We start from the raw sequence: 56,122 nt of genomic DNA, 5'->3' as shown, positions 1-56,122 counted from the left end.
CGCTCGCGACGCCGGAGGGCGTGCGAGACGTGGCGTCGACGACGGTGTGGATCGTCCCGTGGCCGCTCGTCCTGATCCTGCTCCTGCTCGTCGCAGGTTCGACGTGGTGGTGGCTGAGGCGACGTGCCGAACGACGGCGCGCCTTCGAGGCCGTCGCGACCGCACCGAAGCTGACGATCGCGACCGGCCGGTGAGGGCGGCGCGCAATCTGGCGATCCTCTTCTCCCTCCTCGTGATGCTCGGGGTGTCGGGTGGTGCATGGACCCCCGTCCTCGCCGAGGACGAGCCCGCCACCGGCCTCACGGCGACGGTCACACCGGGCACCGCCGCGTATGCCGAGCGGGTGAAGGTCAAGGGCTCCGGCTGGCCGGCGATGACGCAGGTCCAGGCCGTCGTGTGCGGCGACCTGGCGATCGGCGGGTCGGCCGCGTGCGACCAGACCACCGCCGTGCTCGGCGTGGCGAACGTGGATGGCGACGTCGACATCGACATGGTCGTCGGCAACCCGCCGCGGCCGTGCCCGTGCGTCGTGCGCCTCGCCTCGTACACCGGTCCGGCGCTCGCCGTCGACATGCCGATCGTGATCGACGGGCACCCCGTCGGCACACCGCCGACGCCCGTGCTCCCGCTGCCGAACCTGCACGTGAAGGACATCCGGCTCGAGGGGAGCGGTGGCTTCTGGGGCTTCTTCGGCGCCGCCCCGGCCCGCAAGCTCGTCGTGACGATCGAGAACCGGGGCACCGCCCCGGCGGTGAACCCTCCGATCAAGATCGGCGTGGGCCAGTCGGAGCTGACCGAGCCGTCGATCGGTGTGGGCCGCGACCTGACGATCGAGCCGCTCCAGAGCGGCCGCATCGAGATGAACGTGGAGCTCCCGTTCGCGGCGTTCGGCACCTACCACGTCGTGGGCTCGATCGGCGAGGGCGACCTTGGGACGACCTTCGAGACGACCTGGGGGGCGTACCCGTGGGGTCTCGTGACGCTGACCGTCTTCGCGGCCGTTCTCCTCGGCCTGGGCGTGCTCGTACAGGCGAGGGACGTGCGACGGCGCCGTGCCGGCCGGGTGCCTGCGGAGACGGCGGCGGCGCTGACGAGCCGACCGTACGGGCTCCCCGACGTCGTCTATGTCGACGCGCTCGGCGGCTTCCTCGTGAGCCCGAAGGCCGTCGGGAAGTCGCGCCTCATCAAGCAGCTCGACGGGCGCCTCGAGAGTCAGGACCTGCAGGCGCTGTTGCGCGATCCCGCTCTGGCCGAGGGGAGCCTCGTCCAGGACGTGGGTGCGGGCACGAACGGGGCGGGAGCGGCCGTGGTCGACCTGCTCGCGCTCGATGCATGGCTGCGTCGCCGCCACCCCACGACGGAAGCGCCGGAGGGCGTTTCGGACTCCTCGGGCCCCGTCTCGGCCGATGCCGTCGTCGACGTGGACGCGGTGGACGCCTGGCTGACCCGACGAGACGGCAAACAATCTTCCCAGGCGAACTAATATCGTATATTCTAGCCGCCAATCGTGAGCGGACTGGAGGGCGAATGCGGCATCAGAAGGACACAGCAGGCAGCGCGGATCGATCGTTGGTGATCCGCGCGAGCGCGGCGCTTTCCTGCTTCGCGCTCGCCCTCGTCGGCTGTGGCAGCGTGATGCCGGGCGCGGTGGTCGGCGACGGCGGCACGTCGGCGTCCGCCGAGGGAGTCGGGCCCGGTGTCACCGGTGACGCTGTCAAGGTCGTCTTCGTCGGGGTCGATCTCGCCGGAGTCCAGGAGCTCACGGGCTTCAAGACGGCCAACGCAGGCGATCCCAAGAAGCAGGTCGAGGCCCTCGAGAAGTGGGTCAACGACAACGGGGGAGTGGGCGGGCGTCAGCTCGACGCGGTCTTCCGGATGTACGACGCGCAGGCCGACTCGCCGGCCGCCGAGGAGCAGCTCTGCAACAAGATCACGCAGGACGACCAGGCCTTCGCTGTCGTGCTTACCGGCCAGTTCCAGAGCAACGCGCGTCCCTGCTACGCCCAGCGCAAGACCTTGGTGCTCGACGCCACGCTCGTCGCCACCGACGACGCCACCTACAAGGAGCTCTCGCCGTACCTGTGGTCGCCGAGCTATCCCTCGTACGACGGGTTCGTCCGCGCATACATCACGACCCTCAAGGATCAGGGCTTCTTCAAGGGGCGCAAGAAGGTCGGCGTCGTGGCAGCGGACAACCCGATCAACCGCGCCACGATGGAAGAGATCGCCCTCCCGATGATCGAGGAGGCCGGTGTCAGGCCCGAAGTCGCGTGGGTCGACACCACTGACCAGGGCAGCCTGTTCCAAGGCAACGACCAGGGCGCGGTGACCTTCCGCAGCGCAGGGATCGACCGGGTGATGTTCCTCGGGGGCGCCCGGCTCGCGTCGATCTTCGCCACCGTCGCCAGTGCGCAGAACTTCAAGGCCCGCTACGCGATCTCCACCTTCGACAACCCGACGTTCTTCGTCAACAACCCTGACACCGTGCCGCCCGAGGTCCTCAAGGGCATGGTCGGCGTCGGCTTCGCCCCCGCACAGGAGGTCGCCGACGCGCAGCTGCCGTTCCCCGGCACCGATGCCGAGAAGAAGTGCATCGACATCTACTCGAAGGCCGGGATCACGTTCCCCTCGCGGGAAGCAGCGCGGGTCGCCCTCCCGTACTGCGACGCCGCGCTCCTGCTTCAGGCTGGTGCCACCGACCTCACCGACAACCTCAACGCAGCCGCGTGGGGCGCCGCGGTGGAGAAGCTCGGCTCGGCGTTCGTCCCGGCTACGGGCTTCACCGGAACCGGACGTCACGCTGCGTCGGGTGCCTACCGGGTGCTGCGGTTCGACAACGACTGCCACTGCTTCGTCTACGAAGGGGGCGACGTTGATTTCCCGACGTCGTAGCGTCACCTCGTACGCGCCGCGCCCCGGAGCTCCTGCACTCGCGTGCGAGGGGATCCAGTGCTCGTACGGTCAGGTCCAGGTGCTCTTCGACGCTGGCCTGGTCGTCGAGGAGGGCGAGATGGTCGCGCTCCTCGGCCCGAACGGTGTCGGCAAGAGCACGATGCTCAAGGTGCTGGCGGGGCTCCTCAAGCCGGATGCGGGCAGCGTTCAGATCGGCGGCGTCGACGTCACCACCGCGCCGACCCGCGAGCGGATCGCGCGCGGCCTCGGCCAGGTCGTCGGTCAGGCCACATTCAGCTCGTTGACCGTCACCGAGAACCTCCGCATGCACGCCTACACGATCGAGGACAGGGCGTGGGCCGACGAGGCGGTCGACGCTGCGCTCGCAGTGTTCCCGCGGTTGCGGGCCCGCCAGGATCAACCCGCGTCCACGCTCTCCGGTGGTGAGCGGCAGATGCTGGCGCTCTCCAAGGCGATCGTCCAGGACCCGCGCATCCTCGTCGTCGACGAGTTCTCGCTCGGGCTCGCCCCGGTCGTCGTCGGAGGACTTCTCGAGCTCGTCCGGCGCCTCAACGCGCGCGGCACGGCCGTGCTGCTCGTCGAGCAGTCGGTCAACGTCGCGCTCTCGCTGGTCGACCGCGCGTACTTCATGGAGAAGGGTCAGATCGTCGCGACCGAGACGGCGGCAGAGCTGAGCGCCGACCCTGACCGGGTGCGCGAGCTCATGCTCGGCGGCCACGTGGCGGTGGCCCAGTGAACGCCCCGGACACCACTCTCGCGCTCGGCGTGATGGGCTTCGAGCTCGGTATCGACCGGATCCTCATCGGTGTCTTCACCGGACTCACGTACGGGCTGCTGGCCGTCGGCCTCGTGCTCGTCTACCGCTCGAGCCGCTTCGTCAACTTCGCGCACGGCTCGATCGGTGCGTTCGGCGCCTCCGTGCTCGGCCTGCTCGTCGTCGACTGGGGCGCCCCCTACTACGTCGCGTTCCCGGTCGCCATCGCCGTCGCCGCCCTGCTGGGCGCGGGCATCGAGGTCGGTGTGGTGCGTCGGCTCGCCGGCCGCCCGAGTCTCATCGGGATGATCGCGACGCTCGGCCTCTCGCAGTTCATCCTCATCATGGCGCTGCTGCTCAACAGCGACGGGGTCAGCGGCTTCACGTTCCCGATGCCGCCGCTGCTGCCGTCGTTCACGATCGGCAATCTCCCGGTGACCTCCGCCCACGTCGCGATGGTGCTGCTGGCACCCGCGGTCCTCGTCGGTCTCTCGCTGTTCCTGCACCGGATGCGCCAGGGGATGGCCATCCGCGCGGCCGCCGACGACGCGGACACTGCAGCACTCGAGGGCATCCGCGCCCCGCGGATGGCGTCGTACGCATGGGCGATCGCCGGCGGCATCGCGGCGCTGTCCGCAATCCTCGTGACTCCGACGACGGCCGGGCAGTCGATCGACACCCTCGGGCCCGACCTCCTGCTCAAGGGCCTCGCCGGCGCCGTGATCGCGCGCATGACGTCGATCCCCATCGCGTTCGTGGCTTCCATCGGCATCGGGGTCCTTGAGCAGGTCCTGCTGTCGAACCCAGACACGCGCGGGCTGGTCCCCGTCGTGCTGGGCATCGTCATTGTCGTCGCGCTCCTGCGCCAGCCGACCCTCGGGCGCGCCGACACCGATCGGGGCGGCTGGCGACGTGTCGGTGCCCCGCCGGTGCCCGCGGAGTACCTCACCGTGCGGGGGATTCGTCTCGCGCCGTACTTCCTCGTCGGAGGCTGCGCGACGATCGCCGTCGCACTCGCTTATGTCGTCAGCAACGAGACCGCGTCCGTCCTCACCACCGTCGCGGGTTTTGCGCTCGTCGGTCTGAGCGTCGGACTCATCACCGGCGTCGCAGGCCAGCTCTCGCTCGGCCAGTTCGCGTACGCGGGCATCGCCGCGGCGGTGTCGGTGCACCTGGTCGATAGCTGGGGGAGCTTCGTCCTCGGCACGATCGGCGGCGTGCTCGCTGCTGCCCTCGTCTCCGCGCTCGTCGGCATCCCGGCACTGCGCCTGAAAGGGCTGGCGCTCGCCGTGTCGACGCTCGCGTTCGCGCTCGCCACGACGGCATGGGTGCTGCGGCTCGACATCTTCCTCGGTGACGGCGTGTCGCCGGCAAAGCCGTCGTGGTGGGGCTACTCGATGGAGCTCGCCCGCGACTACTACCTGTTTGCACTGCTCATGCTCGCGATCGGCATCTTCGTCTCGGCGAACCTGTGGCGCGGCGGCTTCGGGCGCTCCCTGCAGGCGCTGCGCGACAACGAGGACGCCGCACGAGCCTTCACGGTCCCGCGGACGCTGCGCAAGCTCCAGCTGTACGCCGTCTCGGGCGCTCTCGCCGGGCTCGGCGGCGTCGTCATCGGCCACGGGCAGACGACGCTCACGGTCAACTCGTTCCCAGCATCCGCGAGCATCGACGTCGTGGCCCTCACCGTCGTCGGCGGTCTGGGGCTGGTCGCAGGTCCGATGGTCGGTGCGCTGATCATCGTCGGGCTTCCGGGCATGGTGGCGCTCGGGATCCCCGGACAGGCCCTGCTTGCGATCGGATGGCTGCTGGTCGTCGTCCTGCTGCCCGACGGACTCGGCGGAGTGGCGATGCGGATGCGTGACCGCTGGTACGACCGGCTCGCCAGACGAGCCGGGATCGATCCCCTGGTCGCGCGCGCCGAGCCCGACGTCACGCAACGCTCGCCGCTGCAACGCTCGGCGGCGTTGGACGGTCTGTTCGCGATCGACACCGAGGATATGGAGGCGGGTCCCGACGCCGCGCCGCTGCTGGTCGTCAACGACGTCAGTCGCCACTTCGGTGGTGTGGTCGCGGTGGACCATGTCGACCTGGCCGTCAGGCCGGGCGAGATCGTGGGGGTCATCGGACCCAACGGTGCCGGCAAGACCACGTTGTTCGAGATCGTCGCCGGGTTCACCAAGCCCGACACCGGTATCGTCCACTTCGGCGGCCACGACATGACGCGGGCGACACCCGAGCGTCGCGCGAACGAAGGACTCGTGCGCTCGTTCCAGGACGCCGCGCTGTTCCCGACCATGACCGTTCGAGAGACCGTGATGGTGGCGGGGGAGCGGACCGCACCGAGCAGCCTGCTCGCCGCGACGCTCGGGACGCCGCTTCCCGATCGGATGAAGGCGCGCCGAGCCGACGAGCTGATCGACCGGATGGGCCTCGGTCCGTTCGCTGGTCGCACGATCTCTGAGCTGTCCACCGGCACGCGGCGGGTCGTGGAGCTGACGTGTCTGCTCGCGCTCGAGCCACGCGTCCTGCTCCTCGACGAGCCGTCGGCGGGCATCGCTCAGAACGAGTGCGACGCCTTGGGTGACCTCTTGCTCGACATCCGCCGCGAGCTGGGCACGGCGATGGTCATCATCGAGCACGACCTGCCGCTGCTTGCACGCCTGTGCGACCGGATGGTCGCCATGAACCTCGGCCGGCTCATCGCCGAAGGCACGCCCGACGAGGTCCGGACACATCCGGACGTCGTCAGCTCCTATCTCGGCTCCGACCATGCCGCAATCGCGCGGTCAGGCCCTCAGCTTGCCAGCGTGGCGCCGTTCCCTGCGGGGACGCCATGACCCACCGACCCACGACCCGTCCGCCCGATCCCACGACTCGGAGAACGAATGCCATGACCCCCAGGATCTCGACTCTCTTCCGGGCGGTGGCTGCTGCAGCCGCGCTCGGCCTCGTGATGCTCGTCGGCGCACCCGCTGCGACGGCAGCGCCGTCGCTCGACATGGGTTCCAGCTCGGGCCTGAAGGACGGGCAGAAGGTCACCGTCAAGGCGTCCGGCTTCGCGCCCAACCTCAAGAACATTGCCGTCGGACAGTGCAAGGAGGTCCAGAAGGGGCCCTCCGACTGCAACCTCAAGGGTGGTGCGACCTTCCGCAACGCCGACGCCAACGGTGCCATCGCGGACGTGACGATCACGCTGGCCGAGAAGTTCGGATCCATCGACTGCGCCAAGGAGACGTGCGTCGTCGCCGCCGCCCCGCTTCCGACGTCTAGTCCTGCCGACGTGGTTGCCGCCAACACCGTGTCGGTCAAGCTGACGTTCGGCGCCGCCGCATCGGAGAACACGCAGACGTCGGACGACACCTCCGCGACCACCCCCGCTCCGACCGTTCCCGAGAGCGATGACGCGAACGCGCTGCCCAAGACTGGCGGCACCGACAGCCTTCCCGTGCTTCTGATGGGCGCGGGCGTGCTGCTCATGGGTGGTCTGGGCGTGCTGCTCGTGCTCCCGCGTCGGCGTCACGGGATCAGCGCATGAGGGCCCTGGGTCGACTTGGCATCGTCGGGCGCGTGGCCGCGGCCCTTGGGCTCACGGTCGGTTCGCTCGCCCTGGTGTCGAGCCCGGCCGCAGCGGCCGAGGGCGTGCCGGCGACCGGCAAGACGACGTTCACGTGCAAGCTGTCGACGTTCCCCGAGTTCCAGTACGTCAGTGACATCTCGGTCGCTGGCTACCGAGCCTCGGTGGGCGGCCCGGTGACGCTTCGCGCGACCATGAGTGACTTGCCCGGAGTGTCTCCGGCGCCGCTGAACAACTATCAGATGGATACCACGCTCACGCTCGACGTCGACGGCAAGGAGGTCGTCCTCAAGGGCGGCGCCAAGGTGACAGCAGCGGCACGGGCGCCCATCCCGTTGCCTGACCTCGAGGGTGTGACGACGTCGGACAAGGCGGAGCTCGCCGTCACCGTGAAGGCGTTCAAGTTCGACTTCCCGGTCCTGCAGATGGCGGGTCCCTGTGCCGGTGAGCAGAAGCTGTCGACACTGACTGTCGGTGACGGAAGTGCGCCGACGACGCCGCCGACGACGACGCCGCCGGCGACGGCGCCGCCGACAACGGCGCCGCCGACAACGGCAGAGACCACGCCGCCCGCAGGCAACCCTGGCAAGCCCGCCGAGGGCACCGTGAAGTTCGCGTGCACCCTCTCGCTCGGCTCGAAGTTCGACTACAACGCCAAGATGTCCGTCTCCGGCTACCGCGCGGCTGCGGGCGATCCGGTCACGCTCCAGGCGACCATGAGCAAGCTGCCCGGCATCGCGCCCGTGCCGATCGACGGTTCGATGGACTTCACGGTTGACCTGTCTGTCGGGGGTACGGCGACAACCCTCAAGGCGACCAGCACGGTCAATGCCGCACCGAAGGCAGAGGTCGCGGTCCCGACGCTCAAGGGTTCGGTCAAGGCGTCCGGCGACGAGCTCGACGTCACGGCCAAAGCGTTCATGTTCAACTTCCCGTCTGCGGGGATCGGCGCGGAGTGCACCGGCAACGGAGCGCTGTCCAAGCTCGGCGTCAGCAGCGAGCCGCCGGAGGACGATGGCGGAGGTGGCGGGGACGACACGCCGTCGGGCGACACCCTGCCCAAGACCGGCGGCACGAACTCGCTCCCGGTGATCGGCCTCGCCGCCAGCGCGCTGATCCTGCTCGGGGCCGCAGGCATCGTCTGGTTCCCCTCGCGCCGGAGCACCCCGACGAGCGGCTGAACCGGCAACGCCGCCCGGCCCCCATGGACGGCGGGCTCCCTGCGTACCTGTCACCGTCAGGGAGCTCGCTCTGTACGACGAAGGTCCCGACAATCTCGCCAGCAGAGGGTGAGAACGTCGGGACCTTCGTCTTTGTCACCGCGTCGCGAGCAACGGGTGCGCGACGTACGAGCGGGAGGCGACGAATCCGGCGTCGCGCAGGCGGTCGACCGAGATCGGGACGGCCGGTGCAGCGATCTCGGCACGGTAGACCAGCGGCGGGAGGTCCTGTGCCGCGCTGATCGTGTCGAAGAGCTCGGCGTTGGTGGGAGGCAGATCGGGGTGCGTGAGGTTGTACGTCCCGACGATCTGCGTCTCGACCGCGTGGACGATCGCGTCGGCGGCGTCTTCGACGGCGAGCCGGTAGAGGAGCGCATCGCCGCAGAACGGCACCGACCCGCCGAGGAACTTGTGTGCCATCGCGATCTTCTCGTCGATCGGTGGATCGTCCGCTCCGAAGACGTCACCGCATCGGTAGATCGTCGAACGCTCACCTGCGGCCGTACGGTAGACGTCCTCCATGGCCAGGAAGCGGTTCGGGCTGGGATCGTCCGAGTCGGTCACAGGCGAGTCCTCGTCGACCGCGGCGAGGTGGTTGCTGGCGTCGCCATACACCGACAGTGCTGACAGTGCGACGAGGTGGGCCGAGCCGGGGGCGCTCGTGACGCTCTCCGCAGTCGCGACGAGGACCTCGTGATAGCTCTTGGCGCGGTCCTCGGGCGTCATCGAGTGCGCGGCGACGGGGCCCGCAGTCACGACGACCGCGTCCGCGTCGGCTACGCGTGCGTGGACGGCGTCGCGGTCAGCGCCGCGCAGCACGGCCACGTCGTCGAAGCGCGCCTTCAGGTCGTCGACCCGTCCGGGCGTGGTCGTGGTCACCGTGACGTGATGGCCGCGCTCGCGGAGGGTGGTGGCCGCTGATGCGCCGACGAGGCCGGCGCCGATGACGAGGATCCTCACTTGTCGCCCTCCGTCCGGCTCGCACGGATCTGGTCGAGGCCCGCCCGTACGGAGACGAGCTCGTCGACGCGTTCGGCCCCGAGGAACTTCTTGGAGAGCTCGTTCATCGGGTCGAGGGTGTAGCCGTACGTCCGCAGCAGGTGGTCGCGCTCGCGCAGCGCGGCGCGCTCCTCGACCGGCACGGGCTGGGCGTTGCGGACCGACTCGAGCCAGGTGTCGACGCGCTGCTCGACGGCCTCGCGGAGGGTCTCGACCACGTCGTCGGTGCGGTCGGCGACGTAGGAGTTGCCGACGGGGGAGAGGAACGCCCGCATGTAGGTCCCGTGGCTCACCGACCACGTGAAGCGGTTGTCGCCGCGCAGCGCGAGCCAGGAGGCGTTCTCGGGCTCGTAGTAGCGCCCGAGGTAGTCGACGTCCGTGGCGAGGTCGCGGCGGGGCACGAGGTCGCTGAAGTGGAAGATGTTGGGGATTGTCCCGAACACGATGATGAGGTGCGGGACGTCGATGTGGGGGCCGAGCCACACCTGGAGGTTCATGTCGAGGATCGACGCCTTGCGGTTGCCGATCCACGAGTGCACGAGCCACTCCGCGCCGTTGTCGGCGTCCCCGGCGTAGGTGTTGAGCGACCCCTCGTACGAGTCGTCGGGGGTGCTCCAGGCGGCGAGCCCCTCGCTGTTGGCGTGGGGCTGCACCGGCAGCTCCGCGGTGATCTTGTCCTTGGCCGCGGTGAGGATGTCCCAGAACGCCTGCCACAGCTCGCGGCTGTCGACGTCGGGTGCCTCGGCGAGGAACTCCGGGATGGTCTTGGTCTGAGCACTGCTTGTCATGACGGAAGCATAATGATATATGATCTACGAGTCGAGACCCCTTGGGAGCGCGCATGATCGTCGTCGTCAGCCAGGCGTGGACCAAGCCCGGCGAGGAGCACGCCCAGGCCTACATCTCACTCTCGGGGGAGTTCGGACGGTTCTTCTGCGACCACCCCGGCTTCCGGGGTCGCCGCCTGGCCCGCGGGGTCGAGGACCCCACCCACTTCACCCACCTGCGCTTCTTCGACACGGTCGAGGCGTACGAGGAGTGCACCCGCCACCCGGACTACGTCGCGCACACCGAGGCGATGTACGAGCACCTCCGGCCGTACGAGTCCTACCCCCGCGAGTACCTCGAGGTCGTGCTCGACGAGCCGGACCCGCGGTGACCACCTTCCTGCTCGTCCATGGCGCGTTCCGTGGCGGCTGGTCGTGGCGGCGGGTCCGTCCGCACCTGATCGCCGCCGGACACGACGTGTACGCCCCGAGCCTGACCGGAGCGGGGGAGCGGGTCTCGGGCGCGGCGGGCGTGACCGGTCTCGACGACTGGGTCGACGAGCTTGCCGCGCTCGTCGACCTGGAGGACATGGACGACGTCGTCCTCGTGGGTCACAGCCAGGGCGGTGTCGTCGTCAGGGCGCTCGCCGACCGCATCCCTCACCGCCTGCGCCATGTCGTCTACCTCGACGCGGGCGTGCCCGATCCGGGCGAGCGTGCCGTCGACCTCACGCCCCCGCCGCCCGGCGTCGCGCTGCCGCCGCGCGAGACGCTCGTCCCCGCGCGGGCCCCGCAGGTGTCCGGGGACCTCGACGCTGTCACCGCCGGCTGGCTGGCGCAGCGCCTGACGCCGACGCCCTTCGCGCCGTCCTTGGACGTCCTCGCGGTGGCCGAGACCCACAAGGTTCCCGTGACGTACGCGTTCTGCGCCAGCACGCCGTCGGGATATCCGTCGCAGACCACGCGCGATCGCCTCGACGCGCGTGGCGTCCCGTACGACGTGCTCGACGCCGGCCACGACGCCCCGCTCACCGCGCCGGCTCTCGTCGCCGACCTGCTCCTGAACGCGGCGGCGCGTCCCGTCTGACCGAGATTCGGGGCCTTCGGGTGCAGCACGGGTGATCGCGATCCTCCTCGTCCGAGACAATGGGCTCGTTGGGCTGGGTCGGAGGTGGCCGCGCGGGCGGATGCGCACTCCACCCGGCGTCGTTGACGTAGAGGAGAATCCGTGTCCCCGAGGACCAGACCGGTGGCCGACGAGTCCGCCGACGGCGGCAGCGCCACCATCGCCACCGTCGAGCGCGCGGCCGACGTGCTCCTTCTGTTCGCAGAGGCTCCCGGCCCCGATCTCGGTGTCACCGAGATCGCCGACGCGCTGGGGCTCTCCAAGGCCGCGGTGCACCGTGTCCTGGCATCGTTGCGCGGCCGTGACCTCGTCGCCTTCGACGAGCACTCCCGGCGCTACTCGTTGGGCGTGGCCGTGATGCGGCTGGGGCTCGCCTACCTCGACCGGATCGACGTACGGGCGGCCGCTCGCCCGCACCTCGAAGAGCTCTCGGCACGCACCGACGAGACCGCGACCTTGTCGGTGCTCCTCGGGGAGCACACCCGTATCTACGTCGACCAGGTGACGCCCGACCGGGAGGTCATCATGGCGGTGACGCTCGGTGAGCCGTACCCGCTGCATGCAGGGGCCTCCTCGCGCGCCTTCCTCGCGTTCCTCCCTGAGGAGGACGTCAACGCCTACCTCGAACGCGGGACGCTCGACGCCTTGACCCGGAGCACTGTCGTCGGCGCCGACGCGCTGCGCGAGGATCTCGCCGTCGTCCGCGCCCAGGGTTGGGCGCAGTCGTCCGGGGAGCGTATGGACGGCGCCGCTTCCGTCGCCGCTCCCGTGCTCGGCCACGACGGTCTCCCGGTCGCCGTCGTCAGCGTCTGTGGGCCGGCCGAACGGTTCGCCCGCACGCTCGACGAGTGCCGCGAGGCGCTCCTCGAGACGACGACGACGCTCTCGCGCCGATTCGGCTGGACGGGCTGACGTGAGGGCGGTGCTCCTCGCGTTGACGGAGTCGCGAGGGTCCCGCTAGCGTTCAGTGAAACGCCGTTCCAGATTGGGAGCACGCTCGTGATCGCTCGTTCGTACCTGTACGTCCCCGGCAACGCCCCCGACAAGCTCGCGAAGGTGCTGGGCAGGGGGGCGGACGCGGTGATCGTCGATCTCGAGGATGCGGTCCCGTGGTCGGCCAAGGACACGGCACGAGCGGCGGTCGCCGAGTGGTTGAAGGCCCTGGACGGTGACGCCGGCGGCGTCGAGGTGTGGGTCCGTGTCAACCCCGGACCGGTCGGGCTCGACGATGTCTCCGCGGTCGTCGCCGCTGGACTGCGCGGCGTCATGGTCGCCAAGACCGAGGCGCGCTCCGATCTGGACGCGATCGACGACGTGCTCGGCAAGGCGGAGGCTCGCGAAGGGCTCGATGCGGGATCGATCGGTGTCGTCCCGCTGCTGGAGTCGGCGTCGGCGGTCCTGGAGGCACGCACCATCGCCGCGGCTCCTCGGGTCGTACGCCTGCAGGTCGGAGAGGCTGATCTCGCCGCCGACCTGGGATTCGGCGAAGGGACCGACGACGCTGACTGGGCGGCCATCCGCAGCCAGGTCGTCCTCGTCAGCGCTGCCGCAGGCATCAGTGCGCCGGTCGCGCCGGTCTCCACCGACTTCCGCGACCTCGAGCGATTCGCCGAGACGACGCGCGCTCTCGCTCGCCGCGGCTACGTCGGGCGTGCCTGCATCCACCCTGCGCAGGTCGGCGTGGCCAACGACGTCTTCACCCCGTCCGAGGAGTCGCTCGGCCAGGCGCGCGCGCTCGTCGCGCTCTTCGACCAGGCCGTCGCCGAGGGCCGCGGCGTCGTCGTCGGGCCGGACGGGCGGATGGTCGACGAAGCCGTCGTACGCCGCGCGCGGAGCGTCATCGCTCTGGCGCGCTGACCTTCCGACACCCGCACGTTCGGGCAGCGCGTGCGCCCAGGCCGTGCCAGGCTCGCCGCAGGAGGTGGGCCGATGAGTCGAACGACCTTGCCGCCGCTCGCGGTGGTGATGGGGATCTCCGGTGTCGGCAAGTCGGAGATCGGGCACGAGCTGGCCGAACGGTTCGACGTTCCGTACGAGGACGGGGACGCCTTCCACTCCGAGGCGAACATCGCGAAGATGTCCGCGGGGACGCCCCTGACCGACGAAGACCGCTGGCCGTGGCTGGCGGCGATCGGCGAGTGGCTCGCAGCCCACGACGAGTCCGGGGGAGTGGTGAGCTGCTCGGCGCTGCGGCGCGTCTATCGTGACGTACTCGTCGCCGCCGCGCCGCGGATCGTCTTCCTCCATCTCGCCGGTGACCACGACCTCATCCGGCAGCGCATGGAGCACCGTGACCACTTCATGCCGGTGTCGCTGCTGCAGTCCCAGGAAGACACCCTCGAGCAGCTCGAGCCGGACGAGAACGGCGAGCTCCTCGACATCACACCCACCCCTGCCGAGATCGTCGACGAGTTCCTCGCGCGGACCGAGCTCGTGGACGAGCAGGAGGGGTCGCGATGAGCGGCCCGGGCGGGCTCTTCGGGCTCCTCGGTACGCAGGAGGCGATCACGCCTGCCGCCGGAACCGCCCAGCTCGTGACGGCGGCGCTGATCGGCATCGCGCTCATCGTCGTCCTCATCGTCTGGCTGAAGGTCCACCCGTTCCTCGCACTGACGCTTGGCTCCCTCACCGTCGGCGCCGTCGCCACCATGCCGATGAAGGACACGCTCGAGAGCTTCACCGCCGGTGTCGGCGCGACGGTGGCCGGTGTCGGCGTGCTCATCGCGCTCGGTGCGATGTTTGGCAAGCTCCTCGCCGACTCCGGAGGAGCCGACCAGATCGTCGACACCATCGTCGGGCGCTCCAGCACCCGGATGCTCCCGTGGGCGATGGCGGCGATCGGCGCGCTCATCGGTCTCCCCATGTTCTTCGAGATCGGCCTCGTGCTGCTGATGCCGGTGATCTACCTGGTGGCGAAGCGCTCCGGGCTCTCCCTGATCGCGGTCGGCCTACCCACCCTCGCCGGCCTCTCGGCGATGCACGGCTTCGTCCCTCCGCACCCGGGGCCGCTCGCGGCGATCGACGTCCTGAACGCCGACGTCGGCATCACCCTCGGACTCGGAATCCTCGTCGCGATCCCGACGATCATCGTCGCGGGCCCGCTTTTCACCCGGTTCGCCTCGCAGTGGGTGGACGTCCACGCCGACTCGGCGGCGTTCGAGGCGACACGCGACACCGAGGGACGGCGGCCGTCGTTCGGGATCACGCTCGCGACAGTGCTCCTGCCCGTCGTCCTCATGATGGCCAAGGCCGTGGCCGACCTCGTGCTCGACGAGGAGGGGGTGCCGTACGCCTTCATGGACTTCGTCGGTGAGCCGCTCATCGCGCTGCTGATCGCGGTGATCGTCGCGATCTTCACCCTCGGGGTCGGGTCGGGCATGGACCGGGAGGACCTCAGCACGAGCATCGGCACGTCGCTCCCGCCGATCGCCGGGATCATCCTCATCGTCGGTGCGGGCGGCGGGTTCAAGCAGGTGCTGATCGACACCGGCATCGGCGAGGTCATCGCCGACTTCGTGACCGACTCCGGCGTCTCGGTGGTCCTGGTGGCGTGGCTCGTCGCGGTCCTGATCCGCCTGGCAACCGGATCCGCGACGGTCGCGACGATCACCGCGGCGGGGATCATGGTGCCCCTGGCCGAGGGGATGCCGCAGGGTGAGGTGTCACTGCTGGTGCTCGCGATCGGAGCGGGATCGGTGTTCTTCTCCCACGTCAACGACGCGGGATTCTGGCTCATCAAGGAGTACTTCGGCATGTCGGTCGGCCAGACCATCAAGTCGTGGTCGTTGATGGAGACGGTGCTGTCGGTCTCCGGGCTGATCTTCGTGCTGCTCATGCACCTGGTGATCTGACACCGCCGCAGCGGCCCCGTGTTCGCCGGGAGCGGACAGTCCATCAATTCGGTGTGAAGGGCAACCACGCCGGGGGTAACGTCATCGCGTGCTGTGGACCCTCGCACGGACCTATCTGCGTCCGTACCGCCTCCCGATCGCGCTGGTGATGGTCTTCCAGCTCGTCGCGACGCTCGCCAACCTCTACCTCCCCGGACTCAACGCCGACATCATCGACGAGGGCATCGTCAACGGTGACACCGGCTACATCCTCCGGATCGGCGGCGTGATGCTGCTGGTCACGGTCGTGCAGATGGTGTGCACGATCATCGCCGTCTACTACGGCGCCCGTACGGCGATGGCCTTCGGGCGCGACCTGCGCGCGGCGGTCTTCACCAAGGTCGAGACGTTCGCCTCGCAGGAGGTCGCGCGGTTCGGCGCGCCGACGCTGATCACGCGCAGCACCAACGACGTCCAGCAGATCCAGATGATCGCCTTCATGGTGTTCGTGCTGCTGGTGGCGGCGCCGATCATGTGTGTCGGAGGCATCGTGATGGCCCTGCGCCAGGACGTCGGGCTGTCGTGGCTGATCGCCGTCGTGATCCCGGTGCTGGTCCTGTCCGTCGGCTTCATCATCTCCCGGATGCGCCCGTACTTCCGCCAGATGCAGGACAAGATCGACGTCATCAACCGAGTGCTGCGCGAGCAGATCATGGGCATCCAGGTGATCCGGGCGTTCGTGAAGGGCCAGTACGAGCGCAACCGCTTCGAGGCCGCCAACCACGAGTACCGCGACGTCGCGATCAAGGCCGGGCAGTGGATGTCGCTGATGTTCCCGACCGTCATGCTCGTCATGAACGCCTCCAGCGTGGCCGTCCTGTGGTTCGGCGGGCACCGGGTGGCCGACGGCACGCTCGAGGTCGGCACGTTGACGGCGTACCTGACCTACCTCATCCAGATCCTGATGTCGGTGATGATGGCGACCTTCATGTTCGTGATGCTGCCGCGCGCGGAGGTCTCGGCCGACCGTATCCACGAGGTGCTGGACACCGAGCCGAGCGTGCTCAGCGCGCCCGGGGCCGACACCGCACCTGTGAGCCGGGGACGCGTTGACCTCGTCGGTGTGAGCTTCAGCTATCCCGAGGCCGAGGAGCCGGTGCTCTGCGAGGTCGACCTGACGGCTCAGCCGGGGGAGACGACGGCGATCATCGGGTCGACGGGCAGCGGCAAGACGACGCTGCTCAACCTCATACCCCGGCTCTTCGATGCCACGGGGGGTCAGGTGCTCCTCGACGGGGTCGACGTCCGTGACCGCAGCCTCCCGCAGGTGTGGGGCGCGATGGGCCTGATCCCGCAGAAGGCGTTCCTCTTCACCGGCACCGTCGCGACCAACCTTCGCATGGGTGACCCTCACGCCACCGACGAGCAGCTCTGGGAGGCCCTCGAGATCGCGCAGGCCCGCGACTTCGTCGAGGCGATGCCGGAGGGGCTCGACGCACCGATCGCCCAGGGAGGCACCAACGTGTCCGGCGGACAACGCCAGCGTCTGGCCATCGCGCGAGCGATCGTGAGCCGCCCGCTCGTCTATCTCTTCGACGACTCGTTCTCGGCCCTCGACTTCGCGACGGACGCGGCGCTGAGACGCGCGCTCCGTACGGTCACCGCCGACGCGGCCGTGATCGTCGTCGCGCAGCGCGTGAGCACCATCCGCGACGCCGACCGGATCGTGGTCCTGGACGAGGGGCGGGTCGTCGGAACCGGCACCCACTCCGCGCTGATGGACTCGTGCGAGACGTACCGCGAGATCGTCCTGTCCCAGCTGACCGAGCAGGAGGCGGCATGAGCGCGCGTGGCCCGGGCCCGGCCCTCGGCATGCAGGCCCCGCAGCGGGCGAAGTCCTTCGGCACCTCCGCGAAGCGGCTGATGCGGACGCTGCTGCGCGACCGGGTGAGCACGGCGGCGATCCTCGTCCTCGGTGTCATCGGCGTCGCGCTGAGCGTGATCGGTCCGCGGATCCTCGGACACGCCACCGACATCGTCTTCGACGGCTACATCGCCAGCGGTCTGCCTGAGGGCGCGTCCAAGGAGGAGGTCGTCGCCGGGCTCCGTGCCCAGGGGGACGACCGGGTCGCCGACATGGTCCAGGCGATGGACCTGCAGCCCGGTCAGGGCATCGACTTCGACGCGCTCGGGTCGGTGCTCGTCGCGGTGCTCGTGATCTATGTCCTCTCGTCGCTGTTCATGTACGTCCAGGGCGTGATGACGACCCGGCTCGTCCAGCGGACCGTCGCCGGCATGCGGGGCGAGGTCGAGGACAAGATCGGCCGGCTCCCGCTGTCCTACTTCGACTCGCGCTCCCGAGGCGAGATCCTCTCGAGGGTCACCAACGACCTGGACAACATCGCGCAGTCGCTCCAGCAGACGATCAGCCAGCTCCTCGTCTCGCTCCTGACCGTGATCGGCGTCCTGGTGATGATGGTGACGATCTCACCGCTGCTCACCTTGATCGCGCTGGTGACGATCCCGATCGCGGTCGTCGTGACAGGAGCGGTCGCGAAGCGCTCGCAACCGCAGTTCGTCGCCCAGTGGGCGGCGACCGGCCAGCTCAACGGCCACATCGAAGAGAACTTCACCGGGCACGAGGTCGTCAAGGTCTTCGGGCGCCAGGAGCAGGCACGTGCGGAGTTCGCGGCCGCCAACGAGCGGGTGTACGACGCGGGCTTCCGGGCGCAGTTCGTCTCCGGGATCATCCAGCCGGTGATGATGTTCGTCTCGAACATCAACTACGTGGCGGTCGCCGTCATCGGTGCCGTACGGGTCGGATCGGGCTCGATCAGCGTCGGTGACGTGCAGGCCTTCATCCAGTACTCCCGCCAGTTCACCCAGCCGCTGACCCAGGTCGCGTCGATGATCAACCTCCTCCAGTCCGGGGTCGCCTCCGCGGAGCGGGTCTTCGACCTGCTCGACGAGGCCGAGGAGGTCCCCGACCCGCCGGACGCCCTCGCGCCCACGATCGTCCGCGGGCGGGTCGCGTTCGAGGACGTGTCGTTCTCGTACGACCCCGAGACGCCGCTGATCGAGCACCTGGACCTCGTCGCCGAGCCTGGGCAGACCGTGGCGATCGTCGGTCCGACGGGTGCGGGCAAGACGACGCTGACGAACCTCGCGCTGCGCTTCTACGACGTCGACGGCGGGCGCATCACCCTCGACGGCGTCGACGTCCGGGCGATGGACCGCGACGTGCTGCGCGACAACTTCGGCGTCGTGCTGCAGGACGCGTGGGTGTTCCATGGCACGATCCGCGAGAACATCGCGTACGGAGCCGACGGCGCGTCGGAGGAGAGGATCGTGGCGGCGGCGCAGGCGGCGTACGTCGACCACTTCGTCCGTACGCTGCCCGACGGCTACGACACCGTGATCGACGACGATGGCGGCAACCTCAGCGCCGGGCAGCGCCAGCTGCTCACGATCGCGCGCGCGTTCCTCGCGGACCCGTCGATCCTCGTGCTGGACGAGGCCACGAGCTCGGTCGACACCCGCACCGAGGCGCTGGTGCAGCAGGCCATGGAGCAGCTGCGCTCCGGGCGTACGAGCTTCGTCATCGCGCACCGTCTGTCGACGATCCGCGACGCGAGCCGCATCGTCGTCATGGAGCAAGGGCGGATCGTCGAGCAAGGCACCCACGACGAGCTGATCGCGGCCGACGGTGCCTACGCGCGGCTCTACCAGGCGCAGTTCGCCGGCGCGGAGATCTAGGTGGGCGAGGCGCTGCGTCAGCCGGCGGAGGAGACGTCGTCCGGCACGTGGTCACCGTGGCCGAGGGCGACGAGCCGGTTGCGGAGCCGCTCGGCCGCCTCCTCCAGCGACTCGGGCGACGGGTCCGGGTCTACGGCGGCGAAGCTGAAGTCGTCCAGCCCCCACACGGGCCACACGTGCACGTGCAGGTGCGGGACCTCGAACCCGGCGATCATCGTGCCGACCCGCGGGCTCTCCCACTCGGCCTGCTGGGCGGCGCCGATCCGCTTCGCAACGGCCGTCAGGCGCGAGAGCAGCGCGTCGTCGGCGTCGATCCAGTGGTCGACCTCGTCGCGCGGGACGACGAGCGTGTGGCCGGGCCGGATCGGCCCGATGCTCAAGAATGCGACCACCTCGTCGTCGGCCCACACGAACCTGCCCGGGATCTCACCGGCGATAATCTTCGAGAAGAGCGTGCTCATAAAGAGCAGTCTGCCGTACGGAGTTGGAGCGTCGACCAGCGTTCTGGCACAATAGTGAGTCGATTCCGTCTCGCGAACGAACCCTCTCATTCGGTCGCGTCCGGATCCGCGGTCAGGCGGCCCGTTCCCCACACGGTGCCCGCTGGATCACCACACCACGTTCATTGAGGAGACACCACACCCGTGGCCGTCAAGATTCGCCTGAAGCGGATGGGCAAGATCCGCACCCCGTTCTACCGTGTCGTCGTCGCCGACTCGCGCACCAAGCGCGACGGTCGTGTGATCGAGGAGATCGGTACGTACAACCCCAAGGCCGACCCGTCGATCATCAAGATCGACTCCGAGCGTGCTCAGCACTGGCTCTCGGTCGGCGCGCAGCCGAGCGAGGCGGTCGCCGCGCTCCTCAAGCTGACCGGCGACCTCCAGCGGTCGAAGGGCGAGCAGGCCGAGTCGACCGTCAAGGTCGCCGAGCCCAAGCGTGACAAGGCCGAGCTCTTCAACGAGGCGCTCAAGGCCGTGCACAACGCGCCCGCCACCGAGGCCGTCACCAAGAAGGCTCCGGCCAAGAAGGCCGCCAAGGCCGACGATGCGGCCGAGCCTGCCGAGGCAGCGCCCTCGGAGGCCTGAGTCCTGTGATGGTCGCCGAAGTCATCGAGCACCTGGTCGGCGGCATCGTCGACCACCCGGACGACGTGGACGTCACACCCAAGCAGCTGCGACGCGGTCTGCTGTTCGAGGTCCGGGTGCACCCCGAGGACCTCGGCAAGGTGATCGGACGCCACGGCCGTACGGCCACCGCGATCCGGACCATCGCCGGCGCCATCGCCGGCAAGGGCGGCGCCCGGATCGACTTCGTCGACGTCGACCGGCGTCGCTGACGTCGTGGAGATCGTCGTCGGCCGCATCGGCCGTGCGCACGGCATCCGCGGTGAGGTCAGCATCGACCTGACGACCGACGAGCCCGAGAGGCGATTCGCCCCGGGCTCGTCGGTCGTGGTGCGTCCGAAGGCGGACGCCGCCCGTACGATGCGCATTCGCGCCATCCGCCCGCACCAGGGTCGTCTCCTCGTCACCTTCGACGAGCTCCTCGACCGTACGGCCGCAGAGAAGCTCCGCGGCGCGCAGGTCGTCGTCGACGTCGACGTGACCGAGCGCCCGGAGGACCCGGAGGAGTTCTACGACCACCAGCTGGTCGACCTCCGCGTGCAGAGCGGGGGAGCCGACCGCGGCGTCGTCCGCGACGTCCTGCACCTCCCGGCTCAGGACATGCTCGCCGTTGAGCGCTCCGACGGTGTCGAGGTGCTCGTCCCGTTCGTCGCGGCACTCGTCACGAGCGTCGACCTCGCGGCCGGCGTGATCCACGTCGCGCCGGTCGAGGGACTGCTCGATCCCGAGCTGTCCGAGGACGCCGGACCTTGATGATGCGCATCGACGTCCTCACGATCTTCCCCGACTACCTCGCGCCGCTCGACCTGTCGCTCCCGGGCAAGGCGCGACAGCGCGGGCTCCTCGACCTGCACGTCCGCGACTTGCGTGACCACACCCACGACCGGCACCGCACCGTCGACGACACCCCGTACGGCGGTGGCGCCGGTATGGTGATGCGCCCCGAGCCTTGGGGCGAGGCGCTCGACGCGGTGCTCGCCGCCGGGCGCGACTCCGTCGGTGTCGACGGTCCCGTGCTGCTCGTGCCCAGCCCGTCCGGCGCTCCGTTCAAGCAGGCCGACGCGGGGCGCCTGGCTCAGGAGCCGTGGCTCGCCTTCGCGTGCGGGCGCTACGAGGGGATCGACCAACGGGTCATCGACTGGGCTTCTGAGCGGATGCGCGTCGAGGAGGTCTCGCTCGGCGACTTCGTGCTCAACGGGGGAGAGGTGGCCGCGCTCGCGATGATCGAGGCCGTCATCCGCCTGCTGCCGGGGTTCATGGGCAACCCCGAGTCGCTCACCGAGGAGTCGCACGGCTCGGACGGGCTCCTCGAGTACCCGGTCTACACGAAGCCGGCGCGCTGGCGTGACCACGAGGTGCCCGAGATCCTCCTGTCCGGAGACCACGGGCGGATCGCCGCGTGGCGCAAGGAGCAGGCGCTCTTGCGCACTGCCGTGCGTCGCCCCGACCTGCTCGCGCCCGACACCGACGCCTGAGCGCACCTCAGCGTGGCGCGGGGAGATCGTCCGCCGGATCGAGCCGGCTCCTGTCACTCGAGGCCTCGCCGTGCGGCAGCACCAGGCCGCGGCGGTGCGCGGAGGTCACGGCAGCGACACGGTCGCTGACCCCGAGCTTGCGGTAGACGTTCTCGAGGTGCTTGTGCACCGTCCGTGCGGAGATGCCGAGGCTGCGCCCGATCGACTCCGCCTTGCGGCTCTCGGCCACCATCGCGAGGATGGTGCGCTCCCGCGGCGTCAGCCCGGCCTCGTCCTCGGCCGTTCGTGCTGTCATCGCCGTGGTGGCCGTGAGAAGCCGCAGGTGCACCTCAAGACCCCGTACGAATGCATGGAGGGCCCTCACGCGCGGCAGCGCCCAGTGCGGGAACGGCTCGTCGCGGACCAGCACGTACCCCTCGATCAGTGCGCCCGGCTCGTTGCGGATCGGGATGGCCATCTGGTGGACCCCGAGGTCGAGCGAGCGCAGGAGGCTGACGAGCGGCGCGGGGAGCATGCGGGAGGTCTGTCCGGGACCGAGGAGCATGCGCGGTTCGAGCGACCCCGTACGGAGGTAGTGCTTGAGCAGCGGATGGGTCTGCTCAAGCGTCCGGACCCCGTACGGCCAGCGGCGGGCGTCGAACCCGACGTCCTGCGGAAATCCGTGGAGCGACAGCGTCCTCGACCGTTGGTCGTACGTCACACGAGCACCTGCGCGAGCGTCGAACTCGCTCAGCAGGTGGTCGGTGAGGCAGAGGCGCGCCGCCGTCGGGTCGTCCTCGAGGAGGACCGACGAAGCGACCTTGATCCAGCGTGTGGACTCCGGCACGATGTGTTCCCCCTTCACGTGCTCATGGCGTGAGCGTAACGAAGCCGTTTTGGGGCACCGTGACCGAGCATGTGAATGAGACGCCGGACGGAGACCTGCCGCGGGCGACCGCCCTCGCCTACGTACCCTTACGTATTTCGTCGCAACCTTTGTTTGTCCTACGCTCGCATCGGGGTCCAGCACGGCGGGTCGTCGACATCAACGGGGGTGATGCCGCGAGACGCGGTGCTGGACCCCTCCTGCGCCAGGCCGACGGCGATTAACGGCCGCGAGGGTGGGTGTGGCAGACTGGTGAGTCGGTGCTGGGCTCTGCTGCCACAGGGGTGTCGAGCCGCCAGACCGTCGCGATGCGACGGCTCGCAGCACCGTCCTAGCATTCGCACACCGCACATGTCGTGGGTGACCTGTGGCACTGACGAGGAAGAGATGAGATGACCAACGTAGTCGATGCCGTCGCGAGCCAGTCGCTCCGCGACGACGTCCCGGAGTTCCGCGCAGGCGACACCGTCAAGGTCCACGTGAAGGTGATCGAGGGCAACCGCTCGCGCGTCCAGGTGTTCCAGGGTGTTGCCATCCGCATCCAGGGCTCCGGCGTCGGCCGTACGTTCACCGTTCGCAAGGTGAGCTTCGGCGTGGGTGTCGAGCGGACCTTCCCGCTCCACACGCCGATCATCGAGAAGATCGAGGTCGCGACCCGCGGCGATGTCCGTCGCGCGAAGCTCTACTACCTGCGCAACCTCCGCGGCAAGGCCGCCAAGATCAAGGAGAAGCGCGAGTCCTGAGCAGTGCCGGGGGGCGACTGTGGATGAGCGCGCTGGCCGATCTGCGGATCGGCCCGACGACGTAGCACCGGGGACGCACCGGGCAGCCCGTACGACGGGCAGCCCGGTGCGTCCGCGTGTACGGACGGTGGTGGGTCGCTGGGGCGACCGTGCCGTCCCGCTCTGGCTCGAGGTCGTCGCGCTGCTTGTGGTGGCGCTGCTGCTCTCGCTCGTCGTCAAGTCGCTGTTCCTCCAGACGTTCTATGTCCCGTCGGAGTCGATGGAGCCGACCCTCACCGGCAACCCGGACGGTGCGCAGGACCGGATCGTGGTCCAGAAGGTGTCCTACTGGGGACGTGACCCGCACCGCGGCGAGGTCGTCGTCTTCGAGGACCCGGGCGGGTGGCTCGGGTCGGGTGGGTTCGACGACCCGACGAACGCCGCCCAGAAGCTGCTGTCGACGGCAGGGCTGTATCCGTCCGGCGGCCATCTGGTGAAGCGCGTCATCGGTGTCGGCGGCGACACGGTGAAGTGCTGCGACACCGGCGGTCGCATCGAGGTCAACGGGGTCGCGATCGAGGAGCCGTACGTCAAGGACGCCTCTGCGACGGCGCGTCTCCCCTTCGACGTCACCGTCCCCGACGGCTACCTCTGGGTGATGGGGGACAACCGCGGCAACTCCGCCGACTCGCGGGCTCACATGGACTCTCCGGGCGGCGGCTACGTTCCGGACGACAGGGTGGTCGGCAAGGTCGCGTTCGTGGTCTGGCCGTGGAAGGACCGTGCTGTTCTGCACGACCCCGGGGCGTTCGCCTCGCTCGACTGACGCCAGGTCGACGCGCCGCAGTGCGCGTGGAGCGCGGCGCTAGGCTGTGGACGTGACATCGCACGAAGAGACCGCCGAGACGTCGGCCACAGGCCGTTCCGGCAAGGCGAAGCGCAAACCCCTACCCCTCTGGCAGGAGACAATCCTGCTGGTCGTGGTCGCGCTGGTGCTTGCGCTGATCGTCAAGACGTTCCTCGTGCAGGCGTTCTGGATCCCGTCCGGGTCGATGGAGGACACCCTCCAGGTCGACGACCGGATCCTCGTCCAGAAGGTGTCGTACTGGGCGGGCGAGCCGCAGCGTGGTGACGTCGTCGTGTTCGACGATCCGGGCGACTGGCTCGGCGTCGGGTACGAGGAGGAGGTCGGCCCCGTCCAGCAGGTGCTGTCGGTCTTCGGCCTGTTCCCGACCGGCGGTCACCTCGTGAAGCGCGTCATCGGCGTCGGCGGCGACCGTGTGGTGTGCTGCGACGCCGACGGGCGGCTCCAGATCAACGGCGTCTCGATCGACGAGCCGTACGTGCCCGACCCCGCTGCCACCGCCGACGCACGCTTCGACGTGGTGGTCCCCGAGGGGCGGCTGTGGCTGATGGGCGACAACCGTGGCAACTCGACCGACTCGCGCGCTCACCAGGGTGGGCCGGGCGGCGGCTTCGTCCGTACGGACGCGGTGCTCGGCAAGGCTTGGGTCGTGGTGTGGCCGTTGAAGCGCGCCGGTACGGCGGGCTCGGACCACGAACCCTTTGCGGACGTCCCCGATCCCGACTGAGGCGGGTCGCGATGACGCGGGTGGCACGCGGGGCAACGATCCGCAAGGACGCGGGACTGTACGGCTATGAGCGCGCCCTGCGACGGGCCGGTTTTGACGCGATCGCCGGAGTCGACGAGGCCGGGCGCGGGGCGTGTGCCGGCCCGCTGGTGGCGGCAGCGGTGATCCTGCCCGACGGGCGGCGCGGCGAGGTCCCCGGGCTGGCCGACTCCAAGCTGCTGACGCCGGCGCGACGTGAGGCCTGCTACGCCGAGGTCGTCCGCCGCGCCGTGGCGTGGTCGGTGGTCGTGATGAGCCCCGCCGAGTGCGACGCTCTGGGCATGCACCACGTCAACATCACTGCTCTGCGGCGGGCGCTCGCGCGTCTGGCCACGAAGCCGGACTACGTCCTGAGCGACGGGTTCGGGGTCGACGGGCTCGGTGTCCCCGCGCTCGCAGTGTGGAAGGGCGACCGGGTCTCTGCCTCGATCGCCGCTGCCTCGGTCGTCGCCAAGGTGACGCGAGACCGCATGATGTGCGACCTCCACACGGAGTATCCCGAGTACGAGTTCGCGATCCACAAGGGTTATGTGACGACCTTGCACGAGGAGCGTCTGGCCGCGTACGGCCCGTCGCCCGTGCACCGTCTGCGCTACCAGAACGTGCGCGCGGCGGCGGCGCGCGGTCGTTACGCTGAGGTGGCACCGAGCGAGGGAGTGCGATGAGCGCGGAGGAACTGGAGCGGTACGAGGCGGAGATGGAGCTCGCGCTCTACCGCGAGTACCGCGACGTCGTCGGCATCTTCACCTTCGTCGTGGAGACGGACCGGCGCTTCTACCTGTGCAACGCCGTCGACGTGAAGGTGCGCTCGGAGACGGGCGACGCCTACTTCGAGGTCACGATGACGGACGCCTGGGTGTGGGACATCTATCGTCCTGCCCGCTTCGCGAAGAACGTCAAGGTCCTCACCTTCAAAGACGTGAACGTCGAAGAGCTGGCGACGAGTGACTTCGAGCCGCCGAAGGCGTGAGCGAACGACGGCGCAGCGAGCCGCCGAAGGCGTGATCGAACGACGGCTCGTGCACAACCGGGGCTGATCCACATCCGCGTCCGCCATGCAGCCCGCGCCGTTCCGGGCGACCCACACTCTCGCCGGAGGTGGTGGAGATGGCGTCGACCTACGAGCAGCGGCAGGCCGTCGGGGTCCACGGGGAGAACGTCGCCGTGGAGTTCTTGCAGGCGCAGGGGATGGAGGTGCTCGCCCGCAACTGGCGGTGCCGGTGGGGCGAGATCGACATCGTGGCCCGCGATGCCGACACGGTGGTGTTCTGCGAGGTCAAGACCCGGCGGAGCACCGCGTACGGGACGCCGTTGGAGGCAGTGACCCCGCAGAAGGCGGCGCGGCTGCGTCGGCTCGCCGGGCTCTACCTGGCCGAGCACGACGTGAGTGCGGTGCTGGTCCGGATCGACGTGGTCGGCGTCCTCGTGCCGACGCGTGGCGCCGCGGAGGTCACCTACGTGGCGGGGGTGTCGTGATGGCGCTCGGACGGACGCGGTCGGTCTCTCTCGAGGGCATGCGTGGACGGGTGGTCGAGATCGAGGTGGACGTGAGTGCGGGGCTTCCCCGGACGACGCTCGTGGGTCTGCCCGACGCCTCGCTCGCGGAGGCCCGTGACCGGTGTCGTGCGGCGGTGGTGAACAGCCGGCACTCGTGGCCGGACCAGAAGGTGACGATCAACCTCTCGCCCGCGGGCCTGCCGAAGTCCGGCGCGCACTTCGACCTCGGCATCGCGCTCGCGGTGCTGGCGAGCCAGCAGGTGGTTCCGCACGAGCGGCTCGCGAGCGCCGCCGTCCTCGGTGAGCTGCGGCTCGACGGCCGGTTGCGTGCGGTCGCCGGCGTGCTCCCCGCGACGGTGGCGGCGGTGGCCGCGGGGTGCGAGCGGGTGATCGTCCCAGAGCCCAACGCGGGTGAGGCGGCGATCGTCGAGGGGGCACACGTGCTCGGTGTCCGTTCGCTGCGGCATGCGGTCGCGCTGCTTCGAGGAGACGAGCCTCCGGACGATCCGCCGGTTGATCCGCTCGCGGAGCCGACGGCGGGCGGTGGTCGGCTCGACGGCCTTGACCTCACCGACGTCGTCGGGCAGGACGATGCGCGGACCGCGATGCTGATCGCTGCGGCGGGCCTGCATCACGTCCTCCTCACGGGTCCGCCTGGCGTGGGCAAGACGATGCTCGCCCAGCGTCTCCCCGGCCTGCTCCCGGACCTGGGCCGGCAGGAGTCGCTCGAGACCAGCGCGGTCTATTCGGTGGCGGGGCTCCTCTCGCCCGAGGCGCCGCTGCTCGAACGCCCCCCGTTCATCGACCCCCACCACACTGCCTCCGCCCAGGCGCTGGTCGGTGGAGGCAGCCGCGTCGTGCGGCCGGGGGCGATGAGCCTCGCCCACAACGGCGTGCTCTTTCTCGACGAGGCGCCGGAGTTCCGCCGCGACGTCATCGAGGCGCTCCGCCAGCCGCTCGAGAGCGGTCGCGTGACGGTGTCGCGTGCCGCACAGACTGCCGAGTTCCCCGCCCGCTTCCTGCTCGTCCTGGCCTCCAACCCGTGCCCGTGCGGACAGAAGGCCGGGAGGGCCGACCTCTGCACCTGTCTGCCCCTCGTCAAGCGGCGCTACGCCGAGCGGCTCTCGGCACCGATCCGCGACCGGATCGACCTCCATCCCGTCGTCGGCCCGGTCTCTGCCCAGCATCAGGGCACCCCTGACACCGAGCGGACACCGACCCACGTCGTGGCAGCACGGGTCGCAGAGGCGAGAGACCGTCAGCGACTCCGCCTCGCGTCCACGCCGTGGCATACCAACGGAGAGGTTCCTGGTGCGGTCCTGCGGCGCGAGATGTCGACGCCGGCCAACGTCCTCGCGGAGGTCGACCGTCCGACCCGCTCCGGGGCGATCAACGCGCGCACCGCAGACCGGCTGCTGCGCGTCGCATGGACGGTCGCCGACCTTCGCCGGAGAGACACCCCGGACCCCGATGACCTCGCGACGGCGATGGCGCTGCGTCAGGGCGCCTCGTTGCCGGGGAGTCTGTGGGAGCGGGTGGTCGCGTGAGCGACCAGGCAGCGACGACACGGCCCGCCGCACGCGCCCGTCGGGCCGAGCGCCGGGCACGGCTGGCGATGAGCCTGATCGCCGAGCCGGGCGATCCGCGGATCGCGGCACAGCTCTCCGAGCGCTCCACGAACGACCTGCTGTCCGCGGTCGTCGCAGGAGAGGACGATCTCCCTGAGTCGTGGCGGTCGCGTGCCGTCGGTCTCGAGGGGAGGATCGGCGGCATCCTCACCTCCGCCCGCGGGAGGGGCATCCGGTGGGTGTGCCCCGGTGATGCGGAGTGGCCTGCTCAGCTGGACGACCTCGATCAGATCGACGGCCTCGCCGGTGTCGGTGGCCGTCCGCTCGGTCTCTGGGTTCGAGGTGCAGGGCGGCTCGACGGGCTGGCGGAGCAGGCCGCCGCGGTGGTCGGGGCACGCGACGCGACCACGTACGGATGTGACGTCGCGGGCGACCTTGCGGCCGACCTCGTCGACGCCGGGACGACAGTCGTCAGCGGGGCGGCATACGGGATCGATGCTGCGGCGCACCGCGGTGCGCTGTCCGTCGACGGCCCGACTGTCGCCGTTCTCGCATGCGGTGCTGACGTCGACTACCCAAGGGCGCATGCCGGGCTCCTGCGACGGATCGCCGAGGCGGGTGCGGTGGTCAGTGAGCACCCGCCGGGCTCGACGCCGACGAAGGGCCGCTTCCTCACCCGCAACCGGGTGATCGCGGCGCTCGCTCAGGGCACGGTGGTCGTGGAGGCAGCGCGGCGCAGCGGCGCCCTCAATACCCTCGGCTGGACCAACGAACTGGGGCGCATCGCGCTCGCCGTGCCCGGCCCGGTCACGAGCCAGGCCTCGGTCGGCGTCCACCACGCCCTCCGTACGGGGCGAGCGACGTTGGTCTCCAACGGTGCCGAGGCGCTGGAGGACCTCGACGCCCTGGGTCGCCGCGACGCCACTCCGCCCCCTGCACCCCAGACCGCATGGGACGTGCTGCCCTCCGTCGCGCGCGAGGTGCTCGAGGCGCTGCCGGGTCGCGGAACGACCACGGTGGACGTGCTGGCCTGGCGGGTCGGGGCACCGCTGGAGCTTGTCGCCAGCTCTTTGGGCCGCTTGGAGAGCCAAGGATTCGTCCGGCAGGTGGACGACGGATGGTCCCTCGCCCGCCGGGCCGACCTCGAGCCTGCCCCGCCCACGGAGGGAGGGCGGTGACAGTGCGGCGTGCCGACTTGGACGAGGCGGCCCCCGAGGTCGAGACTCGCAGGGTGACCGCGACCGACCGGAGTCCCGCCTGGCATGACGCACTCGAGGCGTACGAACGCCACCTGCGAGCTGAGCGTGGCCTCAGCGAGCACACCGTCAGGGCGTACGCGGGTGACCTCGCCCAGCTGTCCGCTCATGCCGAGGCCATGGGCATCGCCGACCCCGCTGGGCTTCATCTTCGCGCGCTGCGCAGCTTCCTTGCCGCCCAGCAGGTGAGGGGCCGGTCACGCAGCACCCTGTCGAGGAGGGCGGCCGCCGTCCGCCGCTTCACCGCCTGGCTGGCCCGCACCGGTCGTGCCGACGACGACCCGGGGGCCCTGCTCGCCAACCCGCGCCGTCACCGCGAGCTCCCCGCGGTCCTGCGCCAGGACGAGGTCCGTGCCCTGCTCGACGCCGCGACCGCCCGTGCCGACGGGGACGTCGTCGGCGTACGAGACGTCGCGGTTCTGGAGCTTCTCTACGCCACGGGGATCCGCGTGGGTGAGCTGTGCGGGCTCGATGTGGACGACGTCGACCACGCGCGCGGGGTCGTCCGGGTGGTCGGCAAAGGTGACAAGGAGCGGAGTGTGCCGTTCGGGCGCCCCGCATCGCGTGCGCTCGACCGCTGGCTCGCGGCGCGCGGGGCACTCGTCGTCGACGGGAGCGGGCCGGCCCTGTTCCTCGGCCAACGGGGCGCGCGTGTCGACCCGCGCACGGTGCGTCGCATGGTCCACGCACGCATCGAGGACGTCGAGGGTGCGCCCGACCTCGGACCCCACGGCCTCCGGCACACCGCGGCGACGCACCTCCTGGAGGGCGGCGCCGATCTCCGTAGCGTGCAGGAGCTCCTCGGCCACGCCTCGCTCGCCACCACGCAGCTCTACACCCACGTCAGCTCCGAGCGGCTGCGTCAGGCCTACGCGCAGGCGCATCCCCGCGCCTGACCGTGGGCACGACCGGCGCCTGCCCGCGTCCGGGCGCTCGTCGGGAAGCAAGTAGGCTTCATGGACGGAGCACCTTCCTACAGGTGGACCGCGAGCATGCGACGAGTCCCTTCCGGTGACGGACGCATCCCTGTAGGACAGGCCACCAGCACGACGAGCCGTCCTGGCGAGCAGGACGGTCGAAACGCAGGAACGGAGCCTCGGAGTTGGACTCGAAGGTTATCTACACGCACACGGACGAAGCGCCGCTGATGGCGACGTACTCGTTCCTCCCCATCGTCTCGGCATACGCGGCCAAGGCCGGCGTCAGCGTCGAGACCCGTGACATCTCGCTCGCGGGCCGGATCCTCGCGCAGTTCCCGGAGCGTCTGACCGAGGACCAGCGTGTCGGTGACGCGCTCGCCGAGCTCGGCGAGCTGGCGAAGCAGCCTGAGGCCAACATCATCAAGCTGCCCAACATCAGCGCGTCGGTCCCGCAGCTCAAGGCAGCGATCACCGAGCTCCAGGGCCAGGGCTACCCCCTGCCGGACTACCCCGACGACCCGTCCACGGACGAGGACCGAGACGTCCGTGCCCGGTACGACAAGGTCAAGGGCAGCGCCGTCAACCCGGTGCTCCGCGAGGGCAACTCCGATCGGCGTGCACCTGCGTCGGTGAAGCAGTACGCCCGCAAGCATCCGCACTCGATGGGTGCGTGGTCGTCGGACTCCAAGACCAACGTCGCGACGATGGGCGAGCGCGACTTCAAGTCCAACGAGAAGTCCGTCGTCATCCCGGCCGACGACACCCTGCGGATCGAGTTCGTGGGCACCGACGGCGCGACCACCGTCCTGCGCGACTCGGTGCCGGTCCTCGCCGGTGAGGTCGTCGACGCGACCTACCTCGACGTGGCGGCGCTCCAGTCCTTCCTCGCCGACACCATCGCCCGCGCCGAGCGCGAGGGTGTGCTCTTCAGCGTGCACCTCAAGGCCACGATGATGAAGGTCTCGGACCCGATCATCTTCGGCCACGTCGTCAAGACGTTCCTCAAGCCGGTGTTCGACACGTACGGAGACCAGCTCGCCGAGGCCGGTCTCAGCGCGAACGACGGCCTGGGCGCGATCCTCGCCGGTCTCGACCAGCTCCCGAACGCCGACGACATCCGCGCCGCCATTGACACGGCCATCGCCGCCGGCCCGGCGCTCGCGATGGTCGACTCCGACCGCGGCATCACCAACCTGCACGTGCCCAGCGACGTGATCGTCGACGCGTCGATGCCGGCGATGATCCGCACGTCGGGCCACATGTGGGGTCCCGACGGCGCCGAGGCCGACACGATCGCGACCATCCCGGACAGCTCGTACGCCTCGGTCTACCAGACGGTCATCGACGACTGCCGTGCCCACGGTGCGTTCGATCCGTCGACGATGGGCTCGGTGCCCAACGTCGGTCTCATGGCGCAGAAGGCGGAGGAGTACGGCAGCCACGACAAGACGTTCGAGCTCCCGGCTGACGGCACCGTGCGCGTCGTCGCCTCGAACGGCGACGTGCTGATCGAGCACGCGGTCAGCCAGGGCGACATCTGGCGCGCCTGCCAGACCAAGGACGTCCCGATCCGTGATTGGGTCAAGCTCGCCGTCACCCGCGCCCGTGCGACCGGCGACCCGGCCGTGTTCTGGCTCGACGCGTCGCGCGCGCACGACGCGAACCTGATCGCGAAGGTCAAGCAGTACCTCCCCGAGCACGACACCGAGGGCCTGCAGATCGAGATCATGAGCCCGGCCGAGGCGACGCAGTTCTCGCTCGACCGCATCCGCAAGGGCGAGGACACGATCTCGGTCACCGGCAACGTGCTGCGCGACTACCTGACCGACCTGTTCCCGATCCTCGAGCTCGGCACGAGCGCCAAGATGCTCTCGGTGGTCCCGCTGATCAACGGCGGCGGGCTCTTCGAGACCGGCGCTGGCGGCTCGGCACCGAAGCACGTCCAGCAGCTCGTCAAGGAGAACTACCTCCGCTGGGACAGCCTCGGTGAGTTCCTCGCGCTAGCGGTCAGCTTCGAGCACCTCGCCCAGGTCACGGGCAACGCCCGGGCGCAGGTGCTGGCGGACACGCTCGACCGCGCGACCGCGACGTTCCTCGACGAGAACAAGTCACCGAGCCGTCGCGTCGGAGGCCTCGACAACCGTGGCAGCCACTTCTACCTCGCGCTGTACTGGGCGCAGGAGCTGGCCCGTCAGACCGACGACGCCGACCTTGCGGCCGCCTTCGCTCCGCTGGCCGAGACGCTCGCGACCAACGAGCAGACGATCAACGACGAGCTGATCGCCGTCCAGGGCTCGCCGGTCGACATCGGTGGCTACTACCGTCCTGACGACAACCTGTCCGAGCAGGTCATGCGGCCGTCCAAGACGCTCAACGACGCGATCGCGTCGCTGGGCTGAGGTCCTCCCGTACGACGAAGCCCGCCGGATCGATCCGGCGGGCTCCGTCGCGTCCGGGGGAGGGACGGAGGCCGGCGATCACAGGAAGAGCATCGGATCGACCGGCGCCCCTGCGACGACGACCATGAAGTGCAGGTGGCACCCGGTCGACATCCCGGTGCTCCCGACAGCACCGAGCGACGCCCCCGCCCGTACGGTCGCGCCGCTGCGCACCGACGCCTTCTCGAGGTGGTTGTAGCTCGTCACCAGACCTCCGCCGTGGTCGACCACGACCCGCTGCCCGTACGCGGGGTCGTACGTGACGGCCACGACCCGGCCGTCGGCCGACGCGCGCACGGGAGTGCCGCAGGGGGCTGCGAAGTCGGTCCCGTCGTGGAGCTTGAGAAGCCCAGTGACGGGATGGACGCGCATCCCGTACGGCGAGCTGACCGGGGCCTCCACGGGCGCGGCGAGCGAGGCGCCCGGTGCGGCGGTGGCGACCGGTGGCGGGACTGGAGGCGGTCCGCTCGGTGGCACCAGGCGGATGCGTGCGGTCCCCGCCAGCAGCTCCTCGGGGTCGGCGTACGGCGCGCCGTGCCGACGCCCGAGGTGCAGGCACACGGCCGGGAAGCAGTGGCCCCCGGCGATGAGGAGGGAGCCCAGCACCTGGCCCCGTACAACGGGTGACCCTTGTCTCACCGAGGCGGCGACAGGCAGGTAGGTCGACCGGACGCCGTCGTGGTCGACGCTCACGGCCTCGACTCCGGCAACGGCGCCAGCGAAGGCAACCACCCCGTCGTCGACCGAGCGCACCGGTGCTCCGGCCTTCCCGGCAAGGTCGATGCCCCGATGACCTGCGGCGTAGGCGTGAGGGGGAGCCTCGTACGCCCTCACGACCTCTGGTCGCGGGTCGAGCGGCCACGACCAGGTGGGGTCGGTGTCGTGGGGGAGGGCGGACGGCATGACGAGGATCACCAGCGCGACGAGAAGCCGGGCGCGCCTCATGAGCGCGGGGACAAGGCGAGAACTCATCCCGAAATGCAATCCCATCGATCGTGACTAGCGTGGGTCAAAGACACCGAACTGGGGATGAACACGACAGCCGACGATCTGGGGAAAACCTGGGGCGCGGCTGCGGGGGAGTGGGAGATCCCATGCGAGTCTTGAGTGCCGCCATGCTGTTCTCCGCTGCCATGGTCGTGGGGCCGGGCGCCGTCACGGGCGCCGCGGGAGCCACACCGACGGCGGCAACGGCAGTCACCGAGGCCAGCGCGGCGCTGCCGTCGAAGGCGTCGACACCGCCCGGACCGCGGGTCTACGAGCGGCGGGTCGTCAGGCACACCAACCGGGAGAGACGGGCGTACGACCGTCGTGCTCTGTCGCGGTCACGATGTCTCGACCGGTACGCCCAGCGCGCGGCCAACCGGATCGCGGCCAGTGGGCGACTGGTCCACCAGAACCTGAAGCCGGTCCTTCGCAGGTGCGGCGGGTGGAAGGTCGGCGAGAACATCGCGTACGGCTACCGGTGGCCGCGCCACGTGGTGGACGCGTGGATGGACTCGCCGGGACACCGCGCCAACATCCTCGAGCCGCGCTACCGCCGGATTGGGGTCGGTGTGCGGCGTGACAGCCGCGGTGTCGTGTGGGTGAGTCAGGTCTTCGCCTACCGGCGCTGACGGCGCACAGCGACGGGCTGGTGGGCGGGTTTCGTCCGGTGGGGGCGGTGGCCTAGACTGGACCGCGCACCTCGACCGTCTTGCGACGCGACGGGTGACTTCGCGCGCCTTCTGCCCAGCCCTGCTGGGATGCGTGGTCCTGGTCCTCTCCGTACGGCGAGGTGGTCCGCGCAAAGGCGCCAGGGTGTCGGCGCCGCCGGCACGTCAACCAGGATCGGGTGCACCCGTGCGCCCAATAAAGAAAGAGGAACGTCATGGCCGTCGTGTCCATGCGCCAGCTGCTCGAGAGCGGTGTCCACTTCGGACACCAGACCCGCCGCTGGAACCCCAAGATGAAGCGCTTCATCCTCACGGAGCGCAATGGCATCTACATCATCGACCTGCAGCAGTCGCTGGCCTACATCGACCGCGCGTACGACTTCGTCAAGACCACGGTCGCGCGTGGCGGGACGATCCTGTTCGTCGGCACCAAGCGCCAGGCGCAGGAGGCCATCACCGAGCAGGCCACGCGCGTCGGCATGCCGTACGTGAACCACCGCTGGCTGGGCGGCATGCTCACCAACTTCCAGACGGTCCACGAGCGGATCAAGCGCCTCAAGGAGCTCGACGAGGTCGACTTCGACGACGTCGCCGGCTCCGACCGCACCAAGAAGGAGCTCCTCCAGCTCAAGCGCGAGCACGACAAGCTCGACCGCACCCTGGGCGGCATCCGCGACATGGGCCGTACGCCGTCGGCGCTGTGGATCATCGACACCAAGAAGGAGCACCTGGCGGTCGACGAGGCCAAGAAGCTGGGCATCCCGGTCGTCGCGATCCTCGACACCAACTGCGACCCCGACGACGTCGACTACCCGATCCCGGGCAACGACGACGCGATCCGCTCGGTCACCTTGCTCACGCGCGTCGTCGCCGACGCCGTCGGCGAGGGCCTGATCGCGCGCGGCGCCGGTCGTGAGGACGCTGCTGAGGCCACCGAGGCTGTCGCCGCCGGCGAGCCGCTTGCCGAGTGGGAGCGCGAGCTCGCCGAGGGCACCGACCCCGTGACCACCGAGGCCGCCGAGGCCGAGGTCCAGGAGTCGGCCAGCGCCGACGACACCCCGGCCGAGGTCGCAGAGGAGACCGCGGTGGCCGAGGAGAACCTCGCAGAGGGCAAGCCCGCCGACGCCTGATCGTCCCGCAGCTCGGGACGACACCTCGGCCGGCTTGTCCGGCCCGCAACAACGGCCGGTCTGCCGGCCACGGACACTCAGACGAGAAGAGACACAGATGGCAATTACCGCAGCAGAGGTGAAAAAGCTCCGCGACGCGACCGGCGCGGGAATGATGGACGCCAAGAAGGCGCTCACCGAGGCCGACGGCGACTACGACAAGGCAGTCGAGTTCCTGCGCGTCCACGGCCAGGCCAAGGCCGAGAAGCGCGGCGCTGAGCGCGAGGCGACGGCCGGTCTGGTCGCCGCGTCGGGCAACGCGATCGTCGAGCTCAACGCCGAGACCGACTTCGTCGCCAAGAACGAGCAGTTCGTCGCGCTCGCCGAGGAGCTCGCGGTGCTCGCGGACGCGACCAAGCCGGCTGACGCCGCGGCGTTCGCCGCCACCGACGCCGGCGACGGCGTCACGGTCGCCAAGAAGATCTCGGCCCTGGCCGCGATCATCGGTGAGAAGCTCGAGCTCGGCCGCGTGGCCGTCCTCGGGGGCACCGGCAAGATCGCGACTTACCTGCACCGCCGTGCGAGCGATCTGCCGCCCGCCGTCGGCGTCCTCATCGAGTTCGAGGGCGACGGCGAGGAGGAGGTCGCGCGCAGCGTGGCCATGCAGGTCGCGGCGATGCGTCCGCGCTACCTGTCCCGCGACGAGGTCCCCGCGGACGTCATCGCCAAGGAGCGCGAGATCGCCGAGGCGGCCGCCCGCGAGGAGGGCAAGCCCGAGCAGGCGATCTCCAAGATCGTCGACGGCAAGGTCAACGCGTTCTACAAGGACTTCGTCCTGCTCGACCAGCCCTCGGTCACCGAGCAGAAGAAGTCCGTCAAGCAGGTCCTCGACGAGGCCGGCCTCACGGTGACGCGCTTCGCGCACATCGAGATCGGCGCCTGACGCCTGATCGGCGAGATGTTCTGACGACGTACGAGACGGAGGCCGGTGTGGTGGACCAACTAGAGACAGTCGACCCGCCGGCCTCCGTGTCTGCGGAGGACCGACCTCGTCGAGTGCTCCTGAAGCTCTCCGGCGAGTCGTTCGGTGGAGGGAGCGTCGGGGTCGACCCCGACGTCGTCAACACGATCGCGCGCCAGGTCGCCGAGGGCGTCGCCGCCGGCATCGAGATCGCGATCGTGATGGGTGGCGGCAACTTCTTCCGCGGGGCCGAGCTCCAGCAGCGGGGGATGGACCGCGCGCGAGCCGACTACATGGGGATGCTCGGCATTGTCATGAACTGCCTCGCGCTCCAGGACTTCCTCGAGAAGCAGGGCATCGACACCCGCGTCCAGACCGCGATCACGATGGGACAGGTCGCCGAGCCCTACATCCCGCGGCGGGCCATCCGTCACCTCGAGAAGGGCCGCGTCGTCATCTTCGGTGCGGGTGCGGGCATGCCGTACTTCTCGACCGACACCGTCTCGGCGCAGCGCGCGCTCGAGGTGAGGGCCGACGAGGTCCTGATGGGCAAGAACGGAGTCGACGGCGTCTACACCGCCGACCCGCACCAGGACTCGAGCGCTACCAAGATCGACTCCATCTCGTACGCCGAGGCTCTGCAGCGTGGTCTGCGGGTCGCCGACGCGACGGCGTTCGCGCTGCTGATGGAGAACAAGCTGCCGATGCGTGTCTTCGGGATCGAGGGAGAGGGCAACATCTCCGCGGTCCTGAGAGGTGAGAAGATCGGCACGCTGGTCTACGCAGACTGACCGACCAGAGACCTCAGACGAAGGAGCAGGCCAGTGATTGACGAGATCCTGCGCGACGCCGACACCAAGATGGACAAGGCTGTCGAGCACGCGCGCGAGGAGTTCGCCGCGATCCGCACCGGACGCGCGCATCCCGCGATGTTCGCGAAGATCACGGCCGACTACTACGGCACGCCGACGCCCATCCAGCAGCTCGCCGGGTTCCAGATCCCCGAGCCGCGCGTCGTCATCATCAGCCCGTACGACCTGGGCGCGAAGTCGGCGATCGAGAAGTCGATCCGCGACTCCGACCTCGGCGTCAACCCGACCGATGACGGCAAGGTCCTGCGGCTGGTGCTGCCGCAGCTGACCGAGGAGCGCCGCAAGGAGTACATCAAGCTCGCCAAGTCCAAGGCGGAGGAGGGCCGTGTGGCCGTCCGCAACATCCGCCGCGCCGCGAAGCAGGCGATGGACAAGTCCGAGAAGGACGGCGAGATCAGCAAGGACGACGTGACCGGCGGTGAGAAGCGTCTCGACGGGCTCACCAAGAAGCACGTCGACCACATCGACGAGCTCGTCAAGAACAAGGAGCAGGAGCTGCTCGAAGTCTGATGAGCGCACCTGACGTCCCCGCAGCGCCTCGGCAGCGTGGCGGGCGCAACCTGCCTGCGGCGATCGGCGTCGGCGTCGGCCTTGCCGCCGCCGTGGTCCTGTCGCTCTTCTTCGTCAAAGCCCTGTTCGTGGTCGTCGTCCTGGTTGCGGCCGCGGTGGCGATCTGGGAGCTGACGGGCGCGCTCGGCAAGGCGGGCATCGCGATCCCGCTGCCACCGCTGATGGCTGGCGGGCTCGCGACGCTCGCAGCCTCGTACGTCGGCGGCACCGAGGCGATCGCGATCGGTACGGCCCTGACCGTCCTCGGCATCTTCGTCTACCGGATGCCGGGCGGCGCCGACGGCTTCGTCAGGGACGTGTCCGCCGCGGTCTTCGTCTTCGGGTACGTCCCGGTGCTGGGGTCCTTCGTCGTGCTCATGTCCGCGGAGGACGACGGGGCCTGGCGCATCGTCACGTTCATCGTGGTGACGATCGCCTCGGACATCTTCGGCTATGCCGCGGGCTACAAGCTCGGCAAGCATCCGATGGCTCCGACGATCAGCCCCAAGAAGTCCTGGGAGGGCTTCGGAGGCTCGGTCGCCGGGTGTGTCCTCGCCGGCGTGCTCTGCGTGACGTTCGCGCTCGACGGTCGCTGGTGGGTCGGTGTGCTCCTCGGGGTGGTCGCGGTGGCGATGGCGACGCTCGGCGACCTGTCGGAGTCGATGATCAAGCGCGACGTCGGCATCAAGGACATGAGCGACCTGCTCCCCGGCCACGGTGGCCTCATGGACCGCCTCGACTCGCTGCTTGCGGTCGCGCCCGTCTGCTGGCTGGTGCTGCACTTCCTCGTCCCCGTCAGCTGACCTCCTGCCCGTCCCCGATTCGGGCAGTTCTCCACGCAACTCGTGCCGGGATTCGGTGGGGAACCGCCCGAATCGCGGACGAGGCGGACGACTGTGCGCGGGGTTGGTGCGTGATGGGACACTGGGGTCGACATGTCTGACGTGAATCCGAACCCGCTCCCACTCGTCTTCGAGCAGCCCAAGGGGCGGGGCAAGCCGCCGCGGCACCTCGCCGATCTCGACCTCGATGCCCGCAAGGAGGCGGTCGAGGCCCTCGGGCTCCCCGGATACCGCGCCAAGCAGCTGTCGACCCACTACTTCACCCGGCTGGTCTCCGATCCGTCGGAGATGACCGATCTCCCCGCCGGGATCCGTGACCAGCTCGTCGAGGGCATGCTCCCGACGCTGATCAACCCCGTACGCACGCTCGAGGCCGACCGGGGCACGACGCGCAAGACGCTCTGGCGCCTGTTCGACGGCGCGCTCGTTGAGTCGGTGCTCATGCGCTATCCCGACCGCGCGACGATCTGCGTGTCGAGCCAGGCCGGCTGCGGCATGGCGTGCCCGTTCTGCGCCACGGGGCAGGGCGGCCTGCAGCGCAACATGTCCACCGGCGAGATCATCGAGCAGGTCGTCGACGGTGCTCGGGCGATGGCGCGCGGCGAGGTCCCCGGCGGTCCCGGGCGGCTCTCCAACGTCGTGTTCATGGGCATGGGTGAGCCGATGGCCAACTACAAGGCCGTCATCGGCGCCGTCCGCCGGATGGTCGACGACGGCCCGTCCGGCCTGGGGATGTCGGCGCGCAACATCACTGTCAGCACCGTCGGTCTCGTCCCGCGGATCAAGCAGCTCACGACGGAGGGCATCCCGGTGACGCTCGCGCTCTCGCTGCACGCGCCCGACGACGAGCTGCGCGACGACCTCGTGCCGATCAACACCCGCTTCAAGGTCGCCGAGGCGGTCGAGGCGGCGTGGGAGTACGCCCGGACGACCAAGCGTCGGGTGTCCATCGAGTACGCCCTGATCAAGGACATCAACGATCAGGCATGGCGCGCGGACATGCTCGGCGACCTCCTGCGGTCCTACGGCGACTGGGGCTGGGTCCACGTGAACCTCATCCCGCTCAACCCGACGCCCGGCTCGATCTGGACCGCGTCGCGACCGGAGGACGAGCGCGAGTTCGTCCGCCGGCTCGAGGCGAAGGGCATCCCGACGACCGTACGAGACACGCGTGGGCAGGAGATCGACGGCGCCTGCGGCCAGCTCGCGGCCGCCGATGCCTGACCGTACGGGCTCACCAAGGGCGGCGCTGCTCGCGACCGACCTCGACGGCACGCTGCTGCGCTCGGACGGCACGCTCTCCGCACGCACCCGCGAGGCCATCGCCGCGGCGGAGGAGGCCGGCGTCCCGACGGTGTTCGTGACCGCCCGTCCGCCCCGGTGGCTCGACGACCTGGCCAGCGCCGTCGGCGACGCGACCGGGGGAGTGGCGCTCAGCGCGAACGGTGCGTTCGTCTATCACGTCGCGAGTCGTACGGTCACCGAGATGGGCACGATGTCCCCCGACGTGCTGCACGAGCTCGGTGACCTGCTGCGGTCCGCGATCCCCGGCATCGCCTTCGCGGTCGAGCGCGCTGACGGCATGCGTCGTGAGGAACGGTTCGCGTACGTCCGCGAGGCGCCTGCGGACGACAGCCTCGACGACTGGGACCAGATCGCCTCGCGTCCGGCCGGCAAGCTCCTCGCCAAGCTCGAGGGCAGCGATCCCGACGACTTCCACCGCCGCGTGGATGAGGTCCTCGCGGGACGCGCCGAGCTGGGGTTCTCCGGGGCCATCGGCCTGGCCGAGATCACCGCGCGCGGTGTCACCAAGGCGTCCGGGCTCGCGTCGTGGAGCGCTGAGCACGGCTACGCCCGCGAGACCGTGTGGGCGGTCGGCGACATGCCCAACGACCTCCCGATGCTGCGGTGGGCAGGGCGCGCGTTCGCGGTCGCCAACGCGCACCGCGACGTGCTCGCCAGCGTCCATGAGGTGGTGGCGACGAACGACGAGGACGGGGTGGCTGCCATCCTGGACCGCATCAGCCGCGACCGGGGACGCGCCGCCGTGCGCGCGAGCGTCCCCGACGACCACGAGGAGCGACCGTGATCGAGGTGACCCGTACGGGTGACGTCACGCAGATCGAGCTGCGCCGCCCGGAGCGCCGCAACGCCCTTGATCTCGACACCTGCGTCGAGGTCCGCGAGGCGGTGCTGGCTGCCGACGGCGATGGCACGCGCGCGGTCGTCGTGACCGGGCAGGGCAGCAGTTTCTGCGCGGGCGCAGACCTGACCGGCGTGTACGGAGACGCGTTCCTCGAGGCGCTGTACGGGATGCTCACGGCGCTGACCGAGGTCGAGATCCCGGTTGTGGCCGCGGTGAACGGTCCCGCGATCGGCGCCGGCACGCAGCTGGCGCTCGCCTGTGACCTCCGGGTCGCTGCGCCCACCGCGAAGTTCGGAGTCCCGACCGCCCGCAACGGCATGGCGGTCGACACCTGGACCATCCGGACGCTCGCCGCGGTCGCCGGAGCGGGCACGGCCAAGGCACTGATGCTCGGTGCAGACCTCCTCGACGCCGACACCGCGTACGCTCGTGGGCTCGCGGACCGGCTCGGAGACCTCGAGTCGGCGACCGCGTGGGCGCAGGAGATCGCGACCTTCGCGCCGCTGACGCTGGCGTACAACAAGCTCGTCCTCAACGCCGCTCCCGGCAACGCCGATGCCGACGCGCGCATCCGCAAAGGCTGGGAGGCGTGTTGGGGGAGCGAGGACGTTCGCGAGGCCGCGCTGGCGCGGACGGAGAAGCGTCCGCCCGTCTTCCGAGGGCGATGATGACGGCTGTCCTGCTGTACGACGGCGACTGCGCGTTCTGCTCGAGCTGCGCACGCTGGCTGCAGCGCTGGGCGCCGGCGCGGGCCGAGGTGCTGGCGTGGCAGCTCACTGACCTCGAGGCGCTGCACGTCACCGTCGCGGACGTCGATACGGCGGTCCAGTGGATCGACGACAGCGCGCGGGCGGCAGGCCCCGAGGCGATCGCCGCGTACCTCCGTACCGCGGGAGCGCCCTGGCGAGTCGCCGGTCGGGTCCTCGCGTGCGCGCCCGTACGGGGCGTGGCGTGGCCGGTCTACCGGTGGATCGCTGCGCACCGCGACAAGCTTCCGGGCGGCACGCCACAGTGCGCCCTGCCTTCGACCGCACGTGAGCCGGGGCACGGTCCTGGCGAAAAGACAGCCTCATGAGTGGACCACGCTGGTTCTCCCCGCCCAAGGACCCCGCCGATCCGTCGACGGGTCGGCTGAACGTCGTCTACGACGCGCTCGACCGTCTGGTCGTCGCCGGGTTTGCCGACGCGCCGGCGCTGCGCTCGGCGAACGGGACGACCTCGTACGTGGTGCTGCTAGAGCAGGTCGCCTCGATGGGCGGGCTGATGCGTGCCCTGGGCGTCCGTGAGCGGGACGCGGTCGCGCTGACCTGCGAGCCGTCGCGCGAGTCGGTCGTCGCCCTGCTGGCCGCCGGCCGGGTCGGTGCGACGGCGTGGCTCGGCGAGCGGCCCGCGCCTCTCATCGAGCGGAGCGACCCGGCTCTCGTGGTGGCCGACGGCGCGAAGATGCCCGAGGTCGCGGACGCGGTCGCCGCGCTCGACGCCGCGCGCCCCCGCGCGGTGGTGGTGGTGCGACCGGGGGAGTGGCCGCTGGTCGAGACCCGCGACGTCGCGTGGGAGCCGGCACTGAAGGCAGGGGCGACCGATCCTGCGCCGGTCGTGCCGGTCGCCGGTGGGACCGCGCTGGCCGTGACGACGGACGGTGTGTCGCTGGTGCACGAGCACCCGAGCCTCGCCGTCACGTACGAGGAGCCCGCGCAGGTGGGTCCGGTGTGGGACGAGACCACCGTGATCGCCGTCCTGGCCGGGCTCATGTCTGGTCGCGGGCTCGCTCTGCCGACGCACTGAGGGCGGCTTCGTCCGGTCGTCGATCGCGGACGGCGGTGACCAGCACGACGACCCAGACCAGGACGAACGGGATGACCGTGACGTTCTTGATCGCGAGCTCCCACGAGAAGTAGGTCGACTGGTGCTCCTCGGAGACGAGCTGGGAGCCGATCGCGTCGAGACCGATCTTGGACACCAGTGAGAGCGCCATCAGGTAGACCGTGCTCGCGACCACCGTGCCGGTGACGTGCGACCCGACGGCGGGTGCTGGCCGATCGCGGAGGACGCGGCGGACCACCCAGACCACGAAGGCGATGCGGACGAGCATCGTGAAGGTCTCGCCGACCCAGCTCTCCGCGAGAGGGAAGTCGATGTCGCCGACGGCAACGAAGCGCTGCGCCGATGCGAGGGCGCCGAACGCCAGGACGACGGGGTAGTGGTGGACGAAGAAGCCCCACGCGGCAGCGAGCAGGGACCGCGCAACCCCGAATGCTTTAGTCATATAAAAGGTTTAGCATGCCGAAGTAAAAGGGGCAAGGAAGGTCTGGTGGTGAGCGGCATGATGGAGCACATGAGTACCCACGCGCGGCACCGCGACACCGAGGACGTCGAGGCGTATGGCGCGAGGCTCGGCATGGAGTTCAGCGACGCCGTCGTGCTGTTCCACGAGGCGATCGGCTCGCTCATGGGTCTGTCCGCCGCCGACCACAAGGCGCTCGGGATCATCCGCCGCGAGGGCCCGATGGCGGCCGGTGAGCTCGCGCAGCGCACCGCGCTGACGGCAGGGGCGGTTACGGGTCTGGTCGACCGGCTCGAAGAGGCCGGACTCGTCCGGCGCACGCGTGACCCGGTCGACCGGCGGCGCCAGGTCATCGAGGCCCGCGCGTCTGCACCGCCCGAGGTGCGCCGCGCCTTCGAGGGGTTGCAGCGCGCGATGGCGGGCGTCACTGCGCAGTTCGCCGACGAGGAGCTCGGTGTGATCGACCGGTGGGTCCGCGAGACGACGCGTGTGATGCGACAGCAGGCGGCCGCGATCGCGCAGGAGTAGGTCACGATACGGGCTCTTCCTCGCCCTTCTCGACCACCGGAATCGGTGTGGGCTACTGCACGCCCCAGGCGTACGTCTGCTTGCGGAGTCGGAGATAGACGAAGGTCTCGGTGTTCGTGACCGCCGGGATCGCGCGGATCTTGCTCGTGATGACGTCGAGCAGGTCGTCGTCGCTCTCGCAGACGATCTCGGCGAGCACGTCGAACCGTCCGGTCGTGATGACGAGGTAGTCGAGCTCGGGGATGGCGGCGAGGGAGTCGGTCACCGCGAAGACGTCCCCGTCCACGCAGATCCCGACCATCGCCTGTCGCGCGAATCCGAGCTCCAAGGGGTCGGTGACCGCGACGATCTGGATGATCCCGGCATCGGTGAGCTTCTGGACCCGCTGCCGCACGGCCGCCTCCGAGAGGCCCACCGCCTTGCCGATCGCCGCGTACGAGCGCCGTCCGTCGACCTGCAGCTCGGCGATGATGCGTTTGGACACGTCGTCGAGGATCGCCCCGTTGCCCGCCTTGCGCTCCGTCATGGGCTCATCCTGCCCGAGTGGTCGGCTCATGGCGCCGCGACCCGCACATCCGATACGGATTTCGGTCATTCTGTCCCAGTGGATCAGGTGAATTCGTTGCGGGAGGGTAAACAAATTGCGGAATCACTTGTCTGAGGGTGCCGATACATGTGACGATTCCGGCCAGGCCGAACGGCAGGAGGCGTCTTCGACAGGCGCCCGACAGGGAGTGAGGTCGCGCGAGTGGTGAGACAGATGAGCCGCCGGACGGTGCTCCGGGGCGCGGGGGCTGCGGCGTTCCTGGCCGGGAGTGCAGCCGTGCTCCCACTCTTCGGCACGCCCGACCGCCGCCAGGTCCCCGCGGACTGCGCGGCTCCCGACCGCAGCAGCGACGGGCGCCTGATCGTGTCGAACTGGCCGGAGTACATCGACCAGCCCGAGGACGGCTACGTCACAACGATCGAGCAGTTCCAGCAGGAGACGGGCATCACCGTCAGCTACACCGCCGACGTCAACGACAACAACGAGTTCTTCGCCAAGATCGTCAACCAGCTCGGTGCGTGCGAGCCGGTGAACCGTGACATGTTCATGCTCACCGACTGGGCGGCCGCGCGGACGATCCAGATGGGCTGGATCCAGCCGCTCGCCCCCGAGCGCGTCCCGAACCTCCATGCGAACCTCATCTCGTCCCTGCGCAACCTCTCCTGGGACCCCGATCGTGGCTACTCGGCTCCGTGGCAGGCCGGCCTGACGGGGATCGCGTACAACAAGTCCAAGGTCGGCGAGGTCCGCTCGTTCTCCGAGCTCCTGACCCGCCCTGACCTCAAGGGCCGCGTCACGATGCTCACCGAGATGCCCGACACGATGGGCTTCATGCTGCTGAAGAACGGCGCCGACCCCGCCGACTTCACCGACGACGAGTGGGGCGTCGCGCTTGAGGACCTGAGGCGTGCGGCCGATGGTGGTCAGATCCGGGCGTTCACCGGCAACGAGTACGTCCAGGACCTCGCCGCCGGCAACATCGTCGCGTGCGAAGCGTGGTCCGGCGACGTGCTGGCGGCCGGCGACCCCAACATCGAGTTCGTGGTCCCCGAGGAAGGGCTCATGATCTGGGCCGACAACATGCTCATCCCCAACCAGGCAGCGCACCAAGAGAACGCCGAGAAGTGGGTCGACTTCTACTACCGGCCCGACGTCGCGGCCAAGCTCGCCGCGTACGTCAACTACATCTGCCCCGTCCAGGGCGCGCAGGCCGAGATGGAGAAGATCGATCCCGAGCTCGCCGCCAATCCGCTGATCTTCCCCGACGACGAGACCCTCGCCATGACCCACTCGTTCATGGCCCTGGAGGAGTTCCAGATGCGTGAGTACGAAGGAGACTTTGCCGATGTCACTGGTGGCTGACGACGACACGACCACGCGTGAGGGCTCGACCTCCGGTCGCGACCTTCGCCTCACGGCGGTCACCAAGTCGTACGGTGCGTTCACGGCGGTCAAGTCGCTCGACCTGGTCGTCCCCGAGGGCTCGTTCTTCGCACTGCTCGGCCCGTCCGGCTGCGGCAAGACCACGACGTTGCGGATGGTCGCAGGTCTCGACGTGCCAACCTCGGGCACGATCGCGCTGGGCGACCGTGAGATCACGTACGACAAGCCCTACAAGCGGCCCGTCAACACGGTCTTCCAGAGCTATGCGCTCTTCCCGCACCTCGACGTGGCCGAGAACGTCGCGTTCGGCCTCAAGCGCCGGGGCGTGAAGGACACCAAGGCGAAGGTCGCCGAGATGCTCGACCTCGTCGAGCTCGGCGGCCAGGGCAACAAGAAGCCGTTCCAGTTGTCCGGCGGGCAGCAGCAGCGCGTCGCGCTCGCCCGTGCTCTGATCAACAGCCCCGAGGTGCTGCTGCTCGACGAGCCGCTCGGTGCGCTCGACCTCAAGCTGCGGCGCGGCATGCAGATCGAGCTCAAGCGCATCCAGACCGAGGTCGGGCTGACCTTCGTCCACGTCACGCACGACCAGGAGGAGGCCATGACCATGGCCGACACGGTCGCGGTGATGAACGGCGGCGCGATCGAGCAGATGGGGGCTCCGGAGGCCCTGTACGACAACCCGGAGACCACGTTCGTCGCGAACTTCCTCGGCCAGTCCAACCTGCTCGCGGGGGAGATCCTCGGTCCGGACGACGACGTCGTGAAGGTGTCGGTCCAAGGCACCACGGTCTCGATCCCGAGCCCTCGCTGCCACGCTGACGGCACCCGCGGCTGGGTCGGCATCCGGCCGGAGAAGGTCATGATCGCCGGAATCGGTGGCGAGATCGACGCCCCGGGCAACCGCTTCGAGGGCGGTGTGGTCTCCGACGTGAGCTTCGTCGGAGTCAGCACCCAGTACCTCGTACGGATGCCGTGGGGGCAGGAGCTCATGGTGTTCGAGCAGAACACCGGGCGGCGACCGATCTTCTCGGTCGGCACCCCGGTCGACCTGTCGTGGCGACCCGAGTACGCGTTCCTCCTCGACGCGAGCCAGGACGCGAGCGCCGGCGTCGAGGACGGGGACGACTGATGGCCCAGACCCGGGGCAGGAGGCGCCTCACCGGCTACTGGCTGATGCTGCCGGGTGCGCTGTGGCTGGGGCTGTTCTTCCTGGTGCCGTTCTACTCGCTGATCGCGATGAGTCTGTACGACCCGCAGGGCTCGAGTCTGACCGGGTACGACATGACGTGGCACTTCGCGAACTACGTCGACGTGATCCAGGCGTACTGGCAGCCTCTGCTGCGGTCGTTCTGGTACGCGGCGCTCGCGACGATCGCGTGCCTGATCCTCGGCTACGTGCTGGCGTACGCGATCGCGTTCAAGGCCGGGCGCTGGAAGAACCTCATGCTCGTGCTGGTGATCGCGCCGTTCTTCACCAGCTTCCTGATCCGCACGCTGTCGTGGAAGCTGATCCTCGCCGACGACGGCTGGATCGTGAACTCGCTGCAGTTCCTCGGCATCCTCGGTGACGAAGGGCGCCTGCTCGCGACGCCGTTCGCGGTGGTCGCGGGTCTGACGTACAACTTCCTGCCGTTCATGGTGCTGCCGCTGTTCGCGAGCCTCGACAAGGTCGACCACCGGCTGATCGAGGCGGCCGGGGATCTGTACGCGTCGCCGCGGCGGGCGTTCTTCAAGGTGACGCTCCCGCTCTCGATGCCCGGCGTGATCGCGGGGACGCTGCTGACGTTCATCCCGGCGGCCGGCGACTACATCAACTCCGAGCTCCTCGGCAGCCCCAACCAGCGCATGATCGGCAACGTCATCCAGAACCTGTTCACCAACCAAGGCGACTACGCCGCGGCGGGGGCGCTGTCGATGACGCTGATGATCATCATCACGATCGGCGTCGTGTTCTCCATCCGGCGCGTAGGGACGGAGGACCTCGTATGAGCCCGCTCCACAAGCTCGGTCGGTGGATCGGCGACCACCTGGTCCTCGCCCTCGGTGTCCTGGTGCTGATCTACATGTTCGTGCCGATCGCGATCGTCGCGCTGATGAGCTTCAACGACCCGTCGTCGCGCAACGTCTACAAGTTCGACGGGTTCACGCTGCACAACTGGCTCAACCCGTGCGAGCCGGCGGGCATGTGCTCGTCGGTCGCCCGCAGCATCGAGATCGGCCTGCTGGCGACGCTGGTCGCGACGATCCTCGGGACGCTGGCGGCGTTCGCGCTGGTGCGTCACCAGTTCGCCGGACGCGGCCCGCTCAACACGCTGATCATCCTGCCGATGGCGGCCCCCGAGATCGTCCTCGGCTCGTCGATGCTGGCATTGTTCGTGTCGGCGGGGTTCGGAGGCCAGCTCGGATTCTGGACGATCTTCATCGCGCACGTCACGTTCTGCCTGTCGTTCGTCATCATCACGGTGCGCGCGCGGCTCTCGGGACTCGACGACAACCTCGAGCAGGCGGCGATGGACCTGTACGCCACGGAGAGCCAGACGTTCTGGCGGGTCACGTTCCCGCTGGTGTTCCCCGGCATCCTCGGCGCTGCGCTGCTGAGCTTCTCGCTGTCGTTCGACGACTTCATCATCACGAACCTCAACGCAGGCCAGACCGTGACCTTCCCGATGTACGTGTGGGGCGTCGCGCAACGGGGCATCCCGATGCAGGTCAACGTGATCGGCACGGCGATGTTCGTGATCGCGGTCGTGATCGTCCTTGCCAACGAGTTGAGCCGCCGCCGCCAGGCGAAGGTCGCGGCCTAGCGTCGTACGACGCGCGCGGTTGGTTGGGGCACCCGTGTGGGGGTGCACTGACCCGAGCGTGCACGGTCGGGTCGGTGTCGCTTCGCTCGGGTACCCCAGCGGGTGCCGTGGTGGAACGGCCGCGCGGGCCCGCCGGAGGACGTACGACGAAGGCCGCCGCTCCGGGGTACGGGGACGGCGGCCTTCGCGTCGTACGGGTCAGAGCAGGTTCTGGCCCTCGGTGATGACCGAGCGCAAGATCCGCTCCATCTCGTCGAAGTGCTCCTGGTCGCAGATCAGCGGGGGAGCGAGCTGCACGACCGGGTCGCCACGGTCGTCGGCACGGCAGTAGAGGCCCGCGTCGTACAACGCCTTGGACAGGAACCCGCGCAGCAGCCGCTCGGACTCGTCCTCGTTGAACGTCTCCTTGGTGGCCTTGTCCTTGACCAGCTCGATCCCGTAGAAGTAGCCGTCGCCGCGGACGTCACCGACGATGTCGAGGTCGAGCAGCTTCTCGAGCGTGGAGCGGAACCCGTCCTCGTTGGCGCGGACGTTCTCGTTGATGCCCTCGCGCTCGAAGATGTCGAGGTTTGCCATGGCGACGGCCGTCGAGACCGGGTGCCCGCCGAAGGTATAGCCGTGCAGGAACGACTCGTGGCCCTTCAGGAACGGCTCCATCAGGCGGTCCGACGCGATCATCGCGCCGAGCGGCGAGTAGCCCGACGTCAGGCCCTTGGCGCACGTGATGATGTCGGGCTGGTAGCCGTAGCGCACCGCGCCGAACATCTCGCCGAGACGCCCGAACGCGCAGATGACCTCGTCGGAGACCAGCAGGACGTCGTACTCGTTGCAGATCTCACGGACCCGCTGGAAGTATCCCGGCGGGGGAGGGAAGCAGCCGCCCGCGTTCTGGACGGGCTCCAGGAACACCGCAGCGACGGTGTCGGGGCCCTCGAACTCGATCGCCTCGGCGATCCGGTCAGCGGCCCAGCGGCCGAACGCCTCGGGATCGTCACCGTGCTCGGTCGCGCGGTAGATGTTCGTGTTGGGGACGCGGAACGTGCTCGGCACGAGCGGCTCGAACGGCGCCTTCATGTCCGGGATGCCGGTGATCGACAGCGCGCCCTGCGGGGTGCCGTGGTAGGCGATGTTGCGGCTGATCACCTTGTGCTTGGTGGGCCTGCCAGTGAGCTTGAAGTACTGCTTGGCGAGCTTCCACGCAGACTCGACCGCCTCGCCGCCGCCGGTCGTGAAGAAGACACGGTTGAGGTCGCCAGGTGCGTACGAGGCGACGCGCTCGGCGAGCTGCACGGCCGGCGGGTGCGCGTACGACCACAGCGGCATGAACGCCAGCTCGCGGGCCTGCTTGGCAGCAGCCTCGGCGAGCTCCTCACGGCCGTGCCCCACCTGGACGACGAACAGGCCCGCGAGCCCGTCCAGGTAGCGCTTGCCTGCGGTGTCGAAGAGATATGCGCCCTCCCCCTTGGCGATCACGGGCACGTCCGAGCTCTCGTACGTGCTGTGGCGCGTGAAGTGCATCCAGAGGTGGTCCTTGGCGGCGCGCTGAAGACGTGCGTCGTCCCACTGTTCGCTCATGGATCGAGTATCGCCCACGAAGCGGCCACAGGCAAAGGTTTTCGGTTGCGAGAGGCTGCTGCAGATACGAAATCCGTAGGCACGGGCCTGCTTGACCATTCAATCCATTGTCAGCGACCGATGCCTGTGCCAGATTGAGGTCATGACCGAGACCCTCACGAACTTCGTCAACGGCGACAAGGTGGCGGCGCTCGACGGCGCCACGTACGACGTCATCGACCCTTCGACCGGACAGGCGTACGCCTCCGCGCCGATGTCGCGCGAGGCCGACGTCGACGCGGCGATGAGGGCGGCTCAGGGCGCCTTCGACAACGGCTGGCGCGACACGACCCCACGCGAGCGTCAGGCGGCGCTGATCAAGCTCAACCAGGCGATCCACGACCGCCTCGACGAGATCGTCGACGTGGAGGTGAAGAACACCGGCAAGCCGCGCGGACTGACCGTCAGCGAGGAGATGCCGATGGTCGACGACGCGTTGACCTTCTTCGCAGGGGCGGCGCGCGTGCTCGAGGGGCGCGCGTCCGGCGAGTACATGGCCGGCCACACGTCGATGATCCGACGCGAGCCGATCGGGGTCGTCGCCCAGGTCACGCCGTGGAACTATCCGCTGCTCATGGGCATCTGGAAGATCGCGCCCGCGCTGGCGGCCGGCAACACGATCGTGCTCAAGCCGAGCGACACGACCCCCGCCTCGACGGCCCTGCTCGCCGAGATCGCGGCCGACATCCTCCCGCCGGGCGTGCTCAACGTCGTGTGCGGTGACCGCGACACCGGCCGGGCGCTCGTCGCGCACCCGACACCGGCGATGGTCGCGATCACCGGCTCGGTGCGGGCGGGCATGGAGGTGGCGCGATCGGCGTCCGAGGACGTCAAGCGCGTCCATCTCGAGCTCGGCGGCAAGGCGCCGGTCGTGGTGTTCGACGACGCCGACATCGAGGCGGCTGCGGCGGCGATCGCCGAGGCCGGCTACTTCAACGCCGGCCAGGACTGCACAGCGGCGACCCGCGTGCTTGCCTCGCCTCGGGTGTACGGCGACTTCGTCGACGCGATCGCCGAGCAGGCCAAGGGGCTCAAGACCGGACTCCCCGACGACGAGGACGCGCTGTACGGTGCGCTGAACAGCGCCCCGCAGCTCGAGCGCGTCTCCGGGTTCGTCGATCGTCTCCCCGGACACGCGAAGGTCGCGGCAGGCGGATCGCGATCCGGCGGCGACCTGACGCAGGGCTACTACTTCGAGCCGACGGTGCTGGCGGACCTCCGGCAGGACGACGACGCGATCCAGAACGAGATCTTTGGTCCGGTCATCACGGTGCAGCAGTTCTCCGACGAGGACGAGGCGGTGCGCTGGGCCAACGGCGTCCAGTACGGCCTCGCGTCGTCGGTCTGGACGAAGGACCACGGTCGCGCCATGCGGATGGCCAAGCGGCTCGACTTCGGCTGCGTGTGGATCAACACCCACATCCCGCTCGTCGCGGAGATGCCGCACGGCGGGTTCAAGCACTCCGGCTACGGCAAGGACCTCTCGATGTACGGGCTCGAGGACTACACGCGCGTGAAGCACGTGATGAGCAACATCGAAGCCTGAGCCTCCGTACGCCCGCCCTCACTTTCCGTTGGGCCCCACGGAAAGTGAGCGCCCCACCGGAAACTTCCGGTGGGGCACTGCGTCTTCGGTGGGCCCCACGGAAAGTGACAGGACCAGCGGGGGGCCTCAGACCAGGCCGGCGTCGTGGACGGCGATCGCGACCTGCACCCGGTTTGCGGCGTCGAGCTTGGTGAGGATCCGCGAGACGTGGGCCTTGACAGTCGCAAGGCTCATGTAGAGGTCGGTCGCGATCTGCGCGTTGGACATCCCGCGGCCGACGGCGACGGCGACCTCACGCTCGCGCTCGCTCAGGATCTCCAACCGCGCCTGCGCATCGCCGTCCCCGTCACCGAGGTCGCGTACGCGGCGGATCAGCTGCTCGGTGACACTCGGCGAGAGCATCGGCTCGCCCGCAGCGACCTTGCGCACCGCGTCGACGAGCACCTCCGGCGGCGTGTCCTTGAGGAGGAACCCGCTCGCGCCGTGCCGCAGTGCGCGCAGCACGTAGTCGTCCGCGTCGAACGTCGTCAGCACGATCACGTACGGGGGATCAGCGGCGCGCTGCAGCTCGGCGGTCGCCGTGAGCCCGTCCATCCGCGGCATGCGGATGTCCATCAGGACGACGTCGGCCGGATGCTCGCGCAGCGCCTGGAGCGCGGCCGCGCCGTCACCCGCCTCCGTCACGACCTCCAGGTCGGCGGCGCCACCGAGGATCAGCCGCAGCCCGGCGCGTACGAGGGCGTCGTCGTCGACCAGGGCCACACGGATCATGCCGGCCACGGTAGCGCCAGCGTCAGGACGAACTCGTCACCGGTGATCCGATGGGTGAGGGTCCCGCCGACGAGGTCGGCGCGCTCGGCGAGGCCGACCAGCCCGAGCCCCGACGTGGGCAGCCGCTCGTGCACCGACCCGACGCGCAGCGGGTTACGGACCTCGACGACGACGCCGTCCTCGGGCGCACCCCGCAGCGTCGCCGTGACGGAGGTGTCGGGCGCGTGCTTGTGGGCGTTGGTGAGCGCCTCCTGGACGACCCGGTAAGCCGTACGGCCGAGCCGCTCGGGTGGACCGAGCGCCGAGACCTCGTCGTCGAGGCGCACCCGCATGCCCGCCGACTGCGCGCCGCAGACGAGATCGGGCAGGTCGGCCCACGACGGCTGTGGTCGATCGCCGTCGTCCTCGCCGGCGCGGAGGATGCCGAGCACCTCGCGCAGGTCGGTCAGGGCGAGGTGCGCGTGGTCGCGGATGACCTCCGACGACGCGCGGACCTCCTCCGGCGGAAGGTCGGTCCGGTACGCGAGCGCTCCGGCGTGCATCGCGACCATGGAGATCCGGTGGGCCAGGACGTCATGCATCTCGCGGGCGATCCGGGCACGCTCGGCGATCTGGGCCTGTGCGACGCGGCTGGACTGCTCGGCCTCGGCGACGCGGGCGCGCTCACGCAACGTGTAGAGGAGCTCGCGCCGCGAACCGACGTACATGCCGATGGCGAAGACGATCGCGACGAGCATGACGCCCATCGCCAGGACGAATCCCCGCTCGTCCCTGATCGAGGGATCGATGAAGACGACGACGACCGTCTGGACCAGTACGAGGGCGCCGACGGGCACGATCTCGCGGAGGCGGCGACGGGTCGCGAGCGACGTAGCGGCGAGCAGCGCGGAGCCGGCGGCCGACATCGACCCCATCGCGATGACCGTGGTGAGCACGGCGACCCCGACGGGGTACCGGCGGCGCTGCGTCACTGCCGCCAGGGCGATCACGCCGCCGAGCAGGTCGAGCCAGAACCACCACGGTGCGTGATCGGCCTGCCACTCAGCGACCGGGATCCAGACGATCGCACCGACTCCGGAGGCGAGACCGAGGCGCCACGCCTGGCTCCACCAGCGCAGCGGCGGCTGGTACGCCGCGGGGTCGACCTCGTCCACGCTCACCAGCCTAGGCGAGCCCTTCACGTCCCCGTACCGGCCGAAGGTCGCCGATCCTCGGCCGAACCCCTACTTTCGGCTATCTGTCCCGATCCCATGGGCCGATGTCCGTGACCCCTCGTGCGGGGGATGCTGGAGGCATGATCGAAGTCCAGAACCTCTCGAAGAGGTACGGCGACCACCTCGCCGTCGACAACATCACCTTCGGGTGCCGCCCGGGCACGGTGACCGGCTTCCTCGGCCCGAACGGTGCCGGCAAGTCGACGACCCTGCGGATGCTCACCGGCCTGACTCACCCGACGTCGGGCTCCGCGACGATCGGCGGCCACCGCTACACCGACATCCCCAACCCCGGTGCGCAGATCGGCGTCCTCCTCGACGCCTCGGCACAGCACAACGGCCGGACGGGCCGCGAGGTCCTCACGATCGCCTCGCACACGATGGGCCTGCCCAAGAACCGCGTCGACGAGATGCTCGAGCTCGTGGGCCTCTCCGCCAAGGAGGCCAAGCGCCGGGTCGGCAACTACTCGCTCGGCATGCGCCAGCGTCTCGGCATCGCCCAGTCGCTGCTCGCGGACCCGCAGGTCCTCGTCCTCGACGAGCCCGCCAACGGCCTCGACCCTGCAGGCATCCACTGGATGCGCCAGCTGCTGCGCCACTACGCCGACCGTGGTGGCACGGTCCTGCTGTCGTCGCACCTGCTCCACGAGATCGAGGTCATCGCCGACGAGATCATCGTGATCGGCAACGGCCAGATCGTCGCCCAGGGTCGCAAGGAGGAGCTACTCGCCGGCGCGGGCACCTTCGTACGCGCGCTGGAGCCGGATGCGCTGGCTCGCGCGCTCTCGGTCGCGGGCATCCACGTCACGCCCGCGACCTCGGACGGGTTCGTCACGGACGCCGACCCCGCCGACGTCGGCAAGGCCGTCGCTGCTGCGGGTGTCGCCCTGATCGAGTTGCGGCCGGGAGACCGCGCCGGGCTCGAGGACCTGTTCTTGCAGCTCACCGCCGGCAACCAGCGCGACGCGCTCGCGCCGGCTCCCGCCCCCGACTTCGGCCCGAACGTCCCCCAAGGAGGCCAGGCATGACCGCGCTCGCTCCCGAGGTCGGCATCGACCTCACCCGTCCCCGCGTCCCGTTCGTCCGGCTGGTGCGGGTCGAGCTGCGCAAGCTCGCCGACACCCGGGCGGGCAAGTGGCTCCTCGGCACGATCGCCGCGATCAGCCTCCTGGTCATGATCATCATGCTGTGGGTCGGCCTCGCCGAGGACGTGAATCTCGGTTTCACTGACTTCCTCGCCGGGATGAACATCCCGATGGGTGTGCTGCTGCCGGTCCTGGGCGTCCTGTCGGTGACCAGCGAGTGGTCACAGCGCACCGCGCTGGTCACCTTCACCCTCGAGCCGAACCGCGGCCGGGTGCTGGCCGCGAAGGTCGTCACGGGTCTGATCACGGCACTGTTCGCCGTCGTCGCCGCCCTCGTCGCCGCCACGATCGGCACGCTGCTGATGGCCGTCCTCGGCTCCGGGGAGACGAGCTGGAGCATCGACGCCAGCCAGTTCGTCGGCTTCTACGCCGGGCAGGCACTCGCGCTGCTCATGGGGATCACGTTCGGCATGCTGCTTCTGAGCTCCCCGGCGGCGATCGTCGTGTACTTCGCGTGGGCGTTCGTGCTGCCGACGATCTTCGGGATTGCGGTCGCGTTCATCGGCTGGTTCGGCGACGTGTGGCCGTGGATCGACTTCTCGGCTGCACAGGCACCGCTGTTCCAGGCCGGCGGGCCCAGCGGTGAGGAGTGGGCGCACCTCGGTGTCTCCGGCCTCATCTGGCTCGTCGTCCCGTTCGTCCTCGGCTGGTTCCGGGTGCTGCGCAGCGAGATCAAGTAGCGCGCGTGCCTCGTCCCCGATTCGGGCACTTCTCCACCGAACTCCGACCGGTGTTCGGTGGAGAACCGCCCGAATCGGGGACGGGAGGGGCACCTGGAAGACTGTCCCCATGGTGCAGAGCCGAAGCGTGCCCACAGCACGACGCCGCGACGTCGTCGTCCTCGGATCCACCGGCTCGATCGGGACCCAGGCGCTCGAGCTGGTCACCGCGAACCCCGACCGATTCCGCGTCACCGGCATCGCCGCGGGCGGCAGCGACCCGGTCCTCCTCGCCCAGCAAGCGATCGCCCACGAGGTCGAGATCGTCGCCGTCGCGCAGGCCACCGCCGCCCAGGACGTCCAGCTCGCGCTGTACGCCGAGGCGCAGCGCCGCGGCTACGCCGAGGGGCAATACCGGCTCCCGCGCATCCTCGCCGGCCCTCGCGCCGCCACCGAGCTCGCCGCGACGCCGTGCGACGTGGTGCTCAACGGGATCACCGGCGCCGTGGGCCTCGGCCCGACCATCGCCGCGCTCGAGGCAGGCACGACGCTCGCGCTGGCCAACAAAGAGTCGCTGATCATCGGAGGTCCGGTCGTCACCGCCCTCGCGCGGCCCGGTCAGATCGTGCCCGTCGACTCTGAGCACTCGGCGATCGCCCAGGCGCTGCGCAGCGGCACGGCAGACGAGGTGCGTCGCCTGGTCCTCACTGCGAGTGGCGGCCCGTTCCGTGGCCGTACCCGCGACGAGCTCACCGACGTCACCCCCGAGCAGGCGCTCGCGCACCCCAACTTCGCGATGGGGCCGGTCATCACGATCAACTCCGCGACCCTGGTCAACAAGGGCCTCGAGGTGATCGAGGCACACCTTCTGTTCGACGTGCCGATGGAGCGCGTCGACGTCGTCGTCCATCCGCAGCAGATGATCCACTCGATGGTCGAGTTCGTCGACGGCTCCACGATCGCGCAGGCGTCGCCGCCGTCGATGCTGATCCCGATCGCCCTCGGCATGGGCTGGCCCGACCGTGTCCCGGACGCCGGCCCGGGCTGCGACT

59 protein-coding genes (2 of these 59 only partly in view) are annotated in these 56,122 nt (G+C 69.7%); 49 read left to right on the top strand and 10 right to left on the bottom strand.

What is annotated here, in order from left to right; all coding sequences use genetic code 11:
- The 7 genes from HCT63_RS09790 to HCT63_RS09760 form a co-directional block, all read left to right on the top strand.
- Positions 1-194, top strand: the end of a protein-coding gene (locus HCT63_RS09790) for a DUF916 domain-containing protein (protein WP_167003623.1). It extends 829 nt beyond the left edge of the window; 194 of the gene's 1,023 nt are visible here — the last part of the coding sequence; the start codon falls outside the window, past its left edge; the stop codon is at positions 192-194.
- Positions 191-1,483: a hypothetical protein gene (locus HCT63_RS09785; RefSeq protein WP_167003621.1), complete on the top strand. Its 1,293-nt coding sequence runs from the start codon at positions 191-193 to the stop codon at positions 1,481-1,483. The genes HCT63_RS09790 and HCT63_RS09785 overlap by 4 nt, the downstream gene beginning before the upstream one ends.
- 89 nt (positions 1,484-1,572) lie before the next feature.
- The gene (locus HCT63_RS09780) at positions 1,573-2,892 is read left to right on the top strand and encodes an ABC transporter substrate-binding protein (protein ID WP_167003619.1); all 1,320 of its coding nucleotides are present in this window, start codon (positions 1,573-1,575) and stop codon (positions 2,890-2,892) included.
- Positions 2,873-3,649 (top strand): ABC transporter ATP-binding protein, encoded by a 777-nt coding sequence (locus HCT63_RS09775; protein WP_167003617.1) that lies wholly within the window; start codon positions 2,873-2,875, stop codon positions 3,647-3,649. The genes HCT63_RS09780 and HCT63_RS09775 overlap by 20 nt, the downstream gene beginning before the upstream one ends.
- Positions 3,646-6,507, top strand: a complete 2,862-nt coding sequence (locus HCT63_RS09770) for a branched-chain amino acid ABC transporter permease/ATP-binding protein (protein ID WP_167003616.1) — start codon at positions 3,646-3,648, stop codon at positions 6,505-6,507. The genes HCT63_RS09775 and HCT63_RS09770 overlap by 4 nt, the downstream gene beginning before the upstream one ends.
- 53 nt (positions 6,508-6,560) lie before the next feature.
- Entirely contained in the window at positions 6,561-7,205 is a 645-nt protein-coding gene (locus HCT63_RS09765) for a neocarzinostatin apoprotein domain-containing protein (protein ID WP_167003614.1), read from the top strand.
- Between the two features lie 32 nt (positions 7,206-7,237).
- On the top strand, positions 7,238-8,425 hold the full coding sequence (locus HCT63_RS09760) for an LPXTG cell wall anchor domain-containing protein (protein WP_167003612.1): 1,188 nt from the start codon (positions 7,238-7,240) through the stop codon (positions 8,423-8,425).
- A gap of 135 nt (positions 8,426-8,560) precedes the next feature.
- Here the strand turns inward: HCT63_RS09760 and HCT63_RS09755 are convergent, their stop codons facing one another.
- Both HCT63_RS09755 and HCT63_RS09750 read right to left on the bottom strand, forming a co-directional pair.
- Positions 8,561-9,424 carry an NAD(P)-dependent oxidoreductase gene (locus tag HCT63_RS09755; protein WP_167003610.1) on the bottom strand — a complete coding sequence of 288 codons (864 nt, stop codon included), beginning with the start codon at positions 9,422-9,424 and terminating at the stop codon, positions 8,561-8,563.
- Positions 9,421-10,251: a hypothetical protein gene (locus tag HCT63_RS09750; RefSeq protein ID WP_167003609.1), complete on the bottom strand. Its 831-nt coding sequence runs from the start codon at positions 10,249-10,251 to the stop codon at positions 9,421-9,423. The genes HCT63_RS09755 and HCT63_RS09750 overlap by 4 nt, the downstream gene beginning before the upstream one ends.
- A gap of 53 nt (positions 10,252-10,304) precedes the next feature.
- Here HCT63_RS09750 and HCT63_RS09745 point away from each other — a divergent pair, with 53 nt between their 5' ends.
- The 8 genes from HCT63_RS09745 (at position 10,305) to HCT63_RS09710 (ending at position 18,942) form a co-directional block, all read left to right on the top strand.
- Positions 10,305-10,622, top strand: a complete 318-nt coding sequence (locus HCT63_RS09745; protein ID WP_167003607.1) for an antibiotic biosynthesis monooxygenase — start codon at positions 10,305-10,307, stop codon at positions 10,620-10,622.
- On the top strand, positions 10,619-11,317 hold the full coding sequence (locus HCT63_RS09740) for an alpha/beta fold hydrolase (protein ID WP_167003605.1): 699 nt from the start codon (positions 10,619-10,621) through the stop codon (positions 11,315-11,317). Before HCT63_RS09745 ends, HCT63_RS09740 begins: the two co-directional genes overlap by 4 nt.
- Positions 11,318-11,479: 162 nt before the next feature.
- Positions 11,480-12,268, top strand: a complete 789-nt coding sequence (locus tag HCT63_RS09735) for an IclR family transcriptional regulator (RefSeq protein WP_243842970.1) — start codon at positions 11,480-11,482, stop codon at positions 12,266-12,268.
- An 87-nt stretch (positions 12,269-12,355) separates the two neighbouring features.
- A complete protein-coding gene (locus HCT63_RS09730; protein WP_167003601.1) occupies positions 12,356-13,213 on the top strand; it encodes a CoA ester lyase in 858 nt (285 codons plus the stop codon).
- Positions 13,214-13,285: 72 nt separating this feature from the next.
- A complete protein-coding gene (locus HCT63_RS09725; RefSeq protein WP_167003599.1) occupies positions 13,286-13,816 on the top strand; it encodes a gluconokinase in 531 nt (176 codons plus the stop codon).
- Complete coding sequence (locus tag HCT63_RS09720) at positions 13,813-15,207, top strand: gluconate:H+ symporter (protein ID WP_167003597.1); 1,395 nt, start codon at positions 13,813-13,815, stop codon at positions 15,205-15,207. The genes HCT63_RS09725 and HCT63_RS09720 overlap by 4 nt, the downstream gene beginning before the upstream one ends.
- A gap of 88 nt (positions 15,208-15,295) precedes the next feature.
- A complete protein-coding gene (locus tag HCT63_RS09715; RefSeq protein ID WP_167003595.1) occupies positions 15,296-17,029 on the top strand; it encodes an ABC transporter ATP-binding protein in 1,734 nt (577 codons plus the stop codon).
- Entirely contained in the window at positions 17,026-18,942 is a 1,917-nt protein-coding gene (locus HCT63_RS09710) for an ABC transporter ATP-binding protein (RefSeq protein WP_167003593.1), read from the top strand. Before HCT63_RS09715 ends, HCT63_RS09710 begins: the two co-directional genes overlap by 4 nt.
- Positions 18,943-18,959: 17 nt before the next feature.
- Here the strand turns inward: HCT63_RS09710 and HCT63_RS09705 are convergent, their stop codons facing one another.
- The gene (locus HCT63_RS09705; protein ID WP_167003591.1) at positions 18,960-19,403 is read right to left on the bottom strand and encodes an HIT family protein; all 444 of its coding nucleotides are present in this window, start codon (positions 19,401-19,403) and stop codon (positions 18,960-18,962) included.
- 183 nt (positions 19,404-19,586) lie between these two features.
- Here HCT63_RS09705 and rpsP point away from each other — a divergent pair, with 183 nt between their 5' ends.
- From rpsP to trmD, 4 genes are read left to right on the top strand one after another with little or no spacing between them, the layout of a single operon-like run.
- Positions 19,587-20,030, top strand: a complete 444-nt coding sequence (gene rpsP / locus HCT63_RS09700) for a 30S ribosomal protein S16 (protein WP_167003589.1) — start codon at positions 19,587-19,589, stop codon at positions 20,028-20,030.
- Between the two features lie 8 nt (positions 20,031-20,038).
- Positions 20,039-20,281 (top strand): RNA-binding protein, encoded by a 243-nt coding sequence (locus tag HCT63_RS09695; protein WP_167003587.1) that lies wholly within the window; start codon positions 20,039-20,041, stop codon positions 20,279-20,281.
- A gap of 4 nt (positions 20,282-20,285) precedes the next feature.
- Positions 20,286-20,822: a ribosome maturation factor RimM gene (gene rimM, locus HCT63_RS09690; protein WP_167003585.1), complete on the top strand. Its 537-nt coding sequence runs from the start codon at positions 20,286-20,288 to the stop codon at positions 20,820-20,822.
- Complete coding sequence (gene trmD / locus HCT63_RS09685) at positions 20,822-21,544, top strand: tRNA (guanosine(37)-N1)-methyltransferase TrmD (protein ID WP_243842969.1); 723 nt, start codon at positions 20,822-20,824, stop codon at positions 21,542-21,544. The genes rimM and trmD overlap by 1 nt, the downstream gene beginning before the upstream one ends.
- 7 nt (positions 21,545-21,551) lie before the next feature.
- Here trmD and HCT63_RS20250 read toward each other — a convergent pair whose 3' ends face one another.
- Positions 21,552-22,388 carry a LuxR C-terminal-related transcriptional regulator gene (locus HCT63_RS20250; protein WP_208322357.1) on the bottom strand — a complete coding sequence of 279 codons (837 nt, stop codon included), beginning with the start codon at positions 22,386-22,388 and terminating at the stop codon, positions 21,552-21,554.
- Between the two features lie 413 nt (positions 22,389-22,801).
- Between HCT63_RS20250 and rplS the strand changes: the two genes are divergently transcribed.
- The 10 genes from rplS to HCT63_RS09630 all read left to right on the top strand — a co-directional run bounded on the left by rplS (position 22,802) and on the right by HCT63_RS09630 (position 32,402).
- Positions 22,802-23,152, top strand: a complete 351-nt coding sequence (rplS, locus tag HCT63_RS09675; protein ID WP_167003583.1) for a 50S ribosomal protein L19 — start codon at positions 22,802-22,804, stop codon at positions 23,150-23,152.
- A 106-nt stretch (positions 23,153-23,258) separates the two neighbouring features.
- Entirely contained in the window at positions 23,259-23,957 is a 699-nt protein-coding gene (lepB, locus tag HCT63_RS09670) for a signal peptidase I (RefSeq protein WP_167003581.1), read from the top strand.
- A 52-nt stretch (positions 23,958-24,009) separates the two neighbouring features.
- Positions 24,010-24,723 (top strand): signal peptidase I, encoded by a 714-nt coding sequence (lepB, locus tag HCT63_RS09665; RefSeq protein ID WP_167003579.1) that lies wholly within the window; start codon positions 24,010-24,012, stop codon positions 24,721-24,723.
- Positions 24,724-24,734: 11 nt separating this feature from the next.
- Positions 24,735-25,427: a ribonuclease HII gene (locus HCT63_RS09660; RefSeq protein ID WP_167003577.1), complete on the top strand. Its 693-nt coding sequence runs from the start codon at positions 24,735-24,737 to the stop codon at positions 25,425-25,427.
- Entirely contained in the window at positions 25,424-25,732 is a 309-nt protein-coding gene (locus tag HCT63_RS09655) for a DUF2469 domain-containing protein (protein WP_167003575.1), read from the top strand. Before HCT63_RS09660 ends, HCT63_RS09655 begins: the two co-directional genes overlap by 4 nt.
- Before the next feature lie 137 nt (positions 25,733-25,869).
- A complete protein-coding gene (locus tag HCT63_RS09650; protein WP_167003573.1) occupies positions 25,870-26,238 on the top strand; it encodes a YraN family protein in 369 nt (122 codons plus the stop codon).
- A complete protein-coding gene (locus HCT63_RS09645) occupies positions 26,238-27,806 on the top strand; it encodes a YifB family Mg chelatase-like AAA ATPase (RefSeq protein WP_167003571.1) in 1,569 nt (522 codons plus the stop codon). Before HCT63_RS09650 ends, HCT63_RS09645 begins: the two co-directional genes overlap by 1 nt.
- Entirely contained in the window at positions 27,803-29,005 is a 1,203-nt protein-coding gene (dprA, locus tag HCT63_RS09640) for a DNA-processing protein DprA (RefSeq protein ID WP_208322355.1), read from the top strand. The genes HCT63_RS09645 and dprA overlap by 4 nt, the downstream gene beginning before the upstream one ends.
- Positions 29,006-29,058: 53 nt before the next feature.
- Positions 29,059-29,979, top strand: coding sequence for a tyrosine recombinase XerC (locus tag HCT63_RS09635; RefSeq protein WP_243842968.1), 921 nt, complete (start codon positions 29,059-29,061; stop codon positions 29,977-29,979).
- A gap of 206 nt (positions 29,980-30,185) precedes the next feature.
- On the top strand, positions 30,186-32,402 hold the full coding sequence (locus tag HCT63_RS09630; protein WP_208322354.1) for an NADP-dependent isocitrate dehydrogenase: 2,217 nt from the start codon (positions 30,186-30,188) through the stop codon (positions 32,400-32,402).
- A 78-nt stretch (positions 32,403-32,480) separates the two neighbouring features.
- Here HCT63_RS09630 and HCT63_RS09625 read toward each other — a convergent pair whose 3' ends face one another.
- Positions 32,481-33,413, bottom strand: coding sequence for a peptidoglycan DD-metalloendopeptidase family protein (locus HCT63_RS09625; RefSeq protein WP_167003567.1), 933 nt, complete (start codon positions 33,411-33,413; stop codon positions 32,481-32,483).
- 143 nt (positions 33,414-33,556) lie between these two features.
- On the opposite strand from HCT63_RS09625, the gene HCT63_RS09620 reads away from it, so the two are divergent.
- From HCT63_RS09620 to HCT63_RS09570, 11 genes are all read left to right on the top strand, one after another.
- Positions 33,557-34,057 carry a CAP domain-containing protein gene (locus HCT63_RS09620; RefSeq protein WP_243842967.1) on the top strand — a complete coding sequence of 167 codons (501 nt, stop codon included), beginning with the start codon at positions 33,557-33,559 and terminating at the stop codon, positions 34,055-34,057.
- A gap of 254 nt (positions 34,058-34,311) precedes the next feature.
- Positions 34,312-35,226 (top strand): 30S ribosomal protein S2, encoded by a 915-nt coding sequence (gene rpsB, locus HCT63_RS09615; protein WP_167003564.1) that lies wholly within the window; start codon positions 34,312-34,314, stop codon positions 35,224-35,226.
- A 97-nt stretch (positions 35,227-35,323) separates the two neighbouring features.
- On the top strand, positions 35,324-36,148 hold the full coding sequence (gene tsf / locus HCT63_RS09610; RefSeq protein WP_167003562.1) for a translation elongation factor Ts: 825 nt from the start codon (positions 35,324-35,326) through the stop codon (positions 36,146-36,148).
- Positions 36,149-36,234: 86 nt separating this feature from the next.
- Positions 36,235-36,957 carry a UMP kinase gene (gene pyrH, locus HCT63_RS09605; RefSeq protein WP_243842966.1) on the top strand — a complete coding sequence of 241 codons (723 nt, stop codon included), beginning with the start codon at positions 36,235-36,237 and terminating at the stop codon, positions 36,955-36,957.
- 36 nt (positions 36,958-36,993) lie between these two features.
- Positions 36,994-37,548, top strand: a complete 555-nt coding sequence (gene frr / locus HCT63_RS09600; protein ID WP_182397194.1) for a ribosome recycling factor — start codon at positions 36,994-36,996, stop codon at positions 37,546-37,548.
- Positions 37,548-38,390: a phosphatidate cytidylyltransferase gene (locus HCT63_RS09595; RefSeq protein ID WP_167003556.1), complete on the top strand. Its 843-nt coding sequence runs from the start codon at positions 37,548-37,550 to the stop codon at positions 38,388-38,390. The genes frr and HCT63_RS09595 overlap by 1 nt, the downstream gene beginning before the upstream one ends.
- Before the next feature lie 132 nt (positions 38,391-38,522).
- Positions 38,523-39,653: a 23S rRNA (adenine(2503)-C(2))-methyltransferase RlmN gene (rlmN, locus tag HCT63_RS09590; RefSeq protein WP_167003554.1), complete on the top strand. Its 1,131-nt coding sequence runs from the start codon at positions 38,523-38,525 to the stop codon at positions 39,651-39,653.
- Positions 39,646-40,518 carry an HAD family hydrolase gene (locus tag HCT63_RS09585; RefSeq protein ID WP_167003552.1) on the top strand — a complete coding sequence of 291 codons (873 nt, stop codon included), beginning with the start codon at positions 39,646-39,648 and terminating at the stop codon, positions 40,516-40,518. The genes rlmN and HCT63_RS09585 overlap by 8 nt, the downstream gene beginning before the upstream one ends.
- A complete protein-coding gene (locus HCT63_RS09580; protein ID WP_167003550.1) occupies positions 40,515-41,243 on the top strand; it encodes an enoyl-CoA hydratase in 729 nt (242 codons plus the stop codon). The genes HCT63_RS09585 and HCT63_RS09580 overlap by 4 nt, the downstream gene beginning before the upstream one ends.
- Entirely contained in the window at positions 41,243-41,650 is a 408-nt protein-coding gene (locus HCT63_RS09575; protein WP_208322353.1) for a DCC1-like thiol-disulfide oxidoreductase family protein, read from the top strand. Before HCT63_RS09580 ends, HCT63_RS09575 begins: the two co-directional genes overlap by 1 nt.
- The gene (locus HCT63_RS09570) at positions 41,647-42,360 is read left to right on the top strand and encodes an AMP-binding protein (RefSeq protein ID WP_167003546.1); all 714 of its coding nucleotides are present in this window, start codon (positions 41,647-41,649) and stop codon (positions 42,358-42,360) included. The genes HCT63_RS09575 and HCT63_RS09570 overlap by 4 nt, the downstream gene beginning before the upstream one ends.
- On the opposite strand, the gene HCT63_RS09565 is transcribed toward HCT63_RS09570, so the two are convergent.
- Positions 42,323-42,841 carry a hypothetical protein gene (locus HCT63_RS09565; protein WP_167003544.1) on the bottom strand — a complete coding sequence of 173 codons (519 nt, stop codon included), beginning with the start codon at positions 42,839-42,841 and terminating at the stop codon, positions 42,323-42,325. The genes HCT63_RS09570 and HCT63_RS09565 overlap by 38 nt on opposite strands.
- 69 nt (positions 42,842-42,910) lie before the next feature.
- Between HCT63_RS09565 and HCT63_RS09560 the strand changes: the two genes are divergently transcribed.
- A complete protein-coding gene (locus tag HCT63_RS09560; RefSeq protein WP_167003542.1) occupies positions 42,911-43,387 on the top strand; it encodes a MarR family transcriptional regulator in 477 nt (158 codons plus the stop codon).
- Positions 43,388-43,439: 52 nt separating this feature from the next.
- Here HCT63_RS09560 and HCT63_RS09555 read toward each other — a convergent pair whose 3' ends face one another.
- A complete protein-coding gene (locus HCT63_RS09555; RefSeq protein ID WP_167003540.1) occupies positions 43,440-43,913 on the bottom strand; it encodes an Lrp/AsnC family transcriptional regulator in 474 nt (157 codons plus the stop codon).
- Between the two features lie 234 nt (positions 43,914-44,147).
- Between HCT63_RS09555 and HCT63_RS09550 the strand changes: the two genes are divergently transcribed.
- From HCT63_RS09550 to HCT63_RS09535, 4 genes are read left to right on the top strand one after another with little or no spacing between them, the layout of a single operon-like run.
- Positions 44,148-45,296 (top strand): spermidine/putrescine ABC transporter substrate-binding protein, encoded by a 1,149-nt coding sequence (locus HCT63_RS09550; RefSeq protein WP_167003538.1) that lies wholly within the window; start codon positions 44,148-44,150, stop codon positions 45,294-45,296.
- Positions 45,280-46,446, top strand: coding sequence for an ABC transporter ATP-binding protein (locus HCT63_RS09545; protein ID WP_167003536.1), 1,167 nt, complete (start codon positions 45,280-45,282; stop codon positions 46,444-46,446). Before HCT63_RS09550 ends, HCT63_RS09545 begins: the two co-directional genes overlap by 17 nt.
- A complete protein-coding gene (locus tag HCT63_RS09540; protein WP_167003534.1) occupies positions 46,446-47,306 on the top strand; it encodes an ABC transporter permease in 861 nt (286 codons plus the stop codon). Before HCT63_RS09545 ends, HCT63_RS09540 begins: the two co-directional genes overlap by 1 nt.
- Positions 47,303-48,121, top strand: coding sequence for an ABC transporter permease (locus HCT63_RS09535; protein WP_167003532.1), 819 nt, complete (start codon positions 47,303-47,305; stop codon positions 48,119-48,121). Before HCT63_RS09540 ends, HCT63_RS09535 begins: the two co-directional genes overlap by 4 nt.
- A gap of 198 nt (positions 48,122-48,319) precedes the next feature.
- On the opposite strand, the gene HCT63_RS09530 is transcribed toward HCT63_RS09535, so the two are convergent.
- A complete protein-coding gene (locus HCT63_RS09530; protein ID WP_167003530.1) occupies positions 48,320-49,696 on the bottom strand; it encodes an aspartate aminotransferase family protein in 1,377 nt (458 codons plus the stop codon).
- A 142-nt stretch (positions 49,697-49,838) separates the two neighbouring features.
- Here HCT63_RS09530 and HCT63_RS09525 point away from each other — a divergent pair, with 142 nt between their 5' ends.
- Complete coding sequence (locus HCT63_RS09525) at positions 49,839-51,281, top strand: gamma-aminobutyraldehyde dehydrogenase (RefSeq protein WP_167003528.1); 1,443 nt, start codon at positions 49,839-49,841, stop codon at positions 51,279-51,281.
- A 126-nt stretch (positions 51,282-51,407) separates the two neighbouring features.
- Here the strand turns inward: HCT63_RS09525 and HCT63_RS09520 are convergent, their stop codons facing one another.
- Together HCT63_RS09520 and HCT63_RS09515 are read right to left on the bottom strand one after the other, a co-directional pair.
- Positions 51,408-52,052 carry a response regulator transcription factor gene (locus HCT63_RS09520; RefSeq protein WP_167003526.1) on the bottom strand — a complete coding sequence of 215 codons (645 nt, stop codon included), beginning with the start codon at positions 52,050-52,052 and terminating at the stop codon, positions 51,408-51,410.
- Positions 52,049-53,206: a histidine kinase gene (locus HCT63_RS09515; protein ID WP_167003524.1), complete on the bottom strand. Its 1,158-nt coding sequence runs from the start codon at positions 53,204-53,206 to the stop codon at positions 52,049-52,051. Before HCT63_RS09515 ends, HCT63_RS09520 begins: the two co-directional genes overlap by 4 nt.
- Positions 53,207-53,346: 140 nt before the next feature.
- On the opposite strand from HCT63_RS09515, the gene HCT63_RS09510 reads away from it, so the two are divergent.
- The 3 genes from HCT63_RS09510 to dxr all read left to right on the top strand — a co-directional run.
- Positions 53,347-54,294: an ATP-binding cassette domain-containing protein gene (locus HCT63_RS09510; protein WP_167003522.1), complete on the top strand. Its 948-nt coding sequence runs from the start codon at positions 53,347-53,349 to the stop codon at positions 54,292-54,294.
- A complete protein-coding gene (locus tag HCT63_RS09505) occupies positions 54,291-55,091 on the top strand; it encodes an ABC transporter permease (RefSeq protein WP_167003520.1) in 801 nt (266 codons plus the stop codon). Before HCT63_RS09510 ends, HCT63_RS09505 begins: the two co-directional genes overlap by 4 nt.
- 127 nt (positions 55,092-55,218) lie before the next feature.
- Positions 55,219-56,122, top strand: the 5' portion of a protein-coding gene (dxr, locus tag HCT63_RS09500) for a 1-deoxy-D-xylulose-5-phosphate reductoisomerase (RefSeq protein ID WP_243842965.1). The gene runs 341 nt beyond the window's last position; only the first 904 of its 1,245 coding nucleotides appear in the window; it begins with the start codon at positions 55,219-55,221; the stop codon falls past the right edge of the window.

Source organism: Mumia sp. ZJ430 (assembly GCF_011751845.1).
Taxonomy (GTDB): domain Bacteria; phylum Actinomycetota; class Actinomycetes; order Propionibacteriales; family Nocardioidaceae; genus Mumia.
This window is presented reverse-complemented; position numbering and strand designations above follow the sequence as displayed.

Bases quoted from the DNA above. Each gene is read 5' to 3' on its own strand.
- HCT63_RS09650 (WP_167003573.1), top strand. From the start codon at position 25,870: ATGGCGTCGACCTACGAGCAGCGGCAGGCCGTCGGGGTCCACGGGGAG.
- HCT63_RS09625 (WP_167003567.1), bottom strand. From the start codon at position 33,413: ATGAGTTCTCGCCTTGTCCCCGCGCTCATGAGGCGCGCCCGGCTTCTC.
- HCT63_RS09550 (WP_167003538.1), top strand. From the start codon at position 44,148: ATGAGCCGCCGGACGGTGCTCCGGGGCGCGGGGGCTGCGGCGTTCCTG.
- HCT63_RS09710 (WP_167003593.1), top strand. From the start codon at position 17,026: ATGAGCGCGCGTGGCCCGGGCCCGGCCCTCGGCATGCAGGCCCCGCAG.
- HCT63_RS09620 (WP_243842967.1), top strand. From the start codon at position 33,557: ATGCTGTTCTCCGCTGCCATGGTCGTGGGGCCGGGCGCCGTCACGGGC.
- rplS (WP_167003583.1), top strand. From the start codon at position 22,802: ATGACCAACGTAGTCGATGCCGTCGCGAGCCAGTCGCTCCGCGACGAC.
- rlmN (WP_167003554.1), top strand. From the start codon at position 38,523: ATGTCTGACGTGAATCCGAACCCGCTCCCACTCGTCTTCGAGCAGCCC.
- HCT63_RS09535 (WP_167003532.1), top strand. From the start codon at position 47,303: ATGAGCCCGCTCCACAAGCTCGGTCGGTGGATCGGCGACCACCTGGTC.
- HCT63_RS09565 (WP_167003544.1), bottom strand. From the start codon at position 42,841: ATGACTAAAGCATTCGGGGTTGCGCGGTCCCTGCTCGCTGCCGCGTGG.
- HCT63_RS09510 (WP_167003522.1), top strand. From the start codon at position 53,347: ATGATCGAAGTCCAGAACCTCTCGAAGAGGTACGGCGACCACCTCGCC.
- HCT63_RS09525 (WP_167003528.1), top strand. From the start codon at position 49,839: ATGACCGAGACCCTCACGAACTTCGTCAACGGCGACAAGGTGGCGGCG.
- HCT63_RS09570 (WP_167003546.1), top strand. From the start codon at position 41,647: ATGAGTGGACCACGCTGGTTCTCCCCGCCCAAGGACCCCGCCGATCCG.
- HCT63_RS09750 (WP_167003609.1), bottom strand. From the start codon at position 10,251: ATGACAAGCAGTGCTCAGACCAAGACCATCCCGGAGTTCCTCGCCGAG.
- HCT63_RS09720 (WP_167003597.1), top strand. From the start codon at position 13,813: ATGAGCGGCCCGGGCGGGCTCTTCGGGCTCCTCGGTACGCAGGAGGCG.
- HCT63_RS09575 (WP_208322353.1), top strand. From the start codon at position 41,243: ATGACGGCTGTCCTGCTGTACGACGGCGACTGCGCGTTCTGCTCGAGC.
- HCT63_RS09545 (WP_167003536.1), top strand. From the start codon at position 45,280: ATGTCACTGGTGGCTGACGACGACACGACCACGCGTGAGGGCTCGACC.
- HCT63_RS09765 (WP_167003614.1), top strand. From the start codon at position 6,561: ATGACCCCCAGGATCTCGACTCTCTTCCGGGCGGTGGCTGCTGCAGCC.
- HCT63_RS09595 (WP_167003556.1), top strand. From the start codon at position 37,548: ATGAGCGCACCTGACGTCCCCGCAGCGCCTCGGCAGCGTGGCGGGCGC.
- HCT63_RS09585 (WP_167003552.1), top strand. From the start codon at position 39,646: ATGCCTGACCGTACGGGCTCACCAAGGGCGGCGCTGCTCGCGACCGAC.
- HCT63_RS09705 (WP_167003591.1), bottom strand. From the start codon at position 19,403: ATGAGCACGCTCTTCTCGAAGATTATCGCCGGTGAGATCCCGGGCAGG.
- HCT63_RS09540 (WP_167003534.1), top strand. From the start codon at position 46,446: ATGGCCCAGACCCGGGGCAGGAGGCGCCTCACCGGCTACTGGCTGATG.
- HCT63_RS09645 (WP_167003571.1), top strand. From the start codon at position 26,238: ATGGCGCTCGGACGGACGCGGTCGGTCTCTCTCGAGGGCATGCGTGGA.
- rpsB (WP_167003564.1), top strand. From the start codon at position 34,312: ATGGCCGTCGTGTCCATGCGCCAGCTGCTCGAGAGCGGTGTCCACTTC.
- HCT63_RS09660 (WP_167003577.1), top strand. From the start codon at position 24,735: ATGACGCGGGTGGCACGCGGGGCAACGATCCGCAAGGACGCGGGACTG.
- HCT63_RS09695 (WP_167003587.1), top strand. From the start codon at position 20,039: ATGGTCGCCGAAGTCATCGAGCACCTGGTCGGCGGCATCGTCGACCAC.
- HCT63_RS09655 (WP_167003575.1), top strand. From the start codon at position 25,424: ATGAGCGCGGAGGAACTGGAGCGGTACGAGGCGGAGATGGAGCTCGCG.
- tsf (WP_167003562.1), top strand. From the start codon at position 35,324: ATGGCAATTACCGCAGCAGAGGTGAAAAAGCTCCGCGACGCGACCGGC.
- HCT63_RS09725 (WP_167003599.1), top strand. From the start codon at position 13,286: ATGAGTCGAACGACCTTGCCGCCGCTCGCGGTGGTGATGGGGATCTCC.
- HCT63_RS09555 (WP_167003540.1), bottom strand. From the start codon at position 43,913: ATGACGGAGCGCAAGGCGGGCAACGGGGCGATCCTCGACGACGTGTCC.
- HCT63_RS09560 (WP_167003542.1), top strand. From the start codon at position 42,911: ATGAGTACCCACGCGCGGCACCGCGACACCGAGGACGTCGAGGCGTAT.
- HCT63_RS09745 (WP_167003607.1), top strand. From the start codon at position 10,305: ATGATCGTCGTCGTCAGCCAGGCGTGGACCAAGCCCGGCGAGGAGCAC.
- HCT63_RS09520 (WP_167003526.1), bottom strand. From the start codon at position 52,052: ATGATCCGTGTGGCCCTGGTCGACGACGACGCCCTCGTACGCGCCGGG.
- HCT63_RS09530 (WP_167003530.1), bottom strand. From the start codon at position 49,696: ATGAGCGAACAGTGGGACGACGCACGTCTTCAGCGCGCCGCCAAGGAC.
- HCT63_RS09505 (WP_167003520.1), top strand. From the start codon at position 54,291: ATGACCGCGCTCGCTCCCGAGGTCGGCATCGACCTCACCCGTCCCCGC.
- trmD (WP_243842969.1), top strand. From the start codon at position 20,822: ATGATGCGCATCGACGTCCTCACGATCTTCCCCGACTACCTCGCGCCG.